Annotated in this window: 61 protein-coding genes and 1 pseudogene; 30 read left to right on the top strand and 32 right to left on the bottom strand. The window is 58.9% G+C overall.

Annotated features, from left to right (window positions below; all coding sequences use genetic code 11):
- Positions 1 to 49: 49 nt before the first annotated feature.
- The 9 genes from ACR0AG_RS15155 to yddG all read left to right on the top strand — a co-directional run bounded on the left by ACR0AG_RS15155 (position 50) and on the right by yddG (position 7,454).
- The gene (locus ACR0AG_RS15155) at positions 50 to 415 is read left to right on the top strand and encodes a hypothetical protein (protein ID WP_480840355.1); all 366 of its coding nucleotides are present in this window, start codon (positions 50 to 52) and stop codon (positions 413 to 415) included.
- 64 nt (positions 416 to 479) lie between these two features.
- Positions 480 to 866, top strand: a complete 387-nt coding sequence (locus ACR0AG_RS15150; protein ID WP_480840352.1) for a hypothetical protein — start codon at positions 480 to 482, stop codon at positions 864 to 866.
- Positions 863 to 1,834 carry a sterol desaturase family protein gene (locus ACR0AG_RS15145; protein WP_480840350.1) on the top strand — a complete coding sequence of 324 codons (972 nt, stop codon included), beginning with the start codon at positions 863 to 865 and terminating at the stop codon, positions 1,832 to 1,834. Before ACR0AG_RS15150 ends, ACR0AG_RS15145 begins: the two co-directional genes overlap by 4 nt.
- Before the next feature lie 91 nt (positions 1,835 to 1,925).
- Complete coding sequence (locus ACR0AG_RS15140) at positions 1,926 to 2,117, top strand: hypothetical protein (RefSeq protein ID WP_480840348.1); 192 nt, start codon at positions 1,926 to 1,928, stop codon at positions 2,115 to 2,117.
- Between the two features lie 116 nt (positions 2,118 to 2,233).
- Positions 2,234 to 3,067 (top strand): EAL domain-containing protein, encoded by an 834-nt coding sequence (locus tag ACR0AG_RS15135; RefSeq protein ID WP_480840346.1) that lies wholly within the window; start codon positions 2,234 to 2,236, stop codon positions 3,065 to 3,067.
- Positions 3,068 to 3,261: 194 nt separating this feature from the next.
- The gene (locus tag ACR0AG_RS15130) at positions 3,262 to 4,437 is read left to right on the top strand and encodes an acetyl-CoA C-acetyltransferase (RefSeq protein ID WP_480840344.1); all 1,176 of its coding nucleotides are present in this window, start codon (positions 3,262 to 3,264) and stop codon (positions 4,435 to 4,437) included.
- A gap of 185 nt (positions 4,438 to 4,622) precedes the next feature.
- Positions 4,623 to 5,345: an acetoacetyl-CoA reductase gene (phbB, locus tag ACR0AG_RS15125; RefSeq protein WP_480840342.1), complete on the top strand. Its 723-nt coding sequence runs from the start codon at positions 4,623 to 4,625 to the stop codon at positions 5,343 to 5,345.
- A gap of 301 nt (positions 5,346 to 5,646) precedes the next feature.
- A complete protein-coding gene (gcvA, locus tag ACR0AG_RS15120) occupies positions 5,647 to 6,594 on the top strand; it encodes a transcriptional regulator GcvA (RefSeq protein WP_480840340.1) in 948 nt (315 codons plus the stop codon).
- Positions 6,591 to 7,454, top strand: coding sequence for an aromatic amino acid exporter YddG (gene yddG, locus ACR0AG_RS15115; RefSeq protein ID WP_480840338.1), 864 nt, complete (start codon positions 6,591 to 6,593; stop codon positions 7,452 to 7,454). Before gcvA ends, yddG begins: the two co-directional genes overlap by 4 nt.
- On the opposite strand, the gene ACR0AG_RS15110 is transcribed toward yddG, so the two are convergent.
- The 3 genes from ACR0AG_RS15110 to ACR0AG_RS15100 form a co-directional block, all read right to left on the bottom strand.
- A complete protein-coding gene (locus tag ACR0AG_RS15110; RefSeq protein ID WP_170573397.1) occupies positions 7,451 to 7,615 on the bottom strand; it encodes a DUF465 domain-containing protein in 165 nt (54 codons plus the stop codon). The genes yddG and ACR0AG_RS15110 overlap by 4 nt on opposite strands.
- A 119-nt stretch (positions 7,616 to 7,734) precedes the next feature.
- Positions 7,735 to 8,508, bottom strand: coding sequence for a tRNA1(Val) (adenine(37)-N6)-methyltransferase (locus tag ACR0AG_RS15105; RefSeq protein ID WP_480840336.1), 774 nt, complete (start codon positions 8,506 to 8,508; stop codon positions 7,735 to 7,737).
- Positions 8,505 to 8,720, bottom strand: a complete 216-nt coding sequence (locus tag ACR0AG_RS15100) for a putative signal transducing protein (protein WP_170387439.1) — start codon at positions 8,718 to 8,720, stop codon at positions 8,505 to 8,507. Before ACR0AG_RS15100 ends, ACR0AG_RS15105 begins: the two co-directional genes overlap by 4 nt.
- A 55-nt stretch (positions 8,721 to 8,775) precedes the next feature.
- On the opposite strand from ACR0AG_RS15100, the gene ACR0AG_RS15095 reads away from it, so the two are divergent.
- On the top strand, positions 8,776 to 9,774 hold the full coding sequence (locus ACR0AG_RS15095) for a polyprenyl synthetase family protein (protein ID WP_480840334.1): 999 nt from the start codon (positions 8,776 to 8,778) through the stop codon (positions 9,772 to 9,774).
- Between the two features lie 24 nt (positions 9,775 to 9,798).
- Here ACR0AG_RS15095 and ACR0AG_RS15090 read toward each other — a convergent pair whose 3' ends face one another.
- The 3 genes from ACR0AG_RS15090 to soxR all read right to left on the bottom strand — a co-directional run bounded on the left by ACR0AG_RS15090 (position 9,799) and on the right by soxR (position 13,854).
- Positions 9,799 to 11,511, bottom strand: coding sequence for a tetratricopeptide repeat protein (locus ACR0AG_RS15090; protein ID WP_480840332.1), 1,713 nt, complete (start codon positions 11,509 to 11,511; stop codon positions 9,799 to 9,801).
- Between the two features lie 104 nt (positions 11,512 to 11,615).
- Entirely contained in the window at positions 11,616 to 13,262 is a 1,647-nt protein-coding gene (locus tag ACR0AG_RS15085) for an electron transfer flavoprotein-ubiquinone oxidoreductase (protein WP_480840330.1), read from the bottom strand.
- Positions 13,263 to 13,398: 136 nt separating this feature from the next.
- Positions 13,399 to 13,854, bottom strand: a complete 456-nt coding sequence (gene soxR, locus ACR0AG_RS15080) for a redox-sensitive transcriptional activator SoxR (RefSeq protein WP_480840328.1) — start codon at positions 13,852 to 13,854, stop codon at positions 13,399 to 13,401.
- A gap of 85 nt (positions 13,855 to 13,939) precedes the next feature.
- Here soxR and ACR0AG_RS15075 point away from each other — a divergent pair, with 85 nt between their 5' ends.
- From ACR0AG_RS15075 to ACR0AG_RS15065, 3 genes are all read left to right on the top strand, one after another.
- The gene (locus ACR0AG_RS15075; protein ID WP_480840326.1) at positions 13,940 to 14,320 is read left to right on the top strand and encodes a VOC family protein; all 381 of its coding nucleotides are present in this window, start codon (positions 13,940 to 13,942) and stop codon (positions 14,318 to 14,320) included.
- 234 nt (positions 14,321 to 14,554) lie between these two features.
- Positions 14,555 to 15,025, top strand: coding sequence for a transcription elongation factor GreA (greA, locus tag ACR0AG_RS15070; protein ID WP_480840324.1), 471 nt, complete (start codon positions 14,555 to 14,557; stop codon positions 15,023 to 15,025).
- Positions 15,026 to 15,040: 15 nt separating this feature from the next.
- Positions 15,041 to 16,036, top strand: coding sequence for a hypothetical protein (locus ACR0AG_RS15065; RefSeq protein ID WP_480840322.1), 996 nt, complete (start codon positions 15,041 to 15,043; stop codon positions 16,034 to 16,036).
- 9 nt (positions 16,037 to 16,045) lie between these two features.
- Here the strand turns inward: ACR0AG_RS15065 and ACR0AG_RS15060 are convergent, their stop codons facing one another.
- From ACR0AG_RS15060 to ACR0AG_RS15040, 5 genes are read right to left on the bottom strand one after another with little or no spacing between them, the layout of a single operon-like run.
- Positions 16,046 to 17,314, bottom strand: coding sequence for a molybdopterin-binding protein (locus ACR0AG_RS15060; protein WP_480840320.1), 1,269 nt, complete (start codon positions 17,312 to 17,314; stop codon positions 16,046 to 16,048).
- Positions 17,311 to 17,820 (bottom strand): molybdopterin-guanine dinucleotide biosynthesis protein B, encoded by a 510-nt coding sequence (gene mobB, locus ACR0AG_RS15055; RefSeq protein WP_480840318.1) that lies wholly within the window; start codon positions 17,818 to 17,820, stop codon positions 17,311 to 17,313. The genes ACR0AG_RS15060 and mobB overlap by 4 nt, the downstream gene beginning before the upstream one ends.
- Positions 17,817 to 18,461, bottom strand: a complete 645-nt coding sequence (gene mobA, locus ACR0AG_RS15050) for a molybdenum cofactor guanylyltransferase MobA (protein ID WP_480840316.1) — start codon at positions 18,459 to 18,461, stop codon at positions 17,817 to 17,819. The genes mobB and mobA overlap by 4 nt, the downstream gene beginning before the upstream one ends.
- 59 nt (positions 18,462 to 18,520) lie before the next feature.
- The gene (locus ACR0AG_RS15045; RefSeq protein WP_480840314.1) at positions 18,521 to 19,474 is read right to left on the bottom strand and encodes an AEC family transporter; all 954 of its coding nucleotides are present in this window, start codon (positions 19,472 to 19,474) and stop codon (positions 18,521 to 18,523) included.
- A 59-nt stretch (positions 19,475 to 19,533) separates the two neighbouring features.
- On the bottom strand, positions 19,534 to 20,418 hold the full coding sequence (locus tag ACR0AG_RS15040; protein ID WP_480840578.1) for a formate dehydrogenase accessory sulfurtransferase FdhD: 885 nt from the start codon (positions 20,416 to 20,418) through the stop codon (positions 19,534 to 19,536).
- Positions 20,419 to 20,467: 49 nt separating this feature from the next.
- Here ACR0AG_RS15040 and ACR0AG_RS15035 point away from each other — a divergent pair, with 49 nt between their 5' ends.
- Positions 20,468 to 21,178 (top strand): AzlC family ABC transporter permease, encoded by a 711-nt coding sequence (locus tag ACR0AG_RS15035; protein ID WP_480840312.1) that lies wholly within the window; start codon positions 20,468 to 20,470, stop codon positions 21,176 to 21,178.
- Positions 21,175 to 21,507, top strand: a complete 333-nt coding sequence (locus tag ACR0AG_RS15030) for an AzlD domain-containing protein (RefSeq protein ID WP_480840310.1) — start codon at positions 21,175 to 21,177, stop codon at positions 21,505 to 21,507. Before ACR0AG_RS15035 ends, ACR0AG_RS15030 begins: the two co-directional genes overlap by 4 nt.
- On the opposite strand, the gene ACR0AG_RS15025 is transcribed toward ACR0AG_RS15030, so the two are convergent.
- From ACR0AG_RS15025 to ACR0AG_RS14995, 7 genes are all read right to left on the bottom strand, one after another.
- Positions 21,496 to 22,128 (bottom strand): hypothetical protein, encoded by a 633-nt coding sequence (locus tag ACR0AG_RS15025; protein ID WP_480840308.1) that lies wholly within the window; start codon positions 22,126 to 22,128, stop codon positions 21,496 to 21,498. The two genes, ACR0AG_RS15030 and ACR0AG_RS15025, sit on opposite strands and share 12 nt — an antisense overlap.
- Before the next feature lie 18 nt (positions 22,129 to 22,146).
- On the bottom strand, positions 22,147 to 22,281 hold the full coding sequence (locus ACR0AG_RS15020) for an aa3-type cytochrome c oxidase subunit IV (protein ID WP_480840307.1): 135 nt from the start codon (positions 22,279 to 22,281) through the stop codon (positions 22,147 to 22,149).
- A 67-nt stretch (positions 22,282 to 22,348) separates the two neighbouring features.
- Positions 22,349 to 22,903: a hypothetical protein gene (locus ACR0AG_RS15015; RefSeq protein WP_480840304.1), complete on the bottom strand. Its 555-nt coding sequence runs from the start codon at positions 22,901 to 22,903 to the stop codon at positions 22,349 to 22,351.
- Complete coding sequence (locus ACR0AG_RS15010) at positions 22,890 to 24,728, bottom strand: glycerophosphodiester phosphodiesterase family protein (protein WP_480840302.1); 1,839 nt, start codon at positions 24,726 to 24,728, stop codon at positions 22,890 to 22,892. The genes ACR0AG_RS15015 and ACR0AG_RS15010 overlap by 14 nt, the downstream gene beginning before the upstream one ends.
- A 64-nt stretch (positions 24,729 to 24,792) precedes the next feature.
- Complete coding sequence (locus ACR0AG_RS15005) at positions 24,793 to 25,245, bottom strand: DUF6173 family protein (RefSeq protein WP_480840300.1); 453 nt, start codon at positions 25,243 to 25,245, stop codon at positions 24,793 to 24,795.
- Between the two features lie 4 nt (positions 25,246 to 25,249).
- A complete protein-coding gene (locus ACR0AG_RS15000; RefSeq protein ID WP_480840298.1) occupies positions 25,250 to 26,296 on the bottom strand; it encodes an MBL fold metallo-hydrolase in 1,047 nt (348 codons plus the stop codon).
- Positions 26,296 to 27,999 carry an acyl-CoA dehydrogenase family protein gene (locus tag ACR0AG_RS14995; RefSeq protein ID WP_480840296.1) on the bottom strand — a complete coding sequence of 568 codons (1,704 nt, stop codon included), beginning with the start codon at positions 27,997 to 27,999 and terminating at the stop codon, positions 26,296 to 26,298. The genes ACR0AG_RS15000 and ACR0AG_RS14995 overlap by 1 nt, the downstream gene beginning before the upstream one ends.
- Before the next feature lie 125 nt (positions 28,000 to 28,124).
- Here ACR0AG_RS14995 and ACR0AG_RS14990 point away from each other — a divergent pair, with 125 nt between their 5' ends.
- Complete coding sequence (locus ACR0AG_RS14990) at positions 28,125 to 29,072, top strand: L-threonylcarbamoyladenylate synthase (RefSeq protein ID WP_480840294.1); 948 nt, start codon at positions 28,125 to 28,127, stop codon at positions 29,070 to 29,072.
- On the opposite strand, the gene ACR0AG_RS14985 is transcribed toward ACR0AG_RS14990, so the two are convergent.
- Positions 29,069 to 29,623 (bottom strand): YqgE/AlgH family protein, encoded by a 555-nt coding sequence (locus tag ACR0AG_RS14985; RefSeq protein ID WP_480840576.1) that lies wholly within the window; start codon positions 29,621 to 29,623, stop codon positions 29,069 to 29,071. The two genes, ACR0AG_RS14990 and ACR0AG_RS14985, sit on opposite strands and share 4 nt — an antisense overlap.
- A gap of 147 nt (positions 29,624 to 29,770) precedes the next feature.
- Here ACR0AG_RS14985 and ACR0AG_RS14980 point away from each other — a divergent pair, with 147 nt between their 5' ends.
- Both ACR0AG_RS14980 and ACR0AG_RS14975 read left to right on the top strand, forming a co-directional pair.
- On the top strand, positions 29,771 to 30,583 hold the full coding sequence (locus tag ACR0AG_RS14980) for a protein-disulfide reductase DsbD domain-containing protein (RefSeq protein WP_480840292.1): 813 nt from the start codon (positions 29,771 to 29,773) through the stop codon (positions 30,581 to 30,583).
- A gap of 4 nt (positions 30,584 to 30,587) precedes the next feature.
- On the top strand, positions 30,588 to 31,013 hold the full coding sequence (locus ACR0AG_RS14975) for an NUDIX hydrolase (RefSeq protein ID WP_480840290.1): 426 nt from the start codon (positions 30,588 to 30,590) through the stop codon (positions 31,011 to 31,013).
- Here ACR0AG_RS14975 and ACR0AG_RS14970 read toward each other — a convergent pair.
- From ACR0AG_RS14970 to ACR0AG_RS14945, 6 genes are all read right to left on the bottom strand, one after another.
- Positions 31,010 to 34,405 carry an efflux RND transporter permease subunit gene (locus ACR0AG_RS14970; protein ID WP_480840288.1) on the bottom strand — a complete coding sequence of 1,132 codons (3,396 nt, stop codon included), beginning with the start codon at positions 34,403 to 34,405 and terminating at the stop codon, positions 31,010 to 31,012. The two genes, ACR0AG_RS14975 and ACR0AG_RS14970, sit on opposite strands and share 4 nt — an antisense overlap.
- A gap of 5 nt (positions 34,406 to 34,410) precedes the next feature.
- Positions 34,411 to 35,865: an efflux RND transporter periplasmic adaptor subunit gene (locus ACR0AG_RS14965; protein WP_480840286.1), complete on the bottom strand. Its 1,455-nt coding sequence runs from the start codon at positions 35,863 to 35,865 to the stop codon at positions 34,411 to 34,413.
- Between the two features lie 107 nt (positions 35,866 to 35,972).
- Positions 35,973 to 36,515: a molybdenum cofactor biosynthesis protein B gene (gene moaB, locus ACR0AG_RS14960; RefSeq protein WP_480840284.1), complete on the bottom strand. Its 543-nt coding sequence runs from the start codon at positions 36,513 to 36,515 to the stop codon at positions 35,973 to 35,975.
- Positions 36,516 to 36,521: 6 nt separating this feature from the next.
- Positions 36,522 to 37,142, bottom strand: coding sequence for a LysE family translocator (locus ACR0AG_RS14955; protein ID WP_480840282.1), 621 nt, complete (start codon positions 37,140 to 37,142; stop codon positions 36,522 to 36,524).
- Complete coding sequence (locus ACR0AG_RS14950; RefSeq protein WP_480840280.1) at positions 37,139 to 37,738, bottom strand: metallophosphoesterase family protein; 600 nt, start codon at positions 37,736 to 37,738, stop codon at positions 37,139 to 37,141. The genes ACR0AG_RS14955 and ACR0AG_RS14950 overlap by 4 nt, the downstream gene beginning before the upstream one ends.
- Positions 37,738 to 38,502, bottom strand: coding sequence for a uracil-DNA glycosylase (locus ACR0AG_RS14945; protein WP_480840278.1), 765 nt, complete (start codon positions 38,500 to 38,502; stop codon positions 37,738 to 37,740). The genes ACR0AG_RS14950 and ACR0AG_RS14945 overlap by 1 nt, the downstream gene beginning before the upstream one ends.
- Before the next feature lie 761 nt (positions 38,503 to 39,263).
- Here ACR0AG_RS14945 and ACR0AG_RS14940 point away from each other — a divergent pair.
- From ACR0AG_RS14940 to ACR0AG_RS14905, 8 genes are all read left to right on the top strand, one after another.
- A complete protein-coding gene (locus ACR0AG_RS14940) occupies positions 39,264 to 40,199 on the top strand; it encodes an aspartate carbamoyltransferase catalytic subunit (RefSeq protein ID WP_480840276.1) in 936 nt (311 codons plus the stop codon).
- Positions 40,196 to 40,711 (top strand): hypothetical protein, encoded by a 516-nt coding sequence (locus ACR0AG_RS14935; RefSeq protein WP_480840274.1) that lies wholly within the window; start codon positions 40,196 to 40,198, stop codon positions 40,709 to 40,711. The genes ACR0AG_RS14940 and ACR0AG_RS14935 overlap by 4 nt, the downstream gene beginning before the upstream one ends.
- The gene (locus ACR0AG_RS14930) at positions 40,696 to 41,082 is read left to right on the top strand and encodes a hypothetical protein (RefSeq protein ID WP_480840272.1); all 387 of its coding nucleotides are present in this window, start codon (positions 40,696 to 40,698) and stop codon (positions 41,080 to 41,082) included. Before ACR0AG_RS14935 ends, ACR0AG_RS14930 begins: the two co-directional genes overlap by 16 nt.
- Positions 41,079 to 41,531 carry a hypothetical protein gene (locus ACR0AG_RS14925; protein ID WP_480840270.1) on the top strand — a complete coding sequence of 151 codons (453 nt, stop codon included), beginning with the start codon at positions 41,079 to 41,081 and terminating at the stop codon, positions 41,529 to 41,531. Before ACR0AG_RS14930 ends, ACR0AG_RS14925 begins: the two co-directional genes overlap by 4 nt.
- Positions 41,528 to 42,808: a dihydroorotase gene (pyrC, locus tag ACR0AG_RS14920; RefSeq protein WP_480840268.1), complete on the top strand. Its 1,281-nt coding sequence runs from the start codon at positions 41,528 to 41,530 to the stop codon at positions 42,806 to 42,808. Before ACR0AG_RS14925 ends, pyrC begins: the two co-directional genes overlap by 4 nt.
- Positions 42,808 to 43,413: a glycerol-3-phosphate 1-O-acyltransferase PlsY gene (plsY, locus tag ACR0AG_RS14915; RefSeq protein ID WP_480840266.1), complete on the top strand. Its 606-nt coding sequence runs from the start codon at positions 42,808 to 42,810 to the stop codon at positions 43,411 to 43,413. Before pyrC ends, plsY begins: the two co-directional genes overlap by 1 nt.
- Positions 43,410 to 43,685 carry a hypothetical protein gene (locus tag ACR0AG_RS14910; protein ID WP_480840264.1) on the top strand — a complete coding sequence of 92 codons (276 nt, stop codon included), beginning with the start codon at positions 43,410 to 43,412 and terminating at the stop codon, positions 43,683 to 43,685. The genes plsY and ACR0AG_RS14910 overlap by 4 nt, the downstream gene beginning before the upstream one ends.
- A 170-nt stretch (positions 43,686 to 43,855) precedes the next feature.
- Entirely contained in the window at positions 43,856 to 44,329 is a 474-nt protein-coding gene (locus tag ACR0AG_RS14905; protein ID WP_480840263.1) for a YHS domain-containing (seleno)protein, read from the top strand.
- 58 nt (positions 44,330 to 44,387) lie between these two features.
- Here the strand turns inward: ACR0AG_RS14905 and ACR0AG_RS14900 are convergent, their stop codons facing one another.
- The 3 genes from ACR0AG_RS14900 to ACR0AG_RS14890 form a co-directional block, all read right to left on the bottom strand.
- Complete coding sequence (locus tag ACR0AG_RS14900) at positions 44,388 to 45,386, bottom strand: quinone oxidoreductase family protein (RefSeq protein WP_480840262.1); 999 nt, start codon at positions 45,384 to 45,386, stop codon at positions 44,388 to 44,390.
- A 154-nt stretch (positions 45,387 to 45,540) separates the two neighbouring features.
- A complete protein-coding gene (locus tag ACR0AG_RS14895; protein ID WP_480840261.1) occupies positions 45,541 to 46,527 on the bottom strand; it encodes an NAD(P)H-quinone oxidoreductase in 987 nt (328 codons plus the stop codon).
- Between the two features lie 63 nt (positions 46,528 to 46,590).
- Complete coding sequence (locus ACR0AG_RS14890) at positions 46,591 to 47,283, bottom strand: COQ9 family protein (RefSeq protein ID WP_480840260.1); 693 nt, start codon at positions 47,281 to 47,283, stop codon at positions 46,591 to 46,593.
- A gap of 112 nt (positions 47,284 to 47,395) precedes the next feature.
- Here ACR0AG_RS14890 and rpsU point away from each other — a divergent pair, with 112 nt between their 5' ends.
- Positions 47,396 to 47,602, top strand: coding sequence for a 30S ribosomal protein S21 (gene rpsU / locus ACR0AG_RS14885; protein WP_005614280.1), 207 nt, complete (start codon positions 47,396 to 47,398; stop codon positions 47,600 to 47,602).
- Between the two features lie 118 nt (positions 47,603 to 47,720).
- Complete coding sequence (locus ACR0AG_RS14880) at positions 47,721 to 48,995, top strand: CAP domain-containing protein (protein ID WP_480840259.1); 1,275 nt, start codon at positions 47,721 to 47,723, stop codon at positions 48,993 to 48,995.
- 52 nt (positions 48,996 to 49,047) lie between these two features.
- Here the strand turns inward: ACR0AG_RS14880 and ppk2 are convergent, their stop codons facing one another.
- A complete protein-coding gene (gene ppk2 / locus ACR0AG_RS14875; RefSeq protein WP_480840258.1) occupies positions 49,048 to 49,965 on the bottom strand; it encodes a polyphosphate kinase 2 in 918 nt (305 codons plus the stop codon).
- Positions 49,966 to 50,154: 189 nt separating this feature from the next.
- Complete coding sequence (locus ACR0AG_RS14870; protein WP_480840257.1) at positions 50,155 to 50,613, bottom strand: Lrp/AsnC family transcriptional regulator; 459 nt, start codon at positions 50,611 to 50,613, stop codon at positions 50,155 to 50,157.
- Positions 50,614 to 50,750: 137 nt separating this feature from the next.
- Between ACR0AG_RS14870 and ald the strand changes: the two are divergent.
- Together ald and ACR0AG_RS14860 are read left to right on the top strand one after the other, a co-directional pair.
- Positions 50,751 to 51,870 (top strand): annotated as a pseudogene (ald, locus tag ACR0AG_RS14865) (alanine dehydrogenase).
- Between the two features lie 58 nt (positions 51,871 to 51,928).
- Positions 51,929 to 52,561 carry a hypothetical protein gene (locus ACR0AG_RS14860; RefSeq protein ID WP_480840256.1) on the top strand — a complete coding sequence of 211 codons (633 nt, stop codon included), beginning with the start codon at positions 51,929 to 51,931 and terminating at the stop codon, positions 52,559 to 52,561.
- 802 nt (positions 52,562 to 53,363) lie between these two features.
- Here the strand turns inward: ACR0AG_RS14860 and ACR0AG_RS14855 are convergent.
- A complete protein-coding gene (locus tag ACR0AG_RS14855) occupies positions 53,364 to 53,837 on the bottom strand; it encodes a hypothetical protein (protein ID WP_480840255.1) in 474 nt (157 codons plus the stop codon).
- Between the two features lie 5 nt (positions 53,838 to 53,842).
- Positions 53,843 to 54,515: hypothetical protein (locus ACR0AG_RS14850; protein ID WP_480840254.1), on the bottom strand; the 673-nt coding region annotated here is incomplete at its 5' end.

The raw sequence follows: 54,515 nt of genomic DNA, 5'->3' as shown, positions 1-54,515 counted from the left end.
AGGAAACTGTGTTACCTTCCCGCTTGATTTTTGAGTGGGAGGGTATTTCGTGAAATTCATTTCAATCATTGCCATTGCGACTACAATTTCTGTTGCCACAACTGTTGGCGCATTGGCCAAAGACATAAAAAAAGAACAACAATTCCTCGACGCAGTCGCCGGAAAAACCCTGACCGGGAACGGTGCAACGCTTGTTATTAGTGCCGATGGCAAACTGACGGGCAAATTGCAGGACGGTAAAAAAGTTGCTGGTGCCTGGGTCTGGAACAAACGATTCTGGTGCCGGAACCTAGTGGTTGGAGGCACGAAGCTGCCGCAGGATTGTCAGACCGTTTCGCTGGATGGCAATCAGGTGACGTTCACCCGAGAAAAAGGCAAAGGCAAATCCGGCGGGACCTACACGATCTCGAACTAGGCTGACGCCACGCCACCTTTGACAGCCCACTTCCTGCTTTGCACTCTGCCCGCAGGAGGATGGAATGCCACTGGAAATTCTGTTGGTTCTTGTGATCGGCGGCATTGCCGGTGTCGCGTTGCTGCTGCATGTCAGTGGCCGGTCTCAGCCGTTCCAACTGTCACCTCAGACAGCACGCGAACAATGGGCGCGACACTTTCCGGACGACATCATCATCGACGTCACGGTCGCTCAGGATTGCCATGCCGCACTTGTGCGCACCGAAACCGGCCCAGGGCTTCTTTGGTCTTTTGGGGCCGATACCGTTGCCCGGCATCTGCTGGACTATGACCGGATTGATCGGCCAGACGGGATGGAGATCCAGTTTCATGATTTCGGCACCCCGCGTGCGCTCCTCCGGCTAAATCCGCTCGAACTGCGCCATTGGCGTGACTTGATGGAGCCTGAATGACTGACCAAGTGACCTTTCCGGATGCGGTGCAATGGGCCGTGCCGTTTTTCATCGCCGCCATTCTGGCCGAGTTCCTGTGGATTGCCGTCAAGGGCCGGGGCGGTCGGTATGAGACGCGCGATGCCGTGACCTCATTGATCATGGGCGCGGGGAACATCGCATCAGGGCTGTTGCTGGGCTTCATCGCATGGGGTTTTTTCATATGGCTTTGGCAGATCACGCCGCTGAACCTTGGCACATCCATCCCTGTCATCATCCTGTGCTTTGTGCTGGATGACCTCCGCTATTATTGGGTGCATCGGTTCGGGCATCGGGTCCGCTGGGTCTGGGCCAGCCATGTGAACCATCACAGCTCGCAGCACTACAACCTGACCACGGCTTTGCGCCAGACATGGACCTATACGTTCACCTTCATGATGGTGGTCCGCGCGCCGCTGATTCTGTTGGGCTTTCACCCGGCGATGGTGCTGTTCGTGGGTGGCCTGAACCTGATCTATCAATTCTGGATTCACACCGAAGCCATCGGCAAAATGCCCCGCTGGTTCGAGGCCGTGATGAACACACCCAGTCATCACCGGGCGCATCATGGCCGCAACCCACGCTACCTGGATTGCAACTATGCCGGTGTCTTCATCATCTGGGACAAACTGTTCGGAACTTTTGTACCCGAGCAGGAACATGATCGTGTCGACTATGGGCTGGTGCAGAATATCGGCACATTCAACCCGCTGCGCGTGGCCTTCCACGAATGGGTTGGCATCTGGCGTGACGCGACGCAACCGGGGCTCAGCTTGCGGCAGCGCCTGGCCTATTGCTTTGCACCGCCCGGCTACAGCCATAATGGCAGCCGCGACAGCTCTGCCCAGATCAAGGCCAAGCATCTGGACCGCCACCCAGAGGACCGCGGATCGCCTGGATTTGAGCATATCGACGAAAAACTGCCTAACGCACAGGCAAAACAGGCCTGACCCCGCTCATCACTTCGTGACGCGTCATTGTAATGTCGGTTTGACACCACATATGTGTGCCAACATAGAAAAACACTTTTTTGAGGCAAACATGACTCGTATCGTAACCATTTCTACTGCGATTGGACTTGTCGGATTGATTCTGGCGATGGTGACCCCATTGATCGGAGCATCTTCGTCCATTATTCTCGGCCTTGGCTTTGGTATGGTTGCTTTGGGCCTGTTTGGGGCCGTTGTCGGCGCAGCAGCATCGCTGAGCCACGCCTGGCAATCCACGCGCTGATCGGCGGTCTGTTCTATCTGCCCAACAAATCGCCCGCACTTTAACCACAAATTCACTTGTTTGCCCTGAAATCATGTCCAGACGCGCTGGGATATGAACAGGATCGAAACGGTTAGATGCGGGACAAGAAACTGGCAGACCTGCCCGAAGGCGCAGACAATCCTCTGAACTCTGCCGTATCCGCGCGCGATCGCTCGGTGCTGGACATGGTGACAGAGGCGGTAAAGCACAAACAATGCAAACTGGCCTTTCAACCTGTTGTTCAGGCAAAACCATACCGCAACATTGCCTTTTACGAAGGGTTCATTCGGGTTCTGGACGAAACAGGGCGCATCATCCCGGCGCGCGATTTCATGCCAAAGGTCGAAAATACGCCGATTGGCCGGGAACTGGACTGTATTGCACTTGAAATGGGATTGCGGACGCTGATCCGTGAGCCCGGCATCCGCCTGTCGATCAACATGTCCGCGCGCTCCATCGGCTATACCCGCTGGTCGCGCGTGCTGGAGCGGTTCTTGAAAAAAGATGCCAGCCTTGGTGAAAGGCTGATCCTTGAGATATCCGAAGGGTCGGCCATGCAAGTGCCGGAACTGGTCGTCGATTTCATGGATCGGTTGCAACCCCGCGGGATCGCCTTTGCGCTGGATGATTTCGGCGCCAGCAATTTCAGCTTTCGCCACTTCCGTGAGTTCTTTTTTGATGCGGCCAAGATTGACGGGCAGTTCATACGCGGCATCAGCGTGAACCCCGACAACCAGGCACTGGTGCGCGCGTTGATCGCCGTGGCACGGCAATTCGAAATTCTCGTCACCGCCGAATCGGTCGAAAATACTGAAGATGCACAGTTTCTGATCGCAAACGGCGTCGATTGCCTTCAGGGTTTTCTGTTTGGGGCGCCATCTGTTACCCCTCCGTGGACCGCAGAAAAGCAAGCAAAAACTGGCAGTTGACGACGACCTGTCGCGGAAAACCGCCCCGCAGCTTACTCTGAGACAAGCTGTCCGTTGCTGCATGTGCAGCATTGCGCTATTGGAGAAGATGCTGGAGCGGGGGATCACGTGGCGCTCTTGCATCCGGAGAATGCCGCTCCGCCACCTGCGCCGTCAGATTTCCCACAGGACATTGACGGTAAAGGATTGACTGAATGACTAACGTAGTAATCGCATCCGCCGCGCGCACAGGCGTCGGCAGTTTTAGCGGTTCGTTCGCGAACACCCCCGCACATGATCTGGGCGCCGCGGTTCTGGAAGCCGTGGTAGCGCGCGCCGGGGTTGAAAAGGGCGAAGTCAGCGAAACCATCATGGGTCAGGTTCTGACCGCCGCTCAGGGCCAGAACCCTGCACGCCAGGCGCATATCAATGCCGGTCTGCCGCAGGAAAGCGCAGCTTGGGGTATCAACCAGGTTTGTGGCTCGGGTCTGCGCGCTGTCGCTCTGGGTGCACAGCATATTCAGCTGGGCGATGCCGATATCGTTGCCGCTGGTGGGCAGGAAAACATGACCTTGTCACCTCATGCCGCCGCCCTGCGCGCCGGTCACAAAATGGGTGACATGAAATACATCGACACAATGATCAGCGACGGTCTGTGGGATGCGTTCAACGGTTATCACATGGGCCAAACTGCAGAAAACGTTGCCGAAAAATGGCAGATCAGCCGCGACATGCAGGATGAATTCGCCGTTGCGTCGCAAAACAAGGCCGAAGCCGCGCAGAATGCCGGCAAATTCGCCGACGAAATCGTGCCCTTCACCATCAAGACCCGCAAGGGCGACATCGTGATGGACAAGGACGAATACATCCGCCACGGCGCGACCATCGAAGCCATGGGCAAACTGCGCCCCGCCTTCGCCAAAGACGGCTCGGTCACCGCAGCCAACGCCTCGGGCCTGAACGATGGCGCCGCGGCAACCCTGTTGATGTCGGCTGAGAATGCCGAAAAGCGCGGGATCGAGCCTCTGGCCCGCATCGCCTCGTATGCGACCGCCGGTCTGGACCCGTCGATCATGGGCGTTGGCCCTATCTACGCTTCGCGCAAAGCGCTGGAAAAAGCGGGCTGGTCGGTTGACGATCTGGATCTGGTCGAAGCCAACGAAGCCTTTGCCGCGCAGGCCTGTGCCGTGAACAAGGACATGGGCTGGGATCCGTCGATTGTGAACGTGAACGGCGGCGCAATCGCCATCGGCCACCCGATCGGCGCCTCTGGTTGCCGGGTCCTGAACACACTGTTGTTCGAAATGAAGCGTCGCGACGCCAAAAAGGGTCTGGCGACCCTCTGCATCGGCGGCGGCATGGGTGTCGCTCTTTGCGTGGAACGCGACTGAGCGCTCTGACATCCCAAAAGAAAAGGGCGTCCGGTGGGCGCCCTTATTGTTACAATCAACCTTTACCAGACTACAGCGACAATATCGCCAGACAGAAAGTTCAAGCCGGATGCGAAACGATATTGCGCTAATGAACCTCTCAGAGTAACAGAATTATCAAGACGACCAAATTGGAGGAGTCATCAATGGCACGTACAGCACTCGTCACCGGCGGTTCCCGCGGCATCGGCGCAGCAATTTCCAAGGCGCTTAAGGCCGAAGGGTACAATGTTGCCGCCACCTATGCGGGGAATGACGAAGCCGCGGCGAAATTCACCGAAGAGACCGGCATCGCGACCTACAAGTGGAATGTCGCTGATTATGATGAATCGAAGGCAGGGATTGAAAAGGTCGAAGCCGAAGTTGGCCCGATCGACATCGTTGTCGCCAATGCTGGTATCACCCGCGACGCGCCATTCCACAAAATGACGCCCGAGCAGTGGCATCAGGTAATCGACACCAACCTGACCGGTGTGTTCAACACCGTGCACCCGGTCTGGCCCGGCATGCGCGAACGCAAGTTCGGTCGCGTGATCGTCATCAGCTCGATCAACGGTCAGAAGGGTCAGTTTGCGCAAGTGAACTATGCTGCGACGAAGGCTGGCGATCTGGGTATCGTGAAGTCTCTGGCTCAGGAAGGCGCGCGTGCGGGCATCACCGCAAACGCCATCTGCCCGGGCTATATCGCGACCGAAATGGTCATGGCCGTACCAGAGAAAGTACGCGAGGCGATCATCGGCCAGATCCCGGCGGGCCGCTTGGGTGAGCCGGAAGAAATCGCACGCTGCGTGGCGTTCCTGGCCTCGGAGGATTCGCAATTCATCAACGGATCGACAATCTCGGCCAACGGCGCGCAATTCTTCGTCTGATCACGACCCAAATGAATAAACGGGCCGGTCCATTTGGGCCGGCCCGACTTGTATCCCGTAAGAACGCGCGCGCCACGCTCAGCGGGAACCGAAAATGCGTTTCAGGACCGACCTGATCAACGCACCGCGTTCGTAATGCGCCCGCTGAAAGGCGCGTTGCACAGCGATATCAGTTGCACTCTCAATCATTTCAGCCTCCATTTCAGATCAGTTTCATTTGACTTGCTCTTAGAATGAGGCTTAATTTGCGACGGCACAAACGAGAAGTCTTGAGAATTCAGTAAAGGAAAACTTAACTGATATGGAAGACCGCCTGCCACCGCTGACCGCCTTACGCGCCTTTGACGCAGCGGCGCGGCATATGTCTTTCGCCAAGGCCGCCGAAGAGCTACACGTCACTCCTGCTGCGCTGTCTTTCCAGATCAAATCTCTTGAGGAACATCTCGGGCAGCCTGTGTTCCGGCGCCTGAATCGCGCTGTTGAATTGACCGAGGCCGGGCGCACTTTAGCACCCGGCGCGGCTGAAGGATTTGCGACGCTGCAAACAGCATGGGCTGCAACACGCAGGTTGCAGGAACGCGGTACGCTCACCCTGACCGCTGGGCCAGCCCTGACCGCGAAATGGTTGGCCCCACGCTTGTTCGAGTTCGCCCGGCTTCATCCGGACATCGAACTGCGGCTATCCGCATCGCTAAAGGTTGTCGACTTGCGGAGAGATGATGTGGATGCTGCGATCCGATTTGGGATATCTGACGACGCAGATCTGGCTTCTTACGCCGCCAGACCAGATTGGGTAACACCGATCATGACACCTGAATTGTATGATCGGTTCCAATCACCGGAAGCGCTGCGTGACGCGCCGCTGATATTTGATGATTCCCTCTTCAAAGTCGCTCCCGGATGTGATTGGCCGTCCTGGTTCCGCGCCGTTGGCATGTCGTATTCACCAGCTACGGGCACCCATTTTTCCCAACCCGATCACGCGATTGATGCAGCCTGCGCCGGTTTGGGGGTTGCACTGGGGCGGCGGCCTTTGATCATCAAAGATGTGAGCGAAGGTCGGCTTGTCGCCCCGTTCAAAGTCGCGGTACAGACTGAAGCACGGTTCCGCTTCATTTGCCTGCCCGAAGCTAAAGATCGCCCAGAGATCGCAGCTTTCCGAGATTGGTTCTTTGCAGAGATCGAAAAAACCGCGCATATGTGGGATGATTTTGAGATCATCCCCGAAAAGGAACTTGGACGCCCATGACCCGTTCCCGTGCGACCGCAATCGGCTTCGTCGCCGTCTTGCTGTGGTCCCTGTTGGCTCTGTTTACGGTCGGATCGGCGCCAACGCCGCCCATTTTGTTGAATGCTCTGTGTTTTTCGATCGGGGGAACACTGGGGCTGGTCTGGGTCGCTGCGACAGGTGGCCTGCGCCAGCTCGCGCAGATTTCCTGGACGACATATCTGTTTGGAACAATCGGCCTATTCGGCTACCACGCCCTCTATTTTTCGGCTTTACGTATGGCCCCCGCGGCCGAAGCGGGGTTAATCGCCTATCTCTGGCCCCTCTTGATCGTGCTGTTTTCGGGCCTTTTACCCGGAGAACACCTGCGCCTGGGCCACCTCATTGGAGCAAGCCTGGGATTTATCGGAGCAGCGGTGATCATCAGCGGTGGCGGGACCGGCTTTCAGGTTGAGCATCTGCCTGGCTATGGGTTGGCGCTGCTGTGCGCCCTGACGTGGTCGGGCTATTCCGTGTTGTCACGCCGGTTGGGCGATGTGCCCACGAGTTCCGTCGCCGTGTTCTGCGCCACAACGGCCATCGCGTCTTGGGTGCTGCATTTCCTGATTGAAGAAACGATTTGGCCCAACGGAACAATCGGTTGGGCGTCAGTCATTGCGCTGGGGCTGGGACCCGTCGGACTGGCATTTTATGTCTGGGATATCGGGGTCAAGCGTGGCGATATTCAAATCTTGGGCACGTCATCATATGCGGCCCCGATCTTGTCTACGCTTGTCTTGGTGTTGGCCGGGATCGCCGCCCCGTCCTGGGGTTTGGCGATCGCGGCTGTTCTTGTGACCGGCGGCGCCTTGATTGCGGCGCGCGCAAGCATGAACGCCTAGGACGACAGGCGCTGAATCTCTTCTTTGAGTTTCAGTTTCTGCTTTTTCAGCTGGGCGACGTGAAGGTCATCGATACCTGGCGAGCGTTGGGCTTCTTCTACTTCAAGACCGAGAATTTCGTGCTTTTTCTTCAGTTCCGTCAGATGTGCGCTCACGCTCATGGCGATCCTCCTTCTTGGTTTCATTTATCACGTAGGAATTTGACCACATCGTTTCCAGCCTGTCACGCTGCAGGCGCACAGAAATTACCAAAAATCCGACGAATTCGGCTGTTGATTGCCTATTGGCTGTGGAAAACCCCCAACGCGGCCCCGTCGCGCAGAACAGAGGTCACCTCTGGCGTGTAGCTGTCGCCATCTGCGGTGTGACGGTTTCCAAGATGCAGAACCAGCGGCGCGTGCAGACGGAAATCGGCGCGGCCCCCCTTGATGGCGCGCAGAATGACCAATTCGGCCGATCGACCCACCCTTGGCGCCAGTGGCAGCACCTCGACCGATCCCAAACGGCCTGCGCAGGCAGACAGCATATCCGGCAGGCGATTGGCCTTTTGGATCATGTGCATCTGACCCCGGTGCCCAAGCCGACGCGCGGCGGCATCAACCCAGCTGGATAGCGGCGTGTCTTCGCCCAAAGCTGTGCTGCGCCCCTGATCCTGCGCCGGGCTATGGGCACCCGCGCGGTAATAGGGCGGGTTCGCGATAACGTGATCGAACTGAACCTGCTTCAGATCTGTCGGCAAATCGGTCAGATCCGCATCAATCACCTTCAGTTCACACCCGTTTTCAGACGCATTTCGTCGCGCGAGATCGGCATAGGCGGATTGCAGCTCAACCCCGGTTGCCTTCAGCCCCGGAACACGGGCCATCAGGCACAGGATTGCGGCCCCTGCCCCGCACCCAAGCTCAAGCACGGATTGCCCTGTTTTTGCTGGCACCGACGCTGCCAGCAACACAGGATCAACACCCGCGCGATAGCCCGCACAAGGCTGCCACAGGCGCACGGCACCACCCAGAAAATTGTTGCACGTCAGCTCACTGTCAGAAAATTGCGTCATCGTCCCAATGGGATGTCGTTGTCACGCATCACCCGTTCTGCGCGGGTCAGATCGTCGGCCCGCACCATCAGCCTGCGCGGAAAGATTCCGATGCCCCCTTCGAGGATGCTCATATTTACGTCCATCTGAAAGCAGTCTATATCCTCGCCCTCAAGAAGAGCAGAAGCAAAGGCCAGGATTGTCGGATCGGTGCTGCGCAACAGTTCTTTCATGGGATGGATGTAAGGGCAAGGACCGCCGGAAGTCGAGCCTTGTATCAGGAGTTTGATGACAGTCAGCGCAATATCGAAACCGCATGAGCGTCTTGCCGAAATCCTGACGCAGGAAATGGAGGCCGTGAATGAGCTGATCCGCACCCGGATGGCCTCGGAACACGCGCCCCGCATCCCCGAGGTCACCGCGCATCTGGTCGAGGCAGGCGGCAAACGTCTGCGCCCGATGCTGACTTTGGCCGCCGCGCGCCTGTTCGGCTATGCGGGGGATCACCACGTCAAACTGGCCGCCACGGTTGAGTTCATTCACACCGCGACCCTGTTGCACGACGATGTTGTCGACGAAAGTGCCCAACGGCGAGGTCGGCCAACGGCCAACCTGTTGTGGGACAACAAATCCAGCGTTCTAGTCGGTGACTATCTGTTTTCCCGCAGCTTCCAGCTTATGGTTGAAACCGGATCGCTGCGTGTTCTGGACATCCTCGCCAATGCGTCGGCCACTATCGCCGAAGGCGAGGTGCTGCAGATGACTGCGGCGACCGACCTGGCCACGGACGAAGCCGTGTATTTGCAAGTGGTACGCGGCAAGACCGCTGCCTTGTTCTCTGCCGCAACTGAGGTTGGCGGCGTGATCTCGGGCGCGAGTGACGCGCAAATCAAAGCGCTCTACGACTATGGCGATGCGCTGGGGGTTGCCTTTCAGATCGCCGATGATCTGCTGGATTATCAGGGCGACAGCAAGGCAACCGGCAAGAATGTCGGCGACGACTTTCGCGAGCGTAAACTGACCCTGCCGGTGATCAAGGCAATCGCGCAGGCGACAGCAGATGAGAAAGCGTTCTGGGAACGTACAATCGGCAAAGGGCGTCAGCAGGATGGCGATCTGGATCACGCCCTGTCTCTGATGCACAAATACGCGACCCTGGATGCCACGCGGGCCGATGCGTTTGGCTGGGCCGCGCGGGCCAAAACAGCGCTTGCGGCGCTGCCGGATCACGAAATCCGCACCCTGCTAGAAGATCTGGCAGACTACGTGGTATCGCGTCTCAACTAATTCGGATCAACGGCCAGGACGGCCTCAGCCGTCCTTGGCAACCTCCAACGGGGCCGCGCCTTCTTCGTCCAGAACGACGTCCAGGCCAACCTCGATCTTGCGTCGGATGCGGTCGGGATCAGCCTCTCCATCGGTGTCTTCGGGATCGATGAAGGACAAGGCGCGTTTCCATTGAAACTCGGCCTCACGCGCCCGGCCAACCGCCCAGTAGACATCGCCCAGATGGTCGTTGACGACCGGATCGACGGGCATCAGCTCGACCGCGCGTTCCATGTGACCCACGGCCTCGTCATAGCGGCCCAGACGGAACAGAACCCAACCCAGACTGTCGATGATATAGCCGCTGTCGGGGCGTGCGGATGCGGCACGCTCGATCATATCCAACGCTTCATCCAGCTTTTCCCGGCGTTCGACCAACGAATAGCCCAGGTAATTCAGAACTTGTGGTTGGTCGGGGTTCAACTCAAGCGCGCGGCGGAAATCCGTTTCGGCATTGTCCCAATTCTTCAGGCGCTCATGCGAGATACCGCGGGCGTAGTGCAGGAACCAATTGCTGCCGGTGCCAGCCTCGGTCAGGCCGATGGCCGTGTCATAGGATGCAACGGCTGCGGCGTAATCCTCTTGCTGACGCAGAAGGTCGGCCAGGGCCACATGCACCGCAGGTAATCCCGGTTGCTGGATGGCCAGATTCTGCAGAACCTCGATCGCCGCCTCGGTCTTGCCCGATTGGCGCAGAACCTCGGCACGGCCCAATTCGGCGGCATGATGGTCAAAACTGTCTGGCGGCACCTTGCGATAAGCTTCGACCGCGAGATCGTGCTGGTCCAACTCTTCCAACAGCTCGGCGGTCATGAGGATCGCGTCGATATGATCTTCACGCAAAAAGCTTGCGATACGGGTGTAGAGCAGAACGTAGTCTGGCGCCGCCTCGGCGTTCAGGGCAGCCCCGACCGAGAAATAGACCTCGGCCATGCCATCCCGGGCGTTTTGCACATGGGTAAATGGCAACGTCTCACCCGCAGACAGGCGCGCGACATAGTTTTCGATGAACGGATCGTTGCCCGCCGCAAACACATCCGCCAGAAACTCCAGCGCATCCTCGTTGCGATCCAGTTGCGACAGAATCTCGGCACGCGCCAGGGCAGCCCGGCGCGAAAGGCGCGAGACGATACCGTCATCCGTGCTCAGGACCTCTTCGGCGTCTTCGAAATTGCCGACAGAGGCCAATGCCATTGCCTTGTGATAAAGCGCAAAGTCACGCAGCCCGTCCTGGGTTGCGACTTCGTCGAATTTCTCAAGGGCGCGGGACATTGCGCCTTCGCTCATATGCGCCCAGGCGATCATCAAGCCATCAACCAGCGGCCCGACGCCTTGCGTTTCGGGATCGCGCGCCAGCAGCACGTCCATCTGGTCGTTTGCAATCAGGTTGGCATATATCGCCATGCGCGCCGCCTGATTGGTCCCGGGGCCTTCATCGATAGCCTCGGCAACGGCCAGCGCGCCTGTAATATCGCCCAACGCAATGCGCGACAGCAGCACGCTTTCCAGCAGCTGTCTGTTCTCGCGATCAAAATCCAGAGCACGCGAATAATACCGCTCGGCCGCGATGTAGTCGCTTTCGTAGATGGCCTGACGCCCAGCCAGATAAGAGCCCGCGCCGGTATCGGCCAATGCCGGCACAGCAACCGACGAGGTGAGAAACACGGCGATCGCCGCGCGACGTACCAGAGGAAACACCAAAACCCTGCCTTATTGTCGTTGACTGACCGTAAAGCTAGGGCTTTGACTGGAAAGAGGCAATGGTGCAGCCTTCACGACCCCGCCATTGCCTGTGTTTTTGCCTACATGTTCGGATAGTTCGGCCCATCGCCGCCCTGCGGCGTGGTCCAGGTGATGTTCTGGCTTGGGTCCTTGATGTCACAGGTCTTGCAGTGAACACAGTTCTGGAAGTTGATGACGAATCGCGGCCCGTTCTCATCCTCGACCATCTCATAGACGCCTGCCGGGCAGTATCGTTGCGCCGGTTCGTCGTATTTGGGCAGGTTCACTTTGACCGGGATATCGGGGTCGGCCAGATGCAGATGGCAGGGCTGGCTTTCCTCGTGATTGGTCGCGGCAAAGGACACGTTGGTCAGGCGATCAAAGGACAGCACGCCATCGGGTTTCGGATAATCGATGGGCTGGTGCTTGCTGGCATCTTCAGTTGATTCCGCGTCATTCTTGCCATGACCCAACGTACCCAGCAGCGAAAAGCCCAGCGTGTTGGTCCACATGTCCATACCGCCCAGCATCAGCGAGGCGGTCAGGCCGTATTTCGACCAGAGCGGCTTGACGTTGCGCACTTTCTTCAGGTCGCTGCCAATGGCGCCCTCCCGCACGTCGGTCTCATAAGCCGTCAGCTCATCGCCCGCACGGTCGGCCTTGATGGCATCAAACGCAGCCTCCGCCGCGGCTTTACCCGACAACATTGCGTTGTGGTTGCCCTTGATGCGCGGCACGTTGACCATGCCCGCCGAACAGCCCAGCAACGCCACGCCCGGCGCGACCAGTTTCGGCATCGATTGATAGCCGCCCTCGGTGATCGCGCGCGCGCCATAGGCCACGCGCTTGCCGCCTTTCAGCAGCTCGGCCACCATCGGGTGATGCTTGAAGCGCTGGAATTCCATGTAGGGATACAGGTGCGGGTTTTTGTAGTTCAGGTGCACCACGAACCCGACATAGACCTGATTGTTGTCCAGATGATAGATGAACGACCCGCCGCCCGCGTTTTTTCCCAGAGGCCAGCCCATGGTGTGCGTGACAGAGCCTTCCTTGTGCTTGGCGGGGTCGATCTCCCAGATCTCTTTCATGCCTACACCGTATTTCTGCGGCTCTTTGCCCGCAGACAGGTCGTATTTGGCAATAACTTCCTTGGACAGCGATCCACGCACGCCTTCCGACAGGAACACATATTTGCCGTGCAGCTCCATCCCCGGTTCGGTGTTGGGGCCATACGACCCGTCGGGCTCCAGCCCAAAGACACCGGCCACGACGCCTTTGACCTCGCCGTTCTCGCCATAGACCAGCTCGGAACAGGCCATGCCGGGGAAAATTTCCACGCCCAGCTCTTCGGCCTGCTCAGCCATCCAGCGGCAGACATTGCCCATCGAGACGATGTAGTTGCCGTGGTTGTTCATCAGCGGCGGCATCGGCGCGTTGGGGATGCGGACCTGTCCGGCCTCGCCCAGCATGTAGAATTTGTCTTCCTTTACCGGAACATTCAGCGGTGCGCCTTTTTCTTTCCAGTCTGGGATCAGCGCGTCCAGCCCGCAGGGGTCAAGTACCGCACCCGACAGGATATGCGCGCCCACTTCCGAGCCCTTTTCCAGAACTACGACGTTCAGGTCGGCATCCAGCTGTTTCAGGCGGATGGCCGCTGACAGGCCCGCGGGGCCTGCACCCACGATCACCACGTCATATTCCATCGCTTCGCGTTCAATTTCGGCCATCGCGGGCTCCTTAGCTAACTTTCCGAATTGGCGCTTTCTTCATGCGGTCGGCGCAATATTGTTACCCGGCTGATTACATGGTCTGAGAGTCTTTGGTCAATCAAAACACGGCGTCATGTTGCTGCAATGCGGCAGATCAACCCTCTGGCGCGTCCCCCATCAGGTACCTTGGACCGCTTCCATGCGATTTGGCCCGGTCATCGGGGTTGTAAAGCCTGCATTTGGGCAGGCTCAGGCATCCGCAGCCAATGCAGCCATCCAGATTGTCGCGCAATCGCGTCAAGGTATCGATTCGCTCATCCAGGCGAGCCCGCAGCCCCGTGCTGATCTTCTGCCAATCTTGCGGCGTCGGAGTTCTGTTGCCAGGAAGGCCGGACAGCACCTCGCGAATCTCGGGCAGGGTCAGACCGAATTGCTGCGCGATCATGACAAAACTCAATCGCCGGATATCCGCCCGTTGGTATCGGCGTTGCCCGCCCGCATTGCGCCACGGCGCGATCAGGCCTTGTGCTTCGTAATATCGGATGGCCGAAACGGCCAACCCAGTGCGCCGGGCCAATGCGCCAATCGCCAACCCTTCGGATATCGCCATGTCACCGCCGCAAAAATACCTTGACCTAAAGTTAGGTTTAGAAATTACGGTGAGTCGGGACAAGCCTAAACTTGAAGGAGTTCCAATGATGGCTACGCTTGAACATACCAATTTCACCGTCCGTGACCCCAAAGCATCGGCCGCATGGATGGAGAAGGTATTCGATTGGAAAACCCGCTGGGAAGGTCCTGCCATTGCGGGCGGCTACACTGTACATGTGGGAGGGCCGCACACGTACCTTGCACTGTACAACCCCGGCAACCCCAAGCCACTGACAAACAGCAGCTATGACGTCGTGGGTGGGCTGAACCATGTGGGGGTACTGGTCGAAGACATCGACGCCACCGAAGCCAAGGTCAAAAAGGCGGGATTCGAGCCGCACAACCATGGCGACTATGAACCCGGCAGGCGGTTCTATTTCCGCGATGACAACGGGATCGAATTCGAGGTCGTTCAATATGATTGAGCTTTTGTGGCTTGGGGCTGACGCGCATCGCTGGCGGCGGGGCAAGCTGTTGGAACAACGCCACCGACGGCACCCGAGCCCGCCCAAGCGGCGTTAAGCCGCGAATTCGACGACCACGCCCCAAGACCTCTTGCAATTCGCGTGTCATTTGGGTCAGGTAATCTTCAACCTACACTTCGCCCCGGCGCTTTCGTGCGGCGGGGCTAATCAATTTCTACGTGGACGTTAAAAAGTATGGAAAAGATCCCCATGACGCCTGCGGGCTTCGGCGCGCTCGAGGCGGAACTGAAGAACCTGAAATCGGTCGAACGCCCCGCAATCATCGAGGCGATTGCCTCGGCGCGTGAGCTTGGCGATTTGAAGGAAAACGCCGAGTACCACTCGGCCCGCGAAAAGCAGGGCTTTATCGAGGGCCGCATCAAGGAACTGGAAGGTATTCTGTCGCTGGCGGATGTCATCGACCCGGCCAAGCTGTCCGGCGCGATCAAGTTCGGTGCCAGGGTCACGCTGGTGGATGAAGACACCGACGAGGAAAAGACCTGGCAGATCGTGGGCGAGTACGAAGCCAACATCGAAAAGGGCTTGCTGAACATCAAATCCCCCATCGCCCGCGCCCTGATCGGCAAGGACGAAGGCGACAGTGTCGAGGTACGCACCCCCGGCGGCGTGCGGTCCTATGAAGTTCTGAGTATCGAGTACGCCTGACCGGAGTGTCATGTCATGTCCGAGCCCAAGCCCGAACAAGAAACCAACCGACCGACATCGCTGGGCATCTACGACCGTCCGGGCCAGCCTGCCGTAACCGGGATCGAGATCGCGGCCATCGTGATCAGCGTTGTTTGGCTGATTGTGTCGGTCCTGTTTCTGGTGTTGCCCGAGCAATCGCAGGGCGGTGGGTTCTTGGTCACCTTCCTGGCCGTTTTCATGCCCGTCGCCATGATCTGGGTGGCGGCCATGGCCATGCGCGCCAGCCGCATCATGCGCGAGGAAAGCGCGCGGCTGCAAACCGCGATCGACGCGATCCGCCACACCTATGTCAACCAGCAGCAACGCGCCGCCAGTGCGTATGAACCGACGGTCGACAAGAAGCTGGATGAGATTGCCGAAACCACCAAAAAGACCGAAAGCGCAGTGGCGACCTTTTCATCTGCGCGCACTGAACCTGCCCGGGCCAAGTTGACCCAGCGCGAACCTGACGATCAGACCTCGCTGGAACTGGGCACGCAGGCCGAAGACATCGCGCCGCCTTTGACGACAGAAATCTTTATCCGGGCCCTGAATTTCCCGGAGACACAAGATGATGCCCGGGGATTTGACGCGTTGCGGCTGGCGCTCAAGGATCGCAAGGCCGCGCAATTGGTACAGGCCGCGCAGGATGTACTGACATTGCTGAGTCAGGAAGGCATCTACATGGATGATCTGCGCCCCGATATGGCCCGGCCCGAGGTCTGGCGGCAATTTGCCCAAGGCGCGCGGGGTCGGTCTGTGGCGGCACTGGGCGGGATCCGGGATCGGTCTTCGCTGGCGCTGACAGCAGCGCGGATGAAACAGGACCCGATTTTCCGCGATGCGACGCATCACTTTTTGCGCCGGTTTGACCATATGATCGTGGATTTCGAGCCTCAGGCCAGCGATGCGGACCTGACCGCATTGGGTGAAACGCGCACCGCGCGCGCCTTCATGCTGTTGGGCCGCGTGGCCGGAACGTTTGATTGAATGATCCCGCTATAGTCCAAAGCTACCATAGGGGATGAAACGCACCATATCGCCCTGCCGGATATCGCGCGCTCCGTCTTCGATTTCGACCAGCCCCTCGGCCCAGCTGAGCCCGCTGATCCGGCCCGATCCTTCCGAGCGGAAGACTTCGGCCTGACCGTCCCGAATGCGCGCCCGCAGATATTCGCGCCGCCCGGGTTTCTTGCGTTTCTCGAAAGCGGCTGGGACATCAAAACCCAGTGGGGTCTGCCAGCCCTCTCCGGCCATCAGGCCCAGCGCAGGGCGCGCAAAAATCAAGGTACAGACCATGGCGGCGACGGGATTGCCTGGCAAACCAAATACAGGGGTCTCCGACCACATGCCCAGCGCAAGCGGCCGTCCAGGTTTCAGCGCGATACGCCATTCGTGCATCGCACCGGCCTCTTGCAACAGGGCCGAAACGTGATCTTCATCCCCGGCTGAGGCCCCGCCACTGGTTAAGATGACATCCGCTTGCTGTGCGGCAGCGTTCAGCCTTTCGCGTAGTCCCTGCCTGTCATCATTCACCCGACCCATATCCACCGGTACAAAGCCCATCTGTTCGATCATGGTCAGCAGCATGGGACGGTTGGCGTCATAGATCTGGCCCGCGCCTGCGGAATCCCCAACCTCAACCAGTTCGTCCCCGGTGGACAGAACGGCAACACGCAGAGGGTCACGGACCGGGACCTGAGAAATTCCAACTGCGGACAGCAGGGCCATATCGGCAGGCGTCAGCCTGCGCCCTGCGGTCAGGGCGATATCGCCTTGTTTCACATCCTCACCCGCGCGCCGCGTATTGGCGTTGGCTTTCAGAGGGCCGCGAAACGCAATGTGCCCGTCCTGGACCGTGACGTCCTCTTCCAGAATGACCGTGTCGATCCCATCCGGCAGCGCCGCACCGGTCAGCACACGCAGGGCATGGCCTGCAGGAACAGTGCCTTCAAAGGCACCTCCGGCGGCTGCGCGACCTTCGATCAGGGGCAGAACGTGGTTTCCTTCGGACCTGCCACCGGCAAAGCCATAGCCGTCAACGGCAGTATTGGGGTTTGGCGGGTTTGATCGGGCTGCCACCACATCCTGCGCCAGCACGCGGCCCGCAGCGTGACTTAGCGGTATAACAGAGGCCGCGGTGACCGGCCGCAAACGGCTTTGCAAATACTGCAACGCCGTGTCCACGGGCGTCCATTCAACCCCCGCAGGCAATGCAAAACAGTCATTCTTCAAAGGCGGCGGCGCAAAATCGGGTGGTCGGGTCATTGGCCAGCGTCCTTTCCCAGCCCAACCTCTTGCAAAATGAAATCGGCTATGCGTGGCGTGGCGTTCAAATCAAAGACCGGACGATCCAGTTCCAGTGGCACATCGCTGGCCACAGCCCGGATCGAGCTGTCCTTTGGCGCGATCAGCGGATTGCCCGGTTCTGCGCGAAAGGCCTCGACCTTGGGGTGTGGTTCGCGTTTATACCCTTCGATCAAAACAAGATCGACCGGCGACAACCGGGTCAACAGATCGGAAAGCGTGGGCTCGGGCGCGCCGCGCAATTCCTGCATCAAAGCAACACGGTGACCCGAGGCCAAAAGAACCTCGGACGCGCCAGCGGCGCGGTGGCGGTAGGAATCCCGCCCGGGTTGGTCCACGTCAAAGGAATGGTGCGCATGCTTGACCGTCGAGACCGAGAATCCGCGACCGGCAATCTCGGCGACCAAACGCTCCATCAACCCGGTTTTGCCAGCGTTCTTCCAGCCGGTAACGCCGTAAATTTTCATAGCTGCTCCAGCATGTGTTGCGCGGTCTCAAGGTCCTCGGGCGTGTTGACGTTGAAGAACGGGTCAAAGGGATCGGCGGGAAACAGCGCCTCGCGCCCGTTATGCCGGTCGGTCCACAAAACCACCTTGCGCAACCCGTCATTCAACGCCGCACGCAGATCGTCGCGCAGCGCCACGGGCCACAGCCCGAAGGTCGGGTGCCGGTTGACCTGTTTTCCCCCACCGGATTTCAGCGCCTCTTCGCCCGTGCGCGGAGTCGTGGCCAGAACCAAAGGATGTTCCTGCCCCTCTGCGGCAGCCGTCAGTCGCGCCGCAAGATCGACCGGAAAAAACGGCGTATCCGCTGCCGCAGTTACTATGGCTTCCACGCCCTGCTCGGCGGCCCAGTCGAGGCCTGCCAATACTCCGGCCAGCGGCCCGGCAAACCCATCAACAGAATCGGCAACCACCGGCAAGCCAAGATCAGCAAACCGGGCAGGATCCCCATTTGCATTCAAGGCCAACCCATCAACCTGTGGCCCCAACCGGGCAATGACATGCGCCATCAGGTTTTGACCGCCAACCTGCAGCAATCCCTTGTCGCCACCGCCCATGCGCGTGGCTTGGCCACCGGCCAGAATAACTCCCATCGGGCGCTGCATACACTTCCCCTGACTTACGACCTTTGTCCGACGCACAGTTTCAACAAATGCGCGCGGGATCAATTCAATTGGAACGCGGTTGGATAGATGTGATGGAGCAGAAACAACCACAAGATCAACGTGCCAATCGACAGGAATGACGTGGCCGACACCGTATGCGCCGCCAGAACGGGTTCCTGATCATAGTGTTTTGCCAACAGAAAGATGTTCTTTGCCGTAGGCACCGCCGAGGACACGACAGCCGCGATTGTCCAAAGCGGGTCCAGCCCAACAAGATGCGCCGCCAGCAAGACCAACCCCGGCGCGATGATCAGTTTGGTCAGCGACAAAAACAGGATCAGCGGGCCTGTCTGCACAACGGTGCGCACGCTGGTGGTAAACCCGATCGCAAACAGGGCAACGGCTGCCAGCGCCTGGCTGAGCAGTTCAAGGTAATCTCCGACCGCACTGGAAAAACCCAACCCTGTGAAGGAATAGGCAACCCCCAGCAAGGTCGCGGCGATGATCGGATTTTTCAGAACATTCAAGAGGATCTTGTGGATCGGCGTCTTCTGCTGTCCGTCTTTGGCCGACGTGCTTTCCAGTATTGTTGTGAAGATCAGCAACAGCGTCGCGACAACCAAATTGGCCAGCACCGCCGGTAACGCACCCTTGGAGCCGAAGATCGCATGCAGTACCGGCAGGGCAACCAGCGCCGTGTTTGACGCAACCGCCGCAAAGGCCGCGACCGTGGCCGAGCCGACCTGCATCTTCAACACGGTCTGAAACCCGAAAAACAGCAGCATGAACAGCAAAACCAGCGTTCCGCCATAGGCGATGTAGAACCCGGCGTTGAGCAGGTTGGCGAACTCTTCCTGCCCGATCAGATAGAACATGATCGCGGGGATCAGGACGTAGACGGCGAACTGAACCAGTGCTTCGGATGTGTCCTTGCCCAGCAAATTGGTCCAGGAAAACGCGTATCCGGTCAGGATCACCGCAAATACCGGCGCTATGAGGTTAACAAGCTCCATGGGTCACCATAGGTCATATCATACGGATATTGCGACGATTTGTTTGCCCGGGCAGCGGGTCACGCGCCTTTTCTGCGGTGCTTTTTGTCCTCGGCCGCGACGCTGGCCGGATCAATATCACGCTCCAGACGGTCTTCGCCCGACAGGCACACGAAACGCTGCCCTCGCATGCGCCCGATCAGAGTCAGGCCGACCTCGCGCGCGATCTCTACACCCCAGGCGGTAAAGCCGGACCGGGATGCCAGCACCGGGATACCCATCATTGCCGTCTTGATCACCATCTCCGATGTGAGGCGCCCGGTAGTATATAGGATCTTGTCGGCTGCCCCCTCGCATTCCGACAGCATCCAACCCGCGATCTTGTCGACGGCGTTGTGGCGGCCCACGTCCTCCATATAGACCAGCGGACGGTTCTCATGGCACAGAACAGTACCGTGGATCGCGCCCGCCTCAAGGTAGAGCGACGGGGTTCGGTTGATCTTGGCCGCCAGATCATAAAGCCAAGATGTGCGCACCGAAACCTGCGGCAGGCGCACGTCTTCAAGCCCTTCCATCATATCGCCAAAGACGGTTCCAACCGCGCACCCGCTGGTACGAGTCTTTTTCTTGAGCTTGTCCTCATACGAGGTTTCCCGCTCGGTCCGGACCACAACGGTTTCAAGATCGTCGTCATAATCGACCCGTGTGATCGCGTCATCCGCATGCAGCATGCCCTGATTGCGCAAAAAACCCAACGCCAGATACTCGGGGTAATCCCCGATGGTCATGGCTGTCACGATTTCCTGCGCGTTCAGAAAAATGGTCAAAGGGCGTTCTTCAACCACCGAAATTCGGCTGACTTCACCGTTTTGGTCAAAGCCGTCGACCGCGCGGGTCAGCCGGGCTGCGCCGGGATCGGGGGCAATGATATATTCCGAAAAATCCAGTTCCGTGGCCAATTGCAACCCCTTCCCAAGATCGCTACTGCTGCTCGTGTCACCATAGGATTTAGCCATGGCAAGCTCCACATCCAAATCATACTTCTGGAAGGGTTTTCGGGACGGAACCCCGTTTGTCTTTGTGGCTATGCCCTTTGGTCTGCTGTTTGGCGTTTTTGCCACCGAGGCCGGTTTGGATGTGGTGCAGACCCTTTCCTTTAGTGCAACCGTTTTTGCCGGGGCGGCGCAGTTTACCGCGCTGCAATTGCTGGGCGAGGGCACGCCGACCCTTATTGTCCTGATCTCGGCCCTAGCGGTGAATCTGCGGGTTGCGATGTATTCCGCCTCGCTGACGCCTTATCTGGGTGGAGCGCCCCTGTGGCAACGCGCCTTTGCAGCGTATCTGATCGTGGATCAATCCTATGCCTGTTCTATCGTTCAGTTCGAGAAAGAGCCGGAAATGACAGTGCCCCAGCGGGTCCGGTATTTTGTGGGCTCCGTCTCACCCATCACTCCGCTGTGGATTTTGGGAACCTATCTCGGAGCGGTTCTGGGGGCGCAGATACCCGAAAGCTGGGCGCTGGATTTTGCGCTGCCGATCACTTTCCTTGCAATGATCGGACCTATGATGCGGACCATGGCACATGTGGTTGCGGCACTGGTTGCCATCATCGTCGCTTTTCTGACCGTGGCCGTGCCGTTTAATCTGGGCCTGCTTATCGCCGGGGCCGCGGGGATGATGGCCGGGGCACAGGCGGAACTCATGCTTGCGCGGAGAGCGTCATGAACGAGCTTACTCCAACCACCATTTGGATAATAATCCTGGGTCTGGCCATCGGCAGTTATGTGCTGCGATTTACGTTCATCGGCATCGTGGGGGATCGCCCCATGCCACCATGGCTGCTGCGCCACCTGCGCTATACCGCAGTGGCGATCATTCCGGCGTTGATCGCTCCGCTTGTTGTCTGGCCAGCCGCCACCGAAGGACAACCGGACATGCCGCGCATGGCCGCAGCTGCTGTTGCGCTGGGGGTCGGAGTGGTGACAAAGAACGTGCTGGCCGCGATCTTTTCCGGCGCGGCCACGCTTTATGGTTTGCTGTACCTAGTTGGCTAGCGCCGTGTCCAATTGATTGAGGCGGGCATTGTTGGCCGCCAGACCTTTTTGCAGATCGGCATCGTCGTTTTCCCGGTATTCCGTGGTCGTCACACCGGGGATCTGGCCGAATTGTTCGGACAGTTTGACCGGGAAAAACGTGACATCGATCTGCTCGAACCCGGGTACCTGCTGCAAAATGCGTGATGTCGAATTTGCACAATATGCGCCTGCGACGGGGCCGGATTGCTTGGCCAGTTGCAGCGCGATTTCGGCCTGCTGCGGGCTGACCTCGATCGTTTGCACCAGTGCATAATGCGTTTCGCGGGCGTGCGAACTGCGATAGGCGCGTTCCACCGCAGGCGTGATGCCATACAGCACGTCATCGCGAATCGGCACAACATCGGCGCGGAACGAACCTGCGGGATCAAAGATAACCCGTTCACTGCCCCCGATCATCAGCGACGTGTGCGCCCCTGATCCGGTGCGCGTGTTGATCATCGTATAAAGCGTCAGCGTCGACGGCCCCGGGTCACGGTAGGAGCGCGCCACAATCTCGGACTGATCGGCTTGCGGGCGCGTTGAACCGGCGCAGCCTGCCACTGTTGCTGCCAACAGGCAGGCAATCAATATCCTGAACACGGATGCCCCCGATCCGGATTAAGACGCAAAGACCGCCAGAAACACGCAAAAGAGCGCGACAGCAACAACGAACCAAGTTGTAAATTTGATGAAACCGTCAAAAGTTTTGGTTTGAACGGTGATGTCCATCTCGCCGTGTTTGTGTTCAGCCATATCGAAAGATTCCCAATTCGCGTGTTTGCAGGGATGGATAATCGAATTATCCGGGCCTGTCACGACGTCATTCGCGCGCAGGGGGCGCAAAGATCGAACAGCCCGGATAGCCATAGCCCCAACGCCAGGGCAAACCGCTGCAGGGTCCGCCACCAAAGCGGACGGCCAGATACATCGCTTCGCCCGTGATGGAATGGACCGAGCGGATCTGATCCGGGGTCATGTCATATCGGATGGCGTATTCGTCGGCATGCGCCTCACCATGGTCTTTTACACAGGCGCGCAAGGTTTCATCGGCAGACAGGCGCGCGTCAAAGCTGTCTTCGGCGCGCAAGGCCCCTCCGGCATTGTGATAGGCGCGGTCATGCGAGACGCAGCAATATTCCCAAGGCGGGTGCGCCTCGTAAAACGCGCCAAATTTCGGGAACGTATCTGCAACCAGGCGCCAGCTTGAGGATAACCCGCCTGAACATCCGTCGGTTTCAAACGGCTCTAGATCCGATTGATCGCGAATTTCAATCAAAGCGCGATGTGCGGGCATTTCGACATTGCGCATCAGGTCTTGCGCTGCAACAGGGTACGCCAAACCGACAAGAACAAGCGCGCAACTATGGGCTTTCATCGCGCATCTCTTGAGTGTCGACGGACAAGCCAAAAGTGGTGGCCAGCCACAGCAGGATGCGTTCACCCGGCCCCATCTCGGCCCGCACGCGCAACACTTCGTTGGCCATGGCAGGGCGGTCAGTGATCAACCCGTCCACGCCCATTGAGGCCAAAGCCGACATTTGCAACGGATCGTTCACTGTCCAGACATAGATGTCTTTCCCGGCGTCCTGCACTTGCCGCACCAAACCTGGGGAAACCGTGGCTGCGTTGACCGCAACAAAATCACCGTCGAGCCCGGACAGATCGCCTACGGCCGTGGCCGCCAGCACCCCGGCGCGCCACTCGGGGCGCAGTTCCTTCATCTTTTGCACCGCCGGATATTTCAGGGACATCGTGGCGATATCATCCTGCATCTCAAGCTCTTCCACGATACCGGCGACGCGATTTTCCAGTTCGACATCGTGGCCATAATACTTGAGCTCGATAATGACCTTGGCCTTGCCCTTGGCCGCACGCAGAACATCGTGCAGCGTGGGGGCACGTTCATCAGCGTATTCAGGATCGAACCAGCTGCCTATGTCGATGGCCGCCACATCGTCCATCGTGGCGTCCCAGACCTTGGTCGGGACACCGGCGAGCTTCATGAAGTCGCTGTCATGGGCAATGATGACGACGCCATCAGCCGTTTCCTGCACATCGATCTCGACCCAATCGGCACCATCCTCGATGGCCTTCAGGACCGAAGCCATTGTGTTTTCGGGCCGCAAAGCCGCGGCCCCGCGATGGCCGATCACCTCGGCCCGATCCGGGGCCTGAACCCGTTCCAGCAAGGCTTGCCCGGACCACAGGCCAAAGATGACTGCGCCAATAGCGACGGCAACGGTGACCAAGGCAGGCGTTCTGAGATTGCCCGGTTCAGGATGCGGAACTGCATCGGTCCTGGGTTCAAAGAAGCCGTCCAGCAATACAGCCAACGCGCCCAACGCAATGGCCGCCAGAACCAGCCCGGCCAGCGACCAAAGCCCGGCGACAATCAGGCTGAGCATCAGCGCGAATTTCAGGTTTACCCCATCCTGCAAGGGCACCAGGGCGAACATAATACCTGCGATGGTCGCAATAACCGCAGCAATCGCAAAACGCGCGACAAGCCAGAGGACAAGTTCCACCTTAAGCTGGCCGCGCTTGCCCTGCATCCGCTCGGCGCTTTCGGTGAATGCATTCGAAGGCGTGCAATTCTCAAACAGCACAAGATGCAGGCCCAAGGCCCAAGCTGACAGCCTGCGGATCAGGACCCAGGCCATTGCAGCGACAACCAGACCGATCAACGCGACCGCGACCCAAAAGGCCGGCGGGTGAAAGGTCAGATAATAGTTGATGTCATATTCCGTCAGCGTCCACCAAGCGATCACCCCGGCCACGGCGACAAAGGGCAAAGCCAACGCCAGCACACGCAGGATCAACCGCACCGCAAAGCCAAAAAGCGCTGGCAGGCGCGACAGGATCAAAGCGATCGAGGAACTGCCCGCCCGCCATGGATCACTTTCCCCCATGCGCAACGACCCCGCCATGACGGAAAAGACGAACACCTCGGCCAGCAGAAACAGGCTCAGCACCACAACTGTCGCGATAAACCCTGCCGGGGACAGGAGGAACATAGCGATATCCTGATCGGTCAGCGCGGTCTGGTTGGACAGCGAAACCGCGAAGTTCACCGCAACCGCCACACCCGGTGCAATCAGGGCGATCAGCAGCAGCCGCACAGCGATATAGATCGGAACAAACACCCGGCGACGTGCCCATGCCCCGGCATAGGCTTTTGTTACGCTTGAGAAATTGGTCACGCGCGACCCTCCTGAATGACGCACTCATTCAAGGCCGCGATTGCGTGAATTGCAAGTCGGAGTGTCAGCTTTCCTGCAGATCCGCCGCCAGCCGGAATCCGATACGATTGGCCGGTTTATCCTCGACCGATTTCGGCAGGGCGCGCAGCATCACGTTCAGCTGGCTGACATGCTGCACCAGCTGCGTTCTGGCCCCTGACCCGTCCGAGCCATAAAAAGTGATAACATCGGGATCAAAATAGCCCATGCCTTCGATCCGCATTACCCCGGCATCACCGCCAGTGAACCCCATGGCAACCTCGTGATCACCATCCAGCGTCTTTTCGAAATTCTGGATATAGAGGATCAGACGTTCATAGGCCCATTGCGCCGGGCTTTTGCTTTCGACCGGCTTTTTCAGCGGTTCGGGCAGCGTCTTTGACCCGGATTCCGCATTTGGATTGGCATGAACCTCATAGCAACGCGGCAATGCTGCGGCTTCTGCGGCCTCGGCTGACGTTTCAATCTCATCCTGCATGGCTCTACCCTTTGCGCTGAAATTCCCAGGCCCCGTCCGCGCGGCGCGTCCGGGTGACAGCATCAATGTGGTAGAGATGATTGAGGTGTGCAACAGCTTCGACCAGCGCCAGCCCGTATTCGCCGGCTTTGATCGGGCGTTTGAACAGGGCGTTGAAACACTCAGCCGCCGTTCTTGGCTGATCCAGATCGCTCAGCAGGCGATCCAAAGCACCATGGTGGTTGTCGATCAACTGGCGCATTCGGACGGGCAACCCGGTGAACGGCAATTTATGCCCACCCAGTACCAATTGATCTGGCCGCGCCAAAGGCTGCAAGCGTTCACAGGATTCAAGCCAATCCGCAACAGGGTCCGCCATCGGTTCCGTTGCGTAGACCCCTAGGTTCGAACTGATCGAGCTGAGGATCTGATCCCCGCTGAGAACCAGATTGTCATCGCGGCTCCAGAATGTGGCATGTTCCGGCGCGTGGCCGTTGCCGATATGCACGTCCCAGTCGCGCCCGCCCATGCGGATCACATCGCCCTGTTTGACCCGGGTAAAGCCCAGCGGCATCGGGTAAACAACGTCGGCAAAGTTAAAAGGCCGCTCGGCCTTCCGCTTGGAATAGACGTCCTCGGCCATACCTGCGCTGCGGTAGTAATTCAGCGTCTCTTCGGGCCAGTTTTCCTGCACGTCCAGCGTCAGCATCCGGGCAAACAGCCATGCGGTGCGCGTGGTCACCAGTTCGGCGCCATGTTTCGACTGGAACCAGCCCGCATTGCCCACGTGATCGGGGTGGTGATGGGTCACCACCACGCGCCGAACGGGTTTCCCGCCCAAAGCGCCTGCCATCACGGTTTCCCACATGGCACATGTCTTTTTCGACGACATGCCTGTGTCGACTATGGTCCACCCGTCGCCGTCATCCAGCGCATAGACATTTACGTGATCCAGTGCCATCGGCAGCGGCAGGCGAATCCACAGCACACCTTGGGCAATTTCCAACCATTCGCCCGGAGCGGGTGGCTCGGACCACGGGTAGCGCAGGGTGAGCTGTGTATCTCCGTCCATCAGACCGCCATTTCCTCAATGCTCAGCGCAAAAAGATCATCCGCGCCTTTTTGAGCCTGTGCCAACAAGCCGACATGTTCCGGCAACATAGCGTTGATGTAATAGCGCGCAAGCTTGGCGCGCGGTCCATCGGGATCAGCCAAAGCGGCTGACAAATGGTAGTGCCCGCCCAGCACCCGCGCAAACGCACCAAGATAGGCCGACGCTCCGGCGAACCGGTCAGCCATCTGTGACTGGGCAACCAACCACTCGGTCGCTTCGCGCAGCGACTCTGTCGCCTCCCAAACCGGACCGGCAAGATCGGGCAGCGTGGCGCGGGCGCGTTCGGCCTGATCTTCGATCTCGTCCAACAGGCGCGAGGCGGCATCGCCCCCGTCCATCATCTTGCGCGCAACAAGGTCCATCGCCTGAATGCCATTGGTGCCCTCATAGATCGCGGTAACGCGGACATCGCGGTAATACTGCGCGGCGCCGGTTTCCTCGATGAATCCCATGCCGCCATGCACTTGAACACCCGTCTCAGACACGCGCATCCCGGTATAGGTTCCGAACGCTTTGCAGATCGGAGTCAGCAGCGCCGCGCGCGCGGTCCAATCGGCATCTCCGGTCGCCTGCGCCATGTCGATGGCTGCGGCGTTGGCCAGCAGGATCGCGCGGGACGCAAAGACATCCGCGCGCATGTCCATCAGCATCCGGCGTACATCGGCATGGTCGATAATGGTGCCCGAGGGCGTCTTGCCCTGTTTGCGCTCCAACGCATAGGCCAGCGCGTGTTGATAGGCCCCTTCGGCCGCGCCGACACCCTGCCCGCCAACACCAAGCCGCGCGTTGTTCATCATGGTGAACATGGCCGCCATGCCGCGATGTTCTGGGCCGACAAGCCAGCCCTTGGCCCCGTCATACTGCATCACACAGGTGGGTGAGCCATGCAGGCCCATCTTGTGCTCCAGTGATACAACTTTCAGATCATTGGCAACGCCTGGATTGCCGTTCTCGTCGGGGATGTATTTCGGCACCAGAAACAGCGAGATCCCCTTGGTCCCCGGCACTCCATCCGGCAGGCGCGCCAGAACCAGATGGCAGACGTTTTCGGTAAAGTCGTTGTCACCCCATGAGATATAGATCTTCTGACCAGTGACAGCGTATGTGCCATCCCCGTTCGGTTCGGCCTTTGAGGTCAGCGCACCCACATCTGAACCCGCTTGCGGCTCGGTCAGGTTCATGGTGCCCGACCATTCACCCGCCATCATCTTAGGCAGATAGAGTTCTTTCAGCGCATCGCTCGCATGATGTTCCAGCGCTTCGATCTGGCCCTGGGTCATCAACGGCGCAAGCTGTAGTGACAGGCAGGCCGCGCTCATCATCTCGTTCACGGCTGTCGTCAGGGTCATGGGCAGGCCCATGCCGCCATATTCCGGATCACCGCTCATCCCGATCCAGCCGCCTTCGGCGATGGCCTTCCAGCCTTCGGCATATCCGGGCGACGTGCGCAACACGCCGTTCTCCAGATGCGGATGTTCCAGATCACCGGGACGCTGCAGCGGGGCCATGACCTCTTCGCACAGTTTGCCTGCCTCAGACAGAATGGCCGTGGCCACGTCCGAGCTTGCCTCAGAGAATTTCTCGGTCTCGGCGATCTGGCCATAGCCGATCACATTATCCAGCAAGAACTGATAGTCAGAGATTGGAGCGCGAAAAGGCATGGTTCCCCTCGGAGTTGTTCACGTGCGGGCTTGGATTCCATCAGCCACGCCGGTATTTGTCTGGCTTGGCACGATTACCTACCCGTCCCTGTGCTGCAATCAACCAAAACGCCGCGTCACGACCCATGATCCCATATCACACCGAATATCTGACGCCTGACCAGGCGGGGCTGGCGCAGGCCGCTGATCTGATCCGGCAGGGTCAGCTGGTCGCCTTCCCGACCGAGACGGTCTATGGGCTGGGCGGCGACGCCCGGAATGGTGAGGCCGTGGCGGCGATCTATGCGGCCAAGGGGCGGCCCAGCTTCAACCCGCTGATCGCGCATGTCGCCTCGGCCGACGCGGCCCGGCGCTTTGTAGAGTGGTCTGATCAGGCTGAACAGCTGGCCTCTGCGTTCTGGCCCGGCCCCCTGACACTTGTGCTGCCACTGCGACCCGACCATGGCGTATCGTCACTGGTCACGGCGGGGCTGGACACTCTGGCCGTGCGTGTCCCGGCCCACCCCACGGCACGCGCCCTGCTGCAAGCGGTGGATGGCCCAGTCGCCGCACCGTCGGCCAACCCCTCGGGACGGATCAGTCCCACCACGGCTGACCACGTTGCCGCGGGTCTGGACGGCAAGATTGCGGCCATTCTGGATGACGGCCCATGCGGCGTTGGGTTGGAATCCACGATCGTTGGACTGGCCGAAGACCCCATATTGCTGCGCCCCGGTGGAGTTGCCTTGGAAGACATCGAACGGGTTCTAGGCGCAGAATTACACATTCATCAGGCCGGGGATCTGTTAACCGCGCCGGGTCAGTTGCAATCCCACTATGCCCCCGATGCCCCAGTGCGGCTGAACGCAGATGCGCGTCAGGGTGAAGAGATCCTGCTGGGCTTTGGTCCGGTGGAATGTGATCTGAACCTGTCGGCGGATGGCAACCTGACCGAGGCCGCCGCTAACCTTTTTGCGGCCTTGCACCAACTGGACGGGTCCGGCCGCCCGATAGCAGTGACGCCGATCCCGAATTCGGGCCTTGGGGTGGCGATCAATGATCGTCTGCGCCGGGCCGCAGCGCCCAGACCCTAGGCGCGGCCTGCGCTGGCCGACAGGGTCAGCGGGTCAACGCCCAACGTGGCCAGGGCGGCCTCCCATTTCTCATCATCAGGCAGATCATAGACGAGCTTCGCGTTTGCATCGGTGGTCAGCCAGCCATTCATGGCGATCTCATCCTCAAGCTGGCCCGGTCCCCAGCCGGAATAGCCCAACGCGACCATCGAATTCAGCGGCCCCCGCCCCGAGGCCAGATCCTCAAGCACATCCAGCGTCGCCGTCATGCTGAAATCCGAACTGATATGCATCGAATGCAGGTTCGCCTCGTAATCCGACGAATGCAGCACAAATCCGCGCGACATCTCGACCGGTCCGCCAAAATGCACCAGCCGCTCTCCGACAACCGGGACAGAGCAGGCAATGTTGAGCTGTTCCAGCAGGGCCTTGATGCGCAGGTCCGAGGGTTTGTTGATGATCAGACCCATCGCACCGTCATCTGCATGGCTGCAAATATAGACGACCGAGTGTTCGAAACGCGGATCGCCCATGCCGGGCATCGCAATCAGCAGTTTGCCTGTCAGATCCATATGGGCGAGACTCATTCCTCGGGGTCCGTCTAACAATGGCCCCCTGAGGCGGGGATTTGCAAGAGATCAGCCCGGATTCTCGCAGATTTCATCTTTCTGACCCGAACGTGACTTGGCAATTGCGCCCGCGGCGCGCATTTATAGGCCATGACCACAGTTTGGAAACCCGCAGCGGCGGCTTTGGCCGCAACCTTTTGTCTCAGTACCCCTGCCTTTGCGCAGGGCCTGGATCAGCTTGTGCAGCTTGAGGTTCTGGAGGGTGGCAAAACCGCCAATGGCACCGTTCAGGGGGCGTTACGCCTGACACTGAAGGACGGATGGAAGACCTATTGGCGCGCGCCCGGCGACGCGGGTATCCCACCGCAATTCACCTGGAAGGGTTCGGGCAATGTTCAGGATGTCTCGATCACATGGCCCGCGCCGAGTGTGATTGACCAGAACGGGTTGCGCTCGATCGGATACGAGAACGAGCTGGTCCTGCCTGTCGAAATCACGCCAAAGAACCCGGCAAAGCCCGTGCGGCTGCGCGGCGAGATGGATCTGGGTGTCTGCAAGGATGTCTGCGTGCCCGGCCGGCTGGACATTGACCACACGTTGCGCGCGGATGCAGATCGCAACCCCCAGATTGCCGCCGCTCTGGCCCAGCGCCCCTATTCGGCGCGCGAGGCCGGTGTGTCTCGTGCAGCTTGCCACCTGTCCCCCACGTCGGACGGGATGCAGATTGAGGCCCGCATCACCATGCCCTCGGCCGGTGGGTCCGAGGTTGCAGTGATCGAACCTGGCAACCCAATGCTGTGGGCGTCGCAGCCCCAGACGGAACGACAGGGCGATACCTTGATCGCCCGGTCCGAAGTGGTCAATGCCTCCGGGCAGCCCTTTGCGCTGGACCGGTCCGAAGTGCGGATCACTGTCCTTGGGGCAAAACACGCCGTCGACATAATCGGGTGTACCGCAGGCTGATGGCATGAGCCGGATGCCCAAGATCGGTGCGCTGGCCGTGCTTGTCCATCAGGATCAGGTTTTGCTGGTGCAACGTCGCAAACAGCCCGACGCGGGACTTTGGGGCTTTCCCGGCGGGCATGTCGAATGGGGCGAAACCGTGCTGCAGGCTGCCGCGCGGGAATTGCTGGAAGAAACCGGCGTCATGGCAGAACCCTTGGCCTATCTGGACAATCTGGACCTACTGCTGCGCGACGAAACGGGTCAGGTACAGACGCATTTCCTGCTTGTTGGGGTCGCCTGCCGATATCGATCCGGCACCCCGATTGCAGCGGACGACGCAGAAGACGCCCGCTGGTTCCCGGTTGATCGGGTTTTACAGGGCGATTTGGCGATGAGCGACCGGGTGCCGGACCTGCTGCGCAGCGCTCTGCGCACCGGGCTGGCCTAGCTGCGGCCCGAAAGGCGGCTATAGAATAATCCGGACAAACCCATTCCGATCAGCAGGATGACGCTGGCACCGACGGCAAACACCCCCAGCCCCATCTGCAAGGCACCAAGACCATCCGCGCCCGGATACAGGCCTGACAAGAACCCGATGGGCGCGCCCATCAGCGCGGGCCAGATCATTGAAATCGCAAGCCACAGGGTCAAAACAGCAGTCATGCTGGTGACAATACCCCGCACCGCACGATCCGGCGCGCGCATCGCCCGGCGCATCGCTGTCATCGGGCGAGATACATCGTTCAGAATGGCCAGCAAGGCCGGCACCAGCAGCAACACCAGCAGCATTCCGAACCCAAGACCATAGACCAGCGTGATCACGGTCGGCTTGAGGAACTGCGCCTGTTGCGAGCCCTCATAGAGCAAGGGCGTCAGTCCCAGAACCGTGGTCAGCGTGGTCAGCATCACGGGCCGCAGCCTGTCGGCTGTGCCTTCGACAATGGAAGGCACAAGCCCGCGTTCCTTCTGGTAACCGTCAATTGTCGTGACCAGCACAATCGAGTCATTGATGATGATCCCGGTCATCCCCAACAGGCCAACCACGGTAAACATGCTCAGCGGCACATCCCAGATGTAATGCCCCCAGATGGCCCCGACCAAGCCAAACGGGATGATCGACATGACAACCAGCGGTCGTGTCCAGCTGGCAAATACCCAGGCCAGGACCAGATAGATACCGGTGAGGCACAGGATCAGACCGGACCCGGCCTCGGCCAGGAACTCGTCTTCCTGTTCGCTCAAGCCCGCCATGCGCCATTCGACCTGACGCTCGGCCGCGATCTCGGGCAGGATATCTTCGCGCATGGCGCGCCCGATCTCGGCAGCCTGCACAGGGTCGTCTTCCGAGATATCGCCGTTCACAGTGATGACCCGCAGACCATTCTCGCGCCGCACGGTGGAAAAGCCCGACTTGCGCTCGACCGAGACGATATCGGCCAGGGGCACATAAACACCATCTGGCGTGCGCATCAGAGTGCGTTCCAGGAAATCCGCAGTCAGCTCGCCTTCGGGCAACTCGACCCGGATCTCGGCACTGCGGGGACCATCGGGGAAGGTCGCAGCCTCGATCCCGTTCAGGCGATCACGCAGCACCCGGCCCAGAGTTTCGATCCGAAAGCCCAGCGCCTCACCCTGCGCGGTCAGATCCAGAATGAATTCTTCCTTGTCATAAGCCAGATTGTCTTCCAGCGCCGACACCTCAGAGTATTTGGACAGCGCGGTCTGCAAATCTTCGGACGCCGCCTTAAGTGTGTTCACGTCAGCACCGTAGAATTGAACATCAATCGCATCACCACCCGGCCCCGACCGCCAACCGCGGAAGCTGAGCAATTCGACTTTGGGATGGCGCGGCACGAAATCCTGAAGCTCGCCCACAAATTCGAAACTGGAATAGGGTCGCAGATCGGCATCGATCAGTTCGATGGAAATGCCGCCCAGAAGGTCATCATCCTTGCCGTCCGCCGCGGCCAACCCGAACCCGGCAGAGCCGCCAACTTCGGCCAGAACATAGTCGATGGGATTGCGGCCGTGGCGTTCTTCGTAAATCTCGCCCAGCTCTTCGGTGGCGCGCTGGACCATGCGCATCATTTCCAACGTATCAGCGCGCGTGGCACCTTCGACCATGATGAAATTGCCGGTGACCGAGCCCCGCTCGGGCGCGTTGAAGAATCGCCAGTTCACGTCCCCCTTGATGAACAGCGCCGCTTGGCTGGCAAGAACGGCGATCATCATCGCCACAACGACATATCGCGCGGTGACAACCCAGGCGATCAGGGGGCGGAACAGGTTGTCGCGCACCCAGCGAAACCCGCGGTTCACCACCCGGTTGGGCAGATCGTACCAATGTTCCTTGGCCGAATGCGCAATGGCATGGGCCATGTGGTTGGGCAGTATGAGGAAACACTCGATCAAAGACGCGATGAGGACGGCAATTACCGTAAACGGAATATCGCGGATCAGCTCTCCGAACCGACCGCCCACCAGCGTCAGGCCGAAAAACGCAATGACTGTGGTCAGCGTTGCGGCAAAGACCGGCATTGCCATACGTCGCGCGGCATTTTCTGCGGCCACAACCGGGGCCTCGCCCAGACGCCGCGCGCGAAAATCTGCGTGCTCGCCAACCACAATGGCGTCGTCCACGACGATCCCAAGCGTGATGATCAGACCAAAAAGCGAAACCATATTGATCGACAATCCGCCGATATACATGAATGCAATCGCCGCTGACATCGCCACCGGAATGCCCAGCGCAACCCACAGGGCGATGCGGGCGTTCAGGAACAGGAACAACAGGCAAACCACCAGCCCCAGCCCAAGCAGACCGTTATCGACCAGAATATCCAGACGGTCCGTGATGGCCTGCGCTCGGGTTCGGATTAGCTCGACCGTGACCCCTTCGGGCAGGCCGGCCTGCATTTCCGCAACCACATCTTCGACCGTGTGCTGAATGCCAATCGCGTCGCCCAGGTTCGAGCGATCCACCCGCACGGACATGGCGGGGTTGTCCCCCACGAAATAGCTGCGATTGCGTGTGACCCCTTCGACGCGGATCTGGGCGACATCGCCGATCACCAGTTTCGATCCGTCGGCAAATGTACGCAGGGGGATGCCTTCGATCTCTTCCGGGGTGCGCTTTTCAGCCCCCGTCCGGATACGCGCATTTGCACCGGTCACATCGCCCGCCGGGCTTGCCGTCGCTTCTGCTGCAATCGCCTGTGCCACTTCGGACAATGAGATGTCATTTGCGATCAGCTGGACCGAGGGCACTTCGATCACAATCCGAGGGGCGGCGAGGCCCCGGATGGTTGTACGCGTCACCCCTGCCGCGAAAAGGCGGCTGATCAAGTCATCTGTGAACTTTGCCAGTTGCTCGGCCTCGATCGGGCCGGTTATCACCACATCGGTCACGCGGTCGCGCCAGGCACCGCGTTGTATCGTGGGCTCTTCGGCGTCGTCTGGCAGGTTACTGACCCCGTCAACGGCTGTTCTGACCTCTTCCACAGCGCGCGACATGTCCCAGTTGGGCTCAAACTCCAGCCGGATGCGGGCAGAGCCTTCGCGCGAGGTCGATTGCGTGCTGGCCACGCCCTCGACCGCCAACAAAGCCGGTTCCAGCAGTTGGACAATGCCGTTGTCGACATCCTCGGGGCCTGCCCCGTCCCATTGGACGTTCACATCGACCCGCTCCAACACGACATCCGGGAAGAATTGCGCGCGCATGTTCGGGATCGCCGCGGCGCCCAGAACCAGCATGACAAGCAACAGCAGGTTGGCCACGGTCCGGTGACGGGTGAAATAGCTGAGGATACCACCCGCAGAGGCCGGGATTTCGCGGATCATCGCCCCTAGCCCCCGGTCCGCGTTTCAATTCGGCGCACCAGTGAGGCCGGGACGCTTTGTTCCCCAAGCTGCCCCAGCAACCGCGCCTTGACGGCATCAGGCATGCGGTCGCTGGCTTCGACCTGCGCCACGAGACGGGCGCGCTCTTCATCAGTCAGTTCAACCAGATCCGGTTCCACCTCGGCACTGGCCTCAACCCGAATGGGCCGCACCCGAACGCCTGAACCCAAAAGCGGCGTGCGGCCAATGACCACTTCGCGCCCCGCCAGACCATCGCCGCGCAGCAGAACCTCATCCCCCTGACGGCGCACCAGTTGAACCGGCAGCGGTTCCAATCGATCATCTGTGCCCAGTACCAGCACGTTGCCAGACGAATCCAGAACCGACGACGGCAGGCGTACCACATTGTCCAGGGGCTGTTCTTCGATGGAAACGGTTACGAAATCGCCCGGCTTGAACCCCGGTGCATCGTCGAGGCGGGCATAGACCAATCGCCCGGTCTGCCCCTCACCCGCAGAACCACTGTCGCGGCTGATCCGGCCGGTTGCGACAAGGTCGGTTCCGGTGACTTCCAGCGACACGGTGACTGGTGCGTCGATCAGCTCGCCCGCGTCATCCAGCATTCGCACATATTGCGCGGTCGAGACGCGGAAGGCCACTTCCAGCGCATGCGGATCAACCAGTTCAGCCAATTTTTCGTTGGCCGCAACAAGGCGACCTTCGACCAGTGTAACCTCGGTCAGAGTTCCGGCGAAACGGGCGCGGATGGTCATGTCCTCAAGGTCCCGCTCGGCCCCCTCCAGCGCGATACGCGCCCGGGACAGCAGGGTTGTCGCCTGATCCACCCGCGATTCCGCCTGCGCCAGGTTGATCCGGCTGGACAAGACAGCCTGTTGTGCAGAAGTGGAGGCAAGTTCGGCCTCTTCCACGCTTGCCGCCGCACCCACACCGCGTTCCTGCAAATCGCGCTGCCGCTGCAAAGCCCGTTCACGCAGTTCCACCTGCGCCTCGGCTGATTTCAATTCGTCCTGCGCCAACAACAAGGACCGTTCGGCGTCGCGTTCCTCGAACTGTGCATCCAGCAGATCAGATTTGGCGCGGTCCAGCGCGGATTGCGCGTCGGCGGGGTCAAGTTCGACCAAAAGCTCATCCGCTGAAACCGTGCCGCCGTCTTCGAAGTCATCCGCAAGGGAAATGACGCGCCCACCCAACGCGGCGCGCAGTTCAAGCCGACGGCGGCTTTGCACCTGACCAAAGGCCTCAAGATAGGGCGCGATCGTTTCAGGCTCGGCGGTGCGGACGCTGACGGCAAACACCCGTTCACGCGCAGCCGGGGGCTTTGTGTCACGGTCCAATGCCTCTTGAACGGCCCCGGTGATCAACTGAGCAGCCACCAGCAGCAGACCCAACGTCAGAAACGTCAGGAACACACCCACAAGGCTTTGCCTCAGAAATCGCATGTATCACTCAACTCCGGTCGCAAATAACTGCCTGCCGCAAATGGTAGTGGCCCGGCGAAAAATGCCAAGCCACAAAGCGGTTATGAACTGTTTAACGCGCGACCAGTCTACTTCCGTCGCAGATGTTCGTCCAATCTGGGCAATATTTCCACGAAATTGCAGGGACGGTGCCGAAAATCGAGCTGTTTTTCCAAAATGGCATCCCAGGCGTCTTTGCAGGCCCCGGGGCTGCCTGGCAGGGCAAACATATAAGTGCCCCCGGCCACGCCACCGGTGGCGCGGGACTGCACCGCCGATGTGCCGATCTTTTGCATCGACACGATGGTAAAGACGGTGCCAAAAGCATCGATCTCTTTTTCGTACACATCTCTGTGTGCTTCGACCGTCACGTCCCGGCCCGTCAACCCGGTGCCGCCGGTCGAGATCACGACATCGATACCGGGGTCCGCCACCCAGAGGCGCAACAGCGAGGCGATCTCGTTCCGCTCATCCGGGACGATCTTGCGATCCGCCAGAATGTGCCCTGCCTTTTCAATCCGGTCCACCAGGGTTTGGCCCGAGCGGTCTTCGTCCAGCGTCCGGGTGTCCGAAACTGTCAGAACAGCGATGCGGACGGGGATGAATTCAACGGCTTCGTCAATACGTGACATGCGACATCAGGCCCTTTCCAGAATGGCAAGCCGAACCGCCAGCGCGGCAAAGATGCCGCCCGTGATCCAGCCCAGAATACGAGAGGCGCGCGGGTTGCCCACCAGAATGCGCCCGGCGCCGCCTGCAAACAGACCAACAAACCCGTTCACCACAAAGCCGCCAACCGCGATGATCACGCCAAAGGTCAGGAACTGCAACAGCACCGAGCCTGCCTTGGGATCGACGAACTGGGGGATAAAGGCCAGCACGAACAGGATGACCTTGGGGTTGGTCAGGTTGACCAACACTCCGTCACGAAAGGCACGGTGCACGGGCGCTGCCGGAGCATCCGGGGCAACAGCACCGTTGCGAAAGGCACCCCAGGCCAGAAACAGCAGATAGCCCACCCCGACCCAGCGGATCACGTCGAACAGCCACGGCAAGGTTGCAACGGCTGCCCCAAGTCCAAGCCCGGCCAGAAAGACGTGGATCATCAGGCCAGCCGACACGCCTGCACTGGCCGCGATGGCGGGGCGAGGGCCAGACCGCAGGCCTTGGCCGAAACAGAACATCATATCTGCGCCGGGCGTCAGCCCAAGAACAAGTGCCGCCGGAATGAAAGCCAAAAGCGTTGCGGTTTCGATCATGGCCCCACCTCGAACCAGCTTGGTTTCGGCCCCAGATTGGCCAATTGCGTCGGCCCCAGACTGCCGCGATATCCCCAGCTGTCGTGGATATGGCCGTAAATGGCAAGCCGGGGCCGTATCCGTTCGATTGCATCGCGGATGGCGACAGAACCAACCGACTGACCGTGTGAGGTCTGATCCCCGTATCCTTTCGGCGGAGAGTGCAGGATCAGAATATCTGCACTGTCGCAGCGGCCCAGCATTTCCGCCGCAGCGCTCTCGGTCAGGTCACAAGACCAGTCGCCAAAGGGCGTCGGAGGTACACCGTACCCCAGGCCGAACAGGTGCAGGCCGTCAATATTCATGCCCGCACCGTGCAACACATGCACTCCCTCCGGGGCGGCCTCGGTCAGCTCTGTCGCACTTTCGGCATTGCCCGGCACAAGCACTAGAGGGGCGGCGATGCCCGACAGCATATCCATCGCCTCATCCAACCCTTGCCGCATGTTGCAAAAGTCTCCGGCTCCGATCACCAGATCGGCTTCGGCACTGGCCGCAACCAGATCAGCAGCGCGGCTGCACGCCATATGAAGATCGGAAAAGGCCAAAACGCGCATCATTTGGCCTCCAACCGGGCCTTCAGTTCCAGCAAATCGGCCCAGGCCTGCCGCTTCATCTGTGGCTGCCGCAACAGATAGGCCGGGTGGAACATCGGGATCACCGGCAGATCCAACGCCTGATCCCAGTTCCCGCGCAGCCGCGTGATGCCGCGTTTTCCCAAAACGGCCTGACAACTGATATTGCCCATGGCCACCAGCACTTCGGGCTTGGCCAGCGCGATGTGACGTTCAAGAAACGGCTTCATCATACCAATTTCTTCGGGTTTGGGATCCCGATTCTGCGGCGGGCGCCACGGCAGGACATTGGTGATATAGACGTTCTGTGTGCGCTCCAGATCAATCGCGGCCAGCATCCGGTCCAGCAATTGCCCGGCGCGACCGACAAAGGGTTTGCCTTCACGGTCTTCATCCCGGCCCGGGGCTTCGCCAATGATCATCACGCGCGCACCCGGGGTCCCGTCAGCAAACACCAATTGCTTGGCACCGCGCTTGAGCTCGCAAAGATCAAACGCCTCCATCGCTGCGCGCAACTCCGGCAGAGATCCCGCATCTTTTGCCACCCGCAAAGCAGCAGCAGCCGCGTCAACCGGCTTGGCTTTCGCAGGTGCCTCGGCAGGCGTTGTCGTTTTTTTAGCCCTGGGTGCGGTATCCGGCAGGGCATAGCGGTCGATGGGCACATCCCCGATGGCATCGGTTGCCCCCAATTCCACCTGCCATTCCAGCAGTGCGCGCACAGCGTGATAGTCCAACCCCGATTCCATTCCTACAATTTACCCACCTGAGGGCTGAGGGAAAGCGAATAGACCTTGCCATAGCCCGCTTCGGTACCGACCATAGGTGCCGTCATGTTTGGATGGATGCGATTCCTTGCGGTCGGCCTGCTTTTTCTTCTGACCCTGCCCCAACCTTCGGCGGCCAATCCTTTTGACAGGAACGGCCAATGCCGAGCTGGTCAGATCCAATGTGGCCGCAGTTGCTGTTCTGCCGGACAACGCTGCAGCTTTGACGGCAGATGCATTCCGCTGGGCCACACCTATTGCGGTGGTGGGCGCACCTGTGGACCGTTCGAACGCTGCGTGGCAGGCGGCACGCGCTGCGCACCCAAAGTGGCCAACAAATGCACCTCGCGCCTGGATTGTCCCGGCGGGAGTTTTTGCAACGCACGCGGCGAATGCGAGCGTACCACGCCAGAATTTGACCCCACCCCGCCGACTAAATGCGATGATGGTCTGACCTGCGCACCCGGTTCAGCCTGTTTGCCAGGTGGCGGATGCGCACGCCCCGGCTGGTTTTTATGCGAGGAAACCGGGTCACAATGCCGCCCCGGTTTCAAATGCTCTGCCCACCAGGGCTGTGTCCCGGTCAGGGCCATCGATTGCGGCTATGGCAAATGGTGCAAACCAGGCGAGCAGTGCCTGCCCGAGGGCGGATGCGAGAAACTGCCCGAAGGTGCGGAACCTTAGGTTGCCAGCCGCGCCCCGGGTTTCTATAAGCAGCCCGATTGTCAGACAGGAGCCCGCCCATGCGTTTCGCCCATCGTCACCTTCTTGGCATCGAGCATCTGTCGCAATCCGATATCACTGACATCCTGGATCTGGCCGAAAAATACGTCGAATTGAACCGCCAATCGGCCAAGCATTCCGACGTGCTGTCGGGGCTGACACAGATCAACATGTTCTTTGAAAACTCGACCCGCACGCAGGCCAGTTTTGAGATTGCAGGCAAGCGACTGGGCGCGGATGTGATGAACATGGCGATGCAGGCCAGCTCGATCAAAAAGGGTGAGACCCTGATCGACACGGCAATGACCCTGAACGCCATGCACCCTGATCTGCTGGTTGTGCGGCATCCGCATTCCGGTGCGGTCGATCTGTTGGCGCAAAAGGTTAACTGCGCGGTGCTGAACGCCGGCGACGGGCGGCATGAACATCCCACGCAGGCGCTGTTGGACGCGCTGACCATCCGCCGTGCCAAGGGCCGCCTGCACCGCCTGAACATCGCCATTTGCGGCGATGTGGCGCATTCTCGCGTCGCTCGGTCGAACCTGATCCTGCTGGGCAAGATGGAAAACCGCATCCGCCTGATCGGGCCGCCGACGCTGGTGCCCAGCCAGTTTGCGGATTTCGGAGCCGAGCTCTACGACGACATGAGCGAAGGCCTGCGGGACGTCGACGTCGTCATGATGCTGCGCCTTCAGCGCGAGCGGATGGATGGCGGATTCATCCCCTCGGAACGCGAATACTATCACCGCTACGGGTTGGACGCCGCCAAGCTGGCATTGGCCAAGCCGGACGCCATCGTCATGCATCCCGGCCCGATGAACCGGGGCGTCGAAATCGACGGAACCTTGGCGGACGACATCAACCGATCCGTCATTCAGGAACAGGTCGAAATGGGCGTTGCCGTCCGCATGGCCGCGATGGAACTGCTGGCGCGCAACCAAAGAGAGGCCGCATGAGCGATCTGACTGTCGCCCCCCATGAACGCGGCGTGATCCGCCTGTTCGCGCTGAACATGCGCCCGGAAGAGGCGAAGTTCCTGCGCGAACCGGGTGCCGCGGCTCAGGTGTTGGGCGTTGACGGGTTGGACCCGGATCAGATCGACATCTTCCCGGTCTCCGACCTCGAAGACCTTGGACTGTTTGGCTACCTGAACGAGGGATGCGGCGTGTCAGAGGATCAACTGGACCGCACCGCACTTGAAGCGGTTGATGGCTGGGTCATGGCCCTGCGCAGCGCTGCCTTTGGCGGGCATGCTGCAACGCTGAAACCGGACCCGCGCCTGCAACTGATCGGGCTGTTTACCGAAGAGGCCTCCAATTGGTCGGGTGGCACGATTGAGGCCGAAAGCGCCAAACCGTTTTCGGCCCCGCAGACCCCACCAGAGGACCGCCCCCGCCGTATCGGATCAGCCGTTTTGGCCCTGTTCATTCTTCTGGCGATCGGAGGCGCGCTGTGGCTGATCCTGTGACTTTCACCCCCGACAAAGGCGCCTATGTCCGCACCAATGCGTGGCTTGCCGCAGGCGCGATGGCCGCGGCAATGATCGTTCTGTGGCTGGTCGGCAATCCTTATGTCTGGACCGGCGCGCCGGCCGGGCTGGCCGCTGTAGGACTGCGCGCATGGTATCTCGCCTCAGAGGAATTGGTCGCCAACTGGGAAATGTCCGACACCACCCTGACCGGTCCCGGCCCGCGCAAAGTGCCGCTGAACCAGGTGCAGGCCGTGAACGTGTTGGGCAGTTTTGTTCAGATCGTTACCAAGGGCGGCGACAAGCACCTGATCAAGTATCAAGCCGATCCCGCCGCGACCAAAGCCACGATCGAGAGGGCTTTGGGATGAGCGGTGAATGGTGGCGGGAATACATTCCAGACCAGGAAAAGGTTCTGTGGTTCGGGCGACCTCATCACGGGTATTTCCCACCTCGCGTCGGCTGGGCCTATGGAATTCTGATCTTTTTTCTGGTGGTCGCCTGGCTCGCCAGCCCCTGGTTCGCCGATACTGTCCGGGACTATTCCAAGCTGTTTGGATGCACTGTATTATTGGGATTTCTCATGTGGTGGGACCGTTTGATACGATCCCGACGTGTTTATGTCGTCACAGGGCAAAACGTCTGGTGGATCAGCGGGATATTCAAGCCAAAGAGCCTGCCCGTGACCCCCAAATTGACCTTCTACCGCAGCGGCGGAAACATTGTGTTTTCCCGCTTGCGATTCCTTGTCTTTGAATACCTGTCCGACCCAGAGGCCGCCATGGTGGCACTCACCCAAGCCCGAGAGGCCTCAGCATGACTTCGTTCGTTCTCACCAACGCCCGCCTGATCGACCCCGAGGCCGGGACTGACAGCCCCGGTTGGTTGCAGGTCACCGATGGCCGGATCGCTGCGCGCGGCGCGGGCGATGCTCCGGCCACAGATGCGCGGGTGATCTATTGCGGCGGGCAATGTCTTGCCCCTGGGATCGTTGATATCGGTGTCAAAGTGTGCGAGCCGGGCGAGCGGCACAAGGAAAGCTACAAATCCGCAGGCCTTGCGGCGGCTGCCGGGGGAGTGACTACCATTGTGACCCGGCCCGACACGCTTCCTGCGGTCGACACACCGGAAACGCTGGAGTTCGCCACCCGCCGCGCGCAGGCGGATGCTCCGGTGAACGTCCTGCCCATGGCCGCGCTGACCAAAGGGCGTGACGGGCGCGAGATGACCGAGATCGGGTTCTTGCAGGACGCAGGCGCCGTTGCATTCACCGATTGCGATCATGTTGTCACCGATACCAAAGTATTCTCGCGGGCGCTGACCTATGCGAAATCCTGTGGCGCACTGGTGATTGCCCATCCGCAGGATCCGGGCCTCAGCGCAGGGGCGGCTGCGACCAGTGGCAAATTCGCGGCCTTGCGCGGGCTACCTGCGGTTTCACCCATGGCCGAACGCATGGGACTGGACCGCGACATTGCGCTGCTTGAGATGACCGGGGCGGCCTATCACGCCGATCAGATCACGACCGCGCGCGCCCTGCCCGCCCTTGAACGCGCTAAGCGCAACGGGTTGGACATCACGGCGGGAACCTCGATCCACCATCTGACACTGAACGAGCTGGACGTGGCTGACTATCGCACCTTCTTCAAGGTCAAGCCGCCGCTGCGGTCCGAGGATGACCGGCAAGCGGTGATCGACGCGGTGCGCAGTGGGCTGATCGACACGATCAGTTCGATGCACACACCTCAGGACGAAGAAAGCAAACGGCTGCCATTTGAAGAAGCGGCCTCGGGCGCGGTCGCGTTGGAGACTTTGCTGCCCGCAGCTTTGCGGCTGTATCATGCCGAGCAGCTGGATCTGCCGACCCTCTTCCGCGCCATGGCCCTGAACCCCGCCAAACGGTTGGGCTTGGACAGTGGCCGCTTGTCGGTTGGTGCCCCTGCCGATCTGGTCCTGTTCGACCCGGATGTGCCCTTTGTGCTGGATCGTTTCACCCTGAAATCGAAGTCGCAGAATACGCCGTTTGACGGCCAGCGGATGCAAGGTAAGGTCAGCGCAACTTTTGTTGCAGGCCAAGACGTTTACCGGAGACCCTGATGCCAGAACTCGACAATACAACAACGCAGCTGATCCTTTGGGCTGCGGCTGGCTACCTCATGGGGTCGATCCCGTTTGGGATGGTGATTGCGCGGTTCATGGGCCTGGGTAATCTGCGCAACATAGGGTCGGGCAACATTGGCGCAACCAATGTATTGCGCACCGGCAACAAGATCGCGGCGCTGCTGACGCTGTTGCTGGATGGGGCCAAAGGTGCGGTTGTTGTTCTGCTGGCACGCGAATTGGCCGGTGAAGACGCGGCGCAGGTCAGCGCGTTGGCGGCACTCATGGGGCATTGCTTTCCCTTCTGGCTGAACTTCAAGGGCGGCAAAGGGGTTGCCACGTTCCTGGGCCTCTGGTTGGCATTGGATTGGAAAGTTGGTGTCGCCTGTTGTCTGACATGGCTTGTCGCCGCAGCGATCACGCGCATCTCTTCGATCGGGGCGTTGGCGGCGGCTGCGTTATCGACAACCTGGATCATGGTGATTGGGGATGGACGGACCTTTATCCTGGGCATCATCCTGACGTTGGTGGTCTATTGGCGCCACAGCGAGAACATCGCGCGGATCCGGGCAGGGACAGAGCCCAAAATCGGCAGATCGTGACCGCCTCGGACAAGTTCCTGAGCGCATTTCTGGCTTTGCCGTCAGTCACGTTTTATGGGCGCGCGGGTGGCAAAACCTATGTCATCTGCCGAACGACCTTTGCGGGCGGCAGATCATTCAAGCTGGTGGCCCATGAATTGGGCGGGCCAGACTATATCAGCCTGAACCTCTATCTGACACGGCAAAGCGGTGCCCTTTTGCGCCCCTGCGAAATGCCCCCCGAAAAGGTTGTGGCCTTTGTGCTAGCTCTCATCCCCGACGTGCAGAAATGAACAGATGCTATTCGCCGCTGCACAATCACAATTGATTGCTTTGAACGTGATCCGCTCGTTTCCCAATTGGGTTCTGTGGCGGCCAATTGACGGCCTCGCGAAAACAAATCCGGTTCGCCGGAGCAAAATTCAGGTGCTCGAACGCGGGCCTTTTCACGAAAGGTGAAACCATGAACAAGATCAAATCCCTCATCGGCGGTGTCGCACTGTCTGTTGCAGTTGCAAGTACGGCCCTGGCCGCAGGCGTTGAACTGAACGCAAGCTCGACCGGTCTGGCGCTGCAAGGTTATGACCCGGTTGCTTACTTCACGGTTGGCGAAGCGACCAAAGGTGACTACCGGATCACCACGCTGCATAACGACGCGCTGTACCGCTTTGCTTCGGAAGAAAACAAAGCCGCCTTCGAAGAGAACCCAGAAGCATACCTGCCGGCCTATGGCGGCTACTGTGCATTCGGCACCGCGATGGGCTTCAAATTCGACGGTGACCCGAACTACTGGAAAATCGTTGACGACAAGCTGTACCTGAACCTGTCGGCAGACATTCAGGAACGCTGGGAAGGTGACATCCCCGGCTTTAACCAGCAAGCTGACGCGAACTGGAAAAACATCGCGGACAAATCGCCCGCAGAACTGCAACAGTAAGTCACTGTTCACAGGTTCGAATTCAGGCGGCGAGGGCTCTCCCTCGCCGCTTTTTTAATCAGGGTTCCAGGACAGTGCTGCCAGTGGTTTGCCGCGCCTCCAGCACGCGATGGGCCTCGGCCACCTGGCCCAATGGAAAATGTTGGTCTACGTGGATTTTAACCTCGCGACCATCCACCTTACCAAACAGGCGTCGCGCCATCGCCTGACAGATGCCGTGATCCGAGATATGCGTGAACAGGGTCGGGCGTGTCAGCTTCAGCGATCCTTTCTGGGCAAGAACACCAAGATCAACCGGTGGCACCGGACCCGAGGCGTTCCCGAATGAGATCATCATTCCCAGCGGTTTCAGACAATCGAGCGACCCTTGAAACGTATCCGCACCAACCGAGTCCATGACGGCGTCAACACCTTTGCCGCCGGTAATCTCGGCGACGCGTTCCGCGAAGTTCTCGGTCCTGTAGTTGATGCAATGCGCAGCACCATTGAACTGCGCCAGGCTGCATTTTTCATCCGTCCCGGCGGTTCCGATCAGCTTGATGCCTTCGGATTTGGCCCATTGGCAGGCGATCAGGCCAACCCCACCGGCGGCGGCGTGGAACAAAACCGTATCCCCGCGTTTCAGCGGGGTGGTGCGGTGGAAGAGGTATTCAACCGTCATCCCCTTGAGCATCATGGCCGCCGCCGTTCGGAACGAGATACTTTCCGGCAAGGGACAGACCTGAGCCGCAGGCATCACGCGAGCTTCGCAATAGGCACCAGACGGAGCCGCCGCATATGCCGCGCGCTGCCCGGAGCTGAGATGTGTCACGCCATCGCCAACGGCCTCGATAACCCCGGCGGCCTCCATCCCCAGCGCATGGGGCAATTCCATCGGATAAAGCCCGCTGCGCTGATACACGTCGATGAAATTCAAGCCACAGGCATGATGGCGAATGCGCACCTCACCCGGACCGGGATCGCCGACGGGGCGGTCCTCGATCCTCAGGACTTCGGGGCCACCGGTTTCATGGATGACGATCGTTCGCGCGGTTTGCTGCAATGTTGCCTCCCTCATGGTTTGCAACAAAGCTAACACGCCTGCAGATCAGAGCAATCCATGCGATACCGGACCATCGGTCACAAAACCCGGCCCTGACAGCCCCGTTCCCCTAAAGGTTGTTACGGCAGGCCGAGCAACACCTTTTTCACCCGCCCCTTGGCCGCAGCGCTTAACCCGAAACTTTCAGAACGATCTTGCCGATATGGCCCGAGCTTTCCATTCGTGTATGCGCCGCAGCGGCGTCTGCCAGGTCAAATTCGCTGTCCATCACCGGGGCAATCTTGCCCGCTTCCAAAAGCGGCCAAACCGCCTCGTGCAGGTCCTGCGCGATGCGTGCCTTTGCCAGATCACTTTGGGGACGCAGGGTACTGCCGGTCAGGGTCAGCCGTTTGACCATCATCAGGGCAAAATTCAGCTCGACCACCGGCCCTTGCAGAAACGCGATCTGGACCAGCCGCCCATCTTCGGCCAGCGTTTTGACGTTGCGCGGGATGTAATCACCACCAACCATGTCGAGGATCAGGTTCGCCCCTCCTTCGGCACGCAAGACAGCGACAAAATCTTCGGTCTTGTAGTTGATCGCCTTCTCGGCACCCAAACGGACGCAAGCGGCGCATTTTTCATCCGACCCGGCGGTGGCAAAGACACGCGCACCAAAGGCGTTTGCCAATTGAATCGCGGTTGTTCCGATCCCGCTGGAGCCGCCATGTATCAAAATCCGCTCGCCCGCTTTCAACCCCCCGCGCGTGAAGACATTCGACCAGACGGTAAAGAAGGTTTCGGGCAAGCATGCAGCCTCTTTCATGCCCATTCCAGCCGGTACGGGCAGACAATGAGCTGCGGGCGTCGCCACATAATCGGCATAGCCGCCTCCGGGAAGCAAGGCGCATACCTTGTCGCCAACGGCCAGCCCTTCGACACCGGCGCCCAGTGCAACAACTTCGCCCGACGCTTCAAGCCCGGGCAGATCACTGGCCCCCGGGGGCGGATCATAGGCCCCTGCACGCTGCAGCGCGTCCGGGCGATTGACACCGGCATAAGCCACCTTCAAAACCACTTGCCCGTGTCCGGGCTCTGGCACCGGACGCTCAGTCAGTTGCAGCACGTCCGGCCCGCCCGGCGTGGTAATTTCAACAGCGCGCATCATCTGGGTCATGAGCAAGTCTCCTTTGCCCAATGCCTAGCAGGCATCCGGTGAAAGGCCCAGATACAACTGAACTTACTTGCGCGGATTCAGCATACCCGGCAAATCGGCGCGCACCTTGAGCGGCGGTTTGATCTGACCCGCCAGCCAGTTGGGCACCGCCAGGAAAGGTTTGAAAAGCGGATTGCCGTTTACCTGTGCCTTCAGTTTTTCAAACTGCATGACACCTTCGATGCGACGGTCCAGAAACTCCCAGGTTCGCTGGTGATCAGGACTGTCATCGCCCAGCCAGAATAGCAGGGTCGAGGAATACACCGCCGACAGAGTTGCGCGTTTGGTGTACCAGTTCACGTCGTTCGAGCTGTCACCCAAAGCCTCCCAAATCTGGTCGCATGTGCCCCAGACGGCCTTGGCCCCATCAGCGGCATGCATCGGCAAAGCAAACAGCGTCACGCCACGGCGCACGGCTTCTTTGTCCGGCACAGCCTCAAGCCGGAACCGGACGGCAGCAGCAATCTTTTCGCGAAACTTCAGCCCGCTCAGATCTTCGGTCTTGATCCGGTCAATCATGACCGCATCGCCACGCGCGTGAAAGGCCAGCGCCATGTCAACGGCACCGCGCGGGCAGATCGCGCGCGCCAGGCCTTCGTCGATATTGCAATCCGCAATCGCGGCGCGAAAGCTGGTTTCGGACCATCCATCAAAGGGGACATGATCCAGCATTGCAACCAACAAATGCTCTTTGGTGTCTTCATATGTCACGGTCATGGCGGTTCTCCGGGGTTCTGGGACCAGTACTAGACAAGTTAGGAGCGCTTTGCTATACGCCCACTTCCTGCAATTTCCTTGCAACTCTATCTAGAAAGGTGGTGACAACCACATGCAGGTTAGTGTTCGCGACAATAACGTCGATCAGGCGCTTCGTGCCCTGAAGAAAAAGCTGCAGCGCGAAGGCGTGTTCCGTGAAATGAAGCTGAAGCAACATTTCGAGAAACCGTCCGAGAAGAAAGCGCGCGAAAAAGCTGAAGCGATCCGCCGTGCCCGTAAACTGGCACGCAAGAAAGCCCAGCGCGAAGGTCTGCTCTAAGCACCTGACGCTCGTCCAGCTTTGGATGACACTATTTGACGACCCCCGAGGCATCGCCCGGGGGTTTGTCGTTTTAAGGCCCTGCCTGTGAGGCCACAATCGGTGCGGCCTGACGCCCATGCGCATCAATGCGCAAATTTCTGCACAGCCAATCTCAACTTGTGGTGGTAATTCGCCAACTGAACTTGAGGGCAGAATTGTGACTTTCTGCCGCCCAATTCTCGCCATTAATGTCCGCACAAATAACACAGACCACTGGAGGCAGGATAGAATCATGTCTGTTGCTAGCAACCTAGAACGGGAAATGCTTGCGCTTGTGAATGCAGAGCGCGCTAAAGATGGCTTAGCCCCATTAAGACTTGAACTCAGGCTGAATGATGCGGCCGAAGACCATAGCGACTGGATGCTGCGCACCAACACGTTCGACCATACGGGCGTCGGCGGATCCAACCCAGGCGACCGGATGCGGGACGCGGGCTTTCAGTTTTCCGGCAGTTGGACCTGGGCCGAAAACATCGCCTATCAAAGCCCCAGAGGCGCAGCAGGGTATTCCGACGATGTGGAGGACCTCCACAACGCCCTTATGAACAGTCCGGGACACCGCGCGAACATTCTGAACCCAAATGTCGAAGTGATCGGGATCGGGATCGAAATCGGTGAGTTCAACGGTAGAACCGTGATCATCGTCACGCAAAAATTTGCGGCAACCTCGGCCCCTCTTCAGATTGACAATGGCGGTAGCTCCGGTTCGGATACATCCACACCAGAACCCAAATTTGTCGAGCCGAATGAGGGCGGGAACAGCAAAGACAACTTCCTGGTCCTTAAAAAAGGCGAATCGGGCAAACTGGACGGTGGTGCAGGTGACGACACGCTTGTGGGACGCGGCGGCAAAGACAAACTGTTCGGCCGCGATGGCGACGACGTGCTGCGCGGCAAAGGTGGAAACGACGTCCTGAAAGGCCACGGCGATGACGACCGTTTGGCTGGAAACGGCGGGCGCGACAAACTGTTTGGCGGCAGTGGGGATGACTCATTGAAAGGTGGCGGAGGCCACGACAAGCTGGCAGGCGGCAGCGGTAACGATACCCTCCGAGGCGGCGGCGGCAAAGACAAGATCGACGGCGGCAGCGGCGAAAACTATCTGTTCGGCGGCGGCGGCGCGGATGACTTTATCTTTAAAACCGGGATCAGCATCATTGGCGATTTCGGTCGGGGCAATGATCAGATCTCACTGAAAAAGAACAAAGAGATCAAGTCGTTCAAGGATCTGCGCAAGAACCATTGGGAGCAAGATGGCGACGACGTCGTGATCGATGATGGCGCGGGCAATATTTTGACCATCGAAGACACGCTTCTGGCCGAACTCGACCGCGGTGATTTTATCTTCTGATCCCTATCTTCGGATCAGAAAACCAGAAAAGCACCCCAACCGGGGCGCTTTTTCAATAGATCTTGGGGACGTGCAGATCGTCCGGCAAAACACGACGTTCGTATTCCGGGTTATAGCGCCGATCAGGCAAATTGACCTTTTCATGCGGAACATCGTCATAGGGTATCTTTGTCAGAAGATGCTCGATACAGTTCAGACGCTCTCGCTTCTTGTCATTGCCTTCGACGATATACCACGGTGCTTCGGGGATATTGGTGCGGAACAGCATGTCTTCTTTGGCTTTGGTATAGGCCTCCCACCGGATGCGGGATTCCAGGTCCATCGGTGACAGCTTCCACTGTTTCATCGGATCGTGAATGCGCATGAGAAATCGCAATTGCTGTTCCTCATCCGTAATCGAGAACCAGTATTTCAGCAAAATGATCCCCGACCGCACCAGCATCCGTTCAAATTCGGGAACGTCCTGAAAGAACTGTTCCACCTGATCTTCATTGGCAAAGCCCATGACACGCTCGACCCCGGCGCGGTTGTACCAGGACCGGTCAAACAGCACGATTTCGCCCGCAGCGGGCAAATGCGGAACGTAGCGCTGAAAATACCATTGGCTTTGCTCGCGGCGGCTGGGCGCGGGCAAGGCCACCACACGCGCCACACGCGGGTTCAGACGTTGAGTGATCCGCTTGATCACTCCCCCCTTGCCCGCGCTGTCGCGGCCTTCGAACAGAATACAGACCTTGGCGCCCGTGTGCTGTACCCAGTCCTGAACCTTGATCAACTCGGCCTGCAGGCGCAGAAGATTGCGGAAATAGACTTTGCGATCCAGCATGTCGGGATGCTGATCCTTGTAGATCTTTCGGATTTCCATCGAAAGCATGGGTTCGCTGAACTCGATCTCAAAGTCTTCGTCCAGTGTGTCTTCCAACTCGGCTTCCAGCCATTCCTGGGCAGGGTCGTGCGTGTCTTGTGCCAAGGGCTGCTCCTTATCTGTCGCCGGGTTCGGACCCTATCCGAGATGTGTACACAGCAAATGTCACTGGGAAACACCAGGCGGGTCACGGGAACCGGGGTCAATAAATTCGTTATGCTTAGAATGTGACTGCGGATGACCCGAGTTACAAGCGACCGAATTGACGCAATCAAACAGATCGGTCGGGCAAGCTTAGACCGGCAGCGCGGTCGTCTTGAAGACGGTACGCAATGCAAATGAGCTTTGCATTTGCGCAACCCCCGGCAGACGGGACAGATATTGCCGGTGGATACGCGCAAAGTCTTCCGTGTTTTCGGCCACAACTTTCAGAACATAGTCCGCGGTCCCCGCCATCAGGTGGCATTCCAGAACGTCGGGAATTCGGGCCACCGCCTTTTCAAACGCATCCAACACTTCTTCCGCCTGCCCCTGCAGCGTGATCTCGACAAATACGGTGGTGGGGACATTCAGTTTCCGGGCATCCAGCAGGGCAACATAGTCTTTGATATACCCTTCCGCCTCAAGACGCTGAACCCGTCGGTGACAGGCCGATGGGGACAGATTGGCCTGTTCAGAGAGGTCCGAATTCGACATGCGGCCCTTGCGCTGCAGCGCGGCCAGAATCTTCCGATCTGTTGTATCTAGACTCATTTGCGCACATCCATTGCGTCTGTTGGCTGATTTGACGAACAATCTCCCACAGTTTTCAGAAATCGCAAGCAGGGTTTCACAAAAATTGCATCCGGTATTGCACATAATTTAGGCAGTTTATGAACGGAGAACTCCCAATGAAAATCGGCTGCCCCAAGGAAATCAAACCTCAGGAATTCCGTGTTGGTGTAACCCCAAACGCGGCAGGCGAGGCGGTTGCACGCGGTCACGAGGTAATCATCGAAACCAATGCCGGCGTCGGATCAGGTTTTGACAACGAAGCCTATGTCGCCGCTGGCGCACGTATCGTTGACACCGCAGCAGAGGTGTTTGCAACCGCCGACATGATCGTCAAGGTCAAGGAACCGCAAGCGGGTGAGCGTAAGATGCTGCGCGAGGGCCAGTTGCTCTTTACCTACTTGCATCTTGCCCCCGACCCGGATCAGACCAACGACCTGCTGGCCTCTGGCTGCACAGCGATTGCGTATGAAACCGTGACCGACGCCAATGGTGGCCTGCCTCTGCTGGGCACCGATGTCCGAGGTCGCAGGCCGTCTGGCCCCGCAGGTGGGCTCATGGACGCTGCAAAAGGCCAATGGCGGTCGCGGCGTTCTGATGGGCGGCGTGCCCGGTGTCGGCCCGGCCAAAGTTGTTGTGATCGGCGGCGGTGTGGTCGGCACCCACGCGGCGCAGATCGCGGCGGGCATGGGCGCGGATGTCACCGTTCTCGACCGCTCTCTGCCCCGTTTGCGGTATCTGGATGACGTATTTGGTGGCCGGTTCAAAAACCAGTACTCGACAGCAGGTGCAACCGCCGAACTGATCCAGGACGCCGATATGGTGATCGGCGCGGTTCTGATCCCTGGTGCCGCCGCCCCGAAACTTGTGGCACGCGAACAGTTCGCGACCATGAAGCCCGGTGCAGTTCTGGTGGATGTTGCTATCGACCAGGGCGGGTGTTTCGAGACATCGAGGGCAACAACCCATGCCGATCCGATCTACGAGGTCGATGGCATCATGCATTATTGCGTCGCAAACATGCCGGGCGCCGTAGCGCGCACCTCGACCATCGCGCTGAGCAACGCCACCATGCCGTTCATGCTGTCCCTGGCGGACAAAGGCTGGAAACAGGCCTGTCAGGATGACCCACACCTGCTGAACGGTCTAAACGTCCACGCCGGTCAACTGACCAGCGTCCCGGTCGGCAAAGCATTGGGTATCGACGTCATATCCCCCGCCCTCGCCGCAAAATCCTGAATAAAGCAAAAGGCCCCTTCTGGGGGCCTTTTTCGTTTGGATTGCGACACAGCCAGCTTTGTTGCAAACGCCGCTACCAAGCGTACTCAAATGGAAAAAGAGTGAGCAGACGTATATTGCAAACAGGAAGTGCTTTGATCGGCCAATTCAGGAAGCTGCGGATTTGGCCTTGATGCTTCTAGAGACATTCAATCGGAGTAGTACCGATGAGCGTAGCGCGGCGACTGACTACATTTACGACATCTACAACTTGGGGCGTGCGATCTTTGGAATCCGGACGATGATGGCAAAAGGCCCTCAGACCGTTCCGAACGACTGGTTGCTCCGGCGTGAGATTGCACGAGCCCGGAGAAACGTCTTGGAGCGTTTCCCAAACCTACTGAACCAGCGCATGGTCCACGAAGGTTTTAACGCACTAGAAGCCCTCCTTGACCTTGCCGGCGGTATGGAGGCGCTGGAAAAAAGAGGGGCTCGGACCAAAGCTCTTGCTATCTCCCATTTCTTTCAAAACATGCTGCACAACATCTATGTCGGTTCACAGTTCGGCCTCTTGGATATTGATCGGGCCTTGGGAATTCGTCCGGTAGCGCCAATTGCCCTACCCACGATCCGGATCAAAGGTTGCTCATATAGTTTGCGCTCACGTTGCCTGACTGCGAGTTTCCAATACACCATTGTCAGACTACTATAGAATTCGCCACCGGAAACCCATAGTTATTGCATTGGTAGTTGGCACCAACTTCATTTGATTGGGTCAGATTGTTGGGGCAACTCTAGCGGACTTTGTATCGCACTAGTAAGCCCGTGGTTTTTTCTTCTGTGGAAAATAATGTGAGCGGGAAAGCGAGTTCACCTCAAAGCCAGCATGCTTCGTTTCAAGGCCTTCCTTTCAATGCTTGTGCATGTTTTTTGCGCGATTATCTGTACCTGAGAGACCAGTCTGATACGGAAAGCTATGAGTCGCTGTTCTAGGAGTACATACAATTGCTTTTGTGTCCACGAAACCCGCGTCAAAATGACCAGAATCTAGATACGTAACTAGACAAGAGCCTTTTCAGCTTTTTCCTTGCAGTTTAGTAGATAGCATTATTCGCATTGCCTCCGCAGAGATCCTCGCCTTATCAATCAGATTGAAGAAATGCGGGTGAGTGGACCCTGAACCGCAAGCGGCAACAAATTGGTATGCTGTCAGATCGTGTCCTGATTCATTGCTGCAATCTTTGTTATACGAATCTTGCTTAAATCCTTAACGCACAAATTGATTGCGGTTGAGTAGTTGGACGGAAAGAAGAAAAAACGACCGTGATGAGCCGGGCCGGGTGAATGAGGGCAGTGACCAATCGGGCGGTGCATTTAGCTCAAGCCAAGTACAGAAAACAGCGAGTTGCGTGGCCGGAATGCGGCTTTGCCGAAAAAGCGTCATTTCTGTTGCGCCGCGTTTCGAGCTCATCTGTTTTCACTTTTACACTGTGACTACTGGACTCTGGACTATATCACGTTGGCCCTATTCCATTGGCGCTTGCTACCATCTGCCCCAATTCCTTTATTCGATGCTTCAGATCGAGAATTTCAAAGTCGACGGCATCGCTCTGACTGCAAACGATTGTAGCGGCTCCAACTTTGTCGCCAGCTTTGTATATGTTTTCTGCGCCCAACTTTGCGACTCTGCGCTCAAAATAGAAAGAATGATCATAGGGGCCACCAGCAGATGGTGCGCCGTAGATCCGTGGGTGACGCGCCTTTAAGGCCTTTTGCAATTGCTCATGTGGGACATAGTTCTCGATTTCGCGTCCCTTCGTAACCCAGACAATCCCCCCGTTCTTGGACAATTCATTTTTAATACGATTTGCCGCGCGTTTCAGTTTTGAACGCGGATTGTCTTTGTCGCTATCAATAACAACTGCAATATTTCGGTTAAGGTTTCGCAGACCGATAAAGTCATCGATTGCACTGTCATCGGCACTCAAATGGTTCAAGAGGCCGCCAGCGTAGAACATAATTGAATAGTGCAGAACGCTGCGATCAAAACGACCTCATGGATTCCTGTGCCCAGTGAAGAAAGCGGCAACACCTTCCCATCCATATGCACAATCAGATGCCTTCGATGGTTGGGGATCTCCAACTGTGCTTCTGGTTTACCTGTAACTACTCGTACAAATTCATTGATCTTATTAAAGAGGGCTTTTTGTTCGCGCTCGTGAAAATCCGGATTTTGAAGTTCAGCAAGGTGCTTGATTAAACCTTTTCCAGAAAGATCATCAAAAGCTTCATCCCCTTCACCAATTTGTCGTTTGGCGGGGATCAACATTCGTTCGGGAAGTTCAAGAGAGAACCCTTCAGTCACCTCACGAAGTACACCCTGAGCCGCGTGAAACGCATTTGTTTGGCGCACGAGACCAAACAGTTTTGTAAGCTCATTCCACTGCTCAAAGTCTAGCCCAAAGTCATAATTCTTAGTGTACACCTCAGGGCATAGATTTGGCTTTTTTCTATTTGAAACAGCGTCGATCCATATACCCCCCAAGTATACCAGTCGCTTAGCTATCGCGGAACCTGAGCCTCCCCAACTGAACTGGTCCACCGTTATGTTTAGGAAACGGAGGACCACGAATGGCAAACAAGAGACCGAAGCCCGAAGAGATTGT

It is taken from the genome of Ruegeria sp. H6, from assembly GCF_056532975.1.
The sequence above is the reverse complement of the archived record's forward strand: the minus strand, read 5'-3'. Positions and strand labels throughout refer to the sequence as shown.

Excerpts from the sequence above, each read along its gene's own strand:
- ACR0AG_RS15075 (WP_480840326.1), top strand. The coding sequence starts at position 13,940 with ATGATGGCTACGCTTGAACATACCAATTTCACCGTCCGTGACCCCAAA.
- ACR0AG_RS14890 (WP_480840260.1), bottom strand. The coding sequence starts at position 47,283 with ATGACCGTGACATATGAAGACACCAAAGAGCATTTGTTGGTTGCAATG.
- ACR0AG_RS14870 (WP_480840257.1), bottom strand. The coding sequence starts at position 50,613 with ATGAGTCTAGATACAACAGATCGGAAGATTCTGGCCGCGCTGCAGCGC.
- ACR0AG_RS14950 (WP_480840280.1), bottom strand. The coding sequence starts at position 37,738 with ATGCGCGTTTTGGCCTTTTCCGATCTTCATATGGCGTGCAGCCGCGCT.
- mobB (WP_480840318.1), bottom strand. The coding sequence starts at position 17,820 with ATGAAAATTTACGGCGTTACCGGCTGGAAGAACGCTGGCAAAACCGGG.
- moaB (WP_480840284.1), bottom strand. The coding sequence starts at position 36,515 with ATGTCACGTATTGACGAAGCCGTTGAATTCATCCCCGTCCGCATCGCT.
- ACR0AG_RS15015 (WP_480840304.1), bottom strand. The coding sequence starts at position 22,903 with ATGAAAGCCCATAGTTGCGCGCTTGTTCTTGTCGGTTTGGCGTACCCT.
- ACR0AG_RS14880 (WP_480840259.1), top strand. The coding sequence starts at position 47,721 with ATGCGCATCAATGCGCAAATTTCTGCACAGCCAATCTCAACTTGTGGT.
- plsY (WP_480840266.1), top strand. The coding sequence starts at position 42,808 with ATGCCAGAACTCGACAATACAACAACGCAGCTGATCCTTTGGGCTGCG.
- ACR0AG_RS14940 (WP_480840276.1), top strand. The coding sequence starts at position 39,264 with ATGCGTTTCGCCCATCGTCACCTTCTTGGCATCGAGCATCTGTCGCAA.
- ACR0AG_RS15100 (WP_170387439.1), bottom strand. The coding sequence starts at position 8,720 with ATGAAAGAACTGTTGCGCAGCACCGATCCGACAATCCTGGCCTTTGCT.
- mobA (WP_480840316.1), bottom strand. The coding sequence starts at position 18,461 with ATGCAGCGCCCGATGGGAGTTATTCTGGCCGGTGGCCAAGCCACGCGC.
- ACR0AG_RS15030 (WP_480840310.1), top strand. The coding sequence starts at position 21,175 with ATGAACGAGCTTACTCCAACCACCATTTGGATAATAATCCTGGGTCTG.
- ACR0AG_RS15035 (WP_480840312.1), top strand. The coding sequence starts at position 20,468 with ATGGCAAGCTCCACATCCAAATCATACTTCTGGAAGGGTTTTCGGGAC.
- yddG (WP_480840338.1), top strand. The coding sequence starts at position 6,591 with ATGACCCGTTCCCGTGCGACCGCAATCGGCTTCGTCGCCGTCTTGCTG.
- ACR0AG_RS15105 (WP_480840336.1), bottom strand. The coding sequence starts at position 8,508 with ATGACGCAATTTTCTGACAGTGAGCTGACGTGCAACAATTTTCTGGGT.
- pyrC (WP_480840268.1), top strand. The coding sequence starts at position 41,528 with ATGACTTCGTTCGTTCTCACCAACGCCCGCCTGATCGACCCCGAGGCC.
- rpsU (WP_005614280.1), top strand. The coding sequence starts at position 47,396 with ATGCAGGTTAGTGTTCGCGACAATAACGTCGATCAGGCGCTTCGTGCC.
- soxR (WP_480840328.1), bottom strand. The coding sequence starts at position 13,854 with ATGGCGATATCCGAAGGGTTGGCGATTGGCGCATTGGCCCGGCGCACT.
- ACR0AG_RS14975 (WP_480840290.1), top strand. The coding sequence starts at position 30,588 with ATGAGCCGGATGCCCAAGATCGGTGCGCTGGCCGTGCTTGTCCATCAG.
- ACR0AG_RS15110 (WP_170573397.1), bottom strand. The coding sequence starts at position 7,615 with ATGAGCGTGAGCGCACATCTGACGGAACTGAAGAAAAAGCACGAAATT.
- ACR0AG_RS15060 (WP_480840320.1), bottom strand. The coding sequence starts at position 17,314 with ATGACCCGACCACCCGATTTTGCGCCGCCGCCTTTGAAGAATGACTGT.
- ACR0AG_RS14990 (WP_480840294.1), top strand. The coding sequence starts at position 28,125 with ATGATCCCATATCACACCGAATATCTGACGCCTGACCAGGCGGGGCTG.
- ACR0AG_RS15045 (WP_480840314.1), bottom strand. The coding sequence starts at position 19,474 with ATGGAGCTTGTTAACCTCATAGCGCCGGTATTTGCGGTGATCCTGACC.
- greA (WP_480840324.1), top strand. The coding sequence starts at position 14,555 with ATGGAAAAGATCCCCATGACGCCTGCGGGCTTCGGCGCGCTCGAGGCG.
- ACR0AG_RS15140 (WP_480840348.1), top strand. The coding sequence starts at position 1,926 with ATGACTCGTATCGTAACCATTTCTACTGCGATTGGACTTGTCGGATTG.
- ACR0AG_RS14980 (WP_480840292.1), top strand. The coding sequence starts at position 29,771 with ATGACCACAGTTTGGAAACCCGCAGCGGCGGCTTTGGCCGCAACCTTT.
- ACR0AG_RS14925 (WP_480840270.1), top strand. The coding sequence starts at position 41,079 with ATGAGCGGTGAATGGTGGCGGGAATACATTCCAGACCAGGAAAAGGTT.
- ACR0AG_RS15005 (WP_480840300.1), bottom strand. The coding sequence starts at position 25,245 with ATGCAGGATGAGATTGAAACGTCAGCCGAGGCCGCAGAAGCCGCAGCA.
- ACR0AG_RS14970 (WP_480840288.1), bottom strand. The coding sequence starts at position 34,405 with ATGATCCGCGAAATCCCGGCCTCTGCGGGTGGTATCCTCAGCTATTTC.
- ACR0AG_RS14985 (WP_480840576.1), bottom strand. The coding sequence starts at position 29,623 with ATGGATCTGACAGGCAAACTGCTGATTGCGATGCCCGGCATGGGCGAT.
- ACR0AG_RS15085 (WP_480840330.1), bottom strand. The coding sequence starts at position 13,262 with ATGGCCGAAATTGAACGCGAAGCGATGGAATATGACGTGGTGATCGTG.
- ACR0AG_RS15135 (WP_480840346.1), top strand. The coding sequence starts at position 2,234 with ATGCGGGACAAGAAACTGGCAGACCTGCCCGAAGGCGCAGACAATCCT.
- ACR0AG_RS14935 (WP_480840274.1), top strand. The coding sequence starts at position 40,196 with ATGAGCGATCTGACTGTCGCCCCCCATGAACGCGGCGTGATCCGCCTG.
- ACR0AG_RS15150 (WP_480840352.1), top strand. The coding sequence starts at position 480 with ATGCCACTGGAAATTCTGTTGGTTCTTGTGATCGGCGGCATTGCCGGT.
- ACR0AG_RS14945 (WP_480840278.1), bottom strand. The coding sequence starts at position 38,502 with ATGGAATCGGGGTTGGACTATCACGCTGTGCGCGCACTGCTGGAATGG.
- ACR0AG_RS15145 (WP_480840350.1), top strand. The coding sequence starts at position 863 with ATGACTGACCAAGTGACCTTTCCGGATGCGGTGCAATGGGCCGTGCCG.
- ACR0AG_RS14965 (WP_480840286.1), bottom strand. The coding sequence starts at position 35,865 with ATGCGATTTCTGAGGCAAAGCCTTGTGGGTGTGTTCCTGACGTTTCTG.
- ACR0AG_RS14995 (WP_480840296.1), bottom strand. The coding sequence starts at position 27,999 with ATGCCTTTTCGCGCTCCAATCTCTGACTATCAGTTCTTGCTGGATAAT.
- ACR0AG_RS15000 (WP_480840298.1), bottom strand. The coding sequence starts at position 26,296 with ATGGACGGAGATACACAGCTCACCCTGCGCTACCCGTGGTCCGAGCCA.
- ACR0AG_RS15095 (WP_480840334.1), top strand. The coding sequence starts at position 8,776 with ATGACAGTCAGCGCAATATCGAAACCGCATGAGCGTCTTGCCGAAATC.
- gcvA (WP_480840340.1), top strand. The coding sequence starts at position 5,647 with ATGGAAGACCGCCTGCCACCGCTGACCGCCTTACGCGCCTTTGACGCA.
- ACR0AG_RS14955 (WP_480840282.1), bottom strand. The coding sequence starts at position 37,142 with ATGATCGAAACCGCAACGCTTTTGGCTTTCATTCCGGCGGCACTTGTT.
- ACR0AG_RS14900 (WP_480840262.1), bottom strand. The coding sequence starts at position 45,386 with ATGAGGGAGGCAACATTGCAGCAAACCGCGCGAACGATCGTCATCCAT.
- ACR0AG_RS15020 (WP_480840307.1), bottom strand. The coding sequence starts at position 22,281 with ATGGCTGAACACAAACACGGCGAGATGGACATCACCGTTCAAACCAAA.
- ACR0AG_RS15065 (WP_480840322.1), top strand. The coding sequence starts at position 15,041 with ATGTCCGAGCCCAAGCCCGAACAAGAAACCAACCGACCGACATCGCTG.
- ACR0AG_RS14895 (WP_480840261.1), bottom strand. The coding sequence starts at position 46,527 with ATGACCCAGATGATGCGCGCTGTTGAAATTACCACGCCGGGCGGGCCG.
- ACR0AG_RS14905 (WP_480840263.1), top strand. The coding sequence starts at position 43,856 with ATGAACAAGATCAAATCCCTCATCGGCGGTGTCGCACTGTCTGTTGCA.
- ACR0AG_RS15130 (WP_480840344.1), top strand. The coding sequence starts at position 3,262 with ATGACTAACGTAGTAATCGCATCCGCCGCGCGCACAGGCGTCGGCAGT.
- phbB (WP_480840342.1), top strand. The coding sequence starts at position 4,623 with ATGGCACGTACAGCACTCGTCACCGGCGGTTCCCGCGGCATCGGCGCA.